Below are 57,671 nucleotides of genomic sequence, written 5' to 3'. Positions count from 1 at the left end.
ATATGTAATATTAGCAGTACTTCCAAAGCTTACTCAACTAAATCCATATTTAGAAGAGGCAGCACTAGATTTGGGAGCCACACCATTTCAAGCCTTTTACAAGGTCATATTACCTGAGATTATGCCAGGTATAGTAACAGGTGCACTGCTTTCATTTACATTATCAATAGATGATTTTATGGTAAGTTTTTTCACAACAGGTTCAGGAGTAAATACTTTGTCCATAAAGATTTACTCTATGACAAAGGTAGGTATTAGTCCAAAGATTAATGCCTTATCTACCGTATTATTTTTAGGTATAGTTATTTTATTTATTTTATTAAATAAAAGAGAAAAAATTAGTGAATAGGGGTGGTATTATTGAAAAAAATATCTTTATTGCTTGTGTGTGTGATCCTTGTAATGTCAGTTGTAGGATGTTCAAAGGGAGAAGTTAACGAACAGGGATATTATAATGAGATTAATGTGTACAACTGGGGAGACTATGTTGATATGCAAGTAATTGAAGACTTTGAAAAAGAGTATGGAATTAAGGTAAACTATGAAACTTATGGTGATAATGAAGAAATGTTAGCTAAGGTTCAAAGTGGTGGATCTGATTATGACGTAGTATTTCCTTCTGATTATATGATAGAGGCCATGACGAAAGAAGGATTATTACAAGAGTTAGATCATAAAAACCTACCTAACTTTAAAAATATAGATGAAGATTTAAAGGATATGAGTTATGATCCTGGAAATAAGTATTCTGTACCGTATTTCTTTGGAACTATAGGAATCCTTTATAATACTGAAATGGTAAAAGAGAATGTGGATAGCTGGGATATCCTTTGGGATGAAAAATATGCTAAGAATATTATTATGATAAACTCTCCTAGAGATTCTATAGGAATTTCTTTAAAGAGACTTGGATATTCAATGAATACTAAGAATATTGATGAATTAGAAAAAGCTAAAGAAGAGTTAATTAAGCAAAAGCCTCTTGTTAAGGCCTATGCAATAGATGACTATAAAAATATGATGTTAGCTGGAGAAGGAGCACTTGCTTTAGTTTGGTCTGGAGAAGCTACAATGCTTGCAGAAGAAAATGACTATTTAGAATATGCAATTCCTAAAGAGGGAACAAATCTTTGGTTTGATTGTATAGCAATTCCAACTACATCAAAGCACAAAAAAGAAGCGGAATTATTTATTAACTATATGATGAGACCGGAAGTTGCTGCTAAGTGTGCTGAATATATAGGTTATGCAACAGCCAATAAGGAAGGTAAGAAACTTTTACCAGAAGATATGCAAAACAACAAAGTAAGATATCCAGAAGGTGATATTTTAAAGCAAGGTGAAGTATTTACAGACTTAGGAGAATTTACAGTTGAATACGATAGAATTTGGACTGAAATAAAAGTTCAATAATAATAGAAACTGTTCCTTATGAAGGGACAGTTTTTTATTTTGTCAAAAACTGTTATTATATAGGAAAATATTGTAAAATAATGGGAGGGGGGAATGGTTTTCATGGAAGGGATAATGAGTTTTATATTAAGACATATGGATTTAGCTATAGGTATTATGTTAATTTTATTTATAGAAGGGATTAGGAAGGCATCGGCTACTAATATGTGTGGTAGGTCATTTTTAAGTAAATATGCACTTATATTTGGAGGACTTTATTTACAAGTGGATAAGTTCTTTCAGTTATATGAAGATAGGTACGATGGAGATCTGTTCTTTATGGGGCTAATATCTGTAGGAATGATATTATATCCACTATATAGGGACTTATGTAACCAAGAAATAATATTTTATCATGTGGATAATAAGGAAGTTAAAGATATAATAATAGGAGCCTTTAAGAAATATGAGTATGATTTAGATTTAAAGGACGAATCTCAGACAGAAAAGGAAATAAAAATAGCGGATACAAAGGCTAGTGTAGAGTTAAAGTACAAGAAAAAATCCTTGGACATGAAAATAAAAAATTATAAAAGTATATTAAAATTAGATGAAATATTAGATTATATAGAACAAAAGATTGAACGGAAAAACTATGATGTTAAGTTTAAAGGTTTATTAGAATTTTTTGGTTCATGGGTAATTATGATGATTTTGTTATTTACCTATTTAAAAGAAAGTGTATAACCTATATAATTATTATAAATGATACAAGTGTTAAACTATTAACAAAGGAGTTAGTATATGTTTGAAAAACTATTAAGAATATTTAATTATGAGTTTTATAATATTCCAGATAAGTATAAAAGAGAGTTTCAAGAAGTTCAGATAAAAACTAATTTTTCTAGAACAAGTATGGTTATGAATGCACTTATAGTATTAAGTTTTATTATGTTATGGGTTGATATTAAATACTTTAAAGAACTATGGGATGAAAATATCTATTATAAATATTTATTTTATTCTAGGATAGCCATAACTATTTTCTGTATTATATATAAGGTTATGTCCATAGTAAAGGACAAGGGGTTTAAAGTAGAGTCATTACTATTAGAAAAAATAATGTATAAGTCAGCAATTATAATAATTCTATTTTGGTGTATATTCGCGTCTACAAATGCCCAGCATATACATGGTCAGATTTCAGCCTACATAATAGGTATTTTTAGTGTAGCATCTATCCTCGTATTGTATCCACTGGAATCTTTTATAATATATGCTTTAACCTATATTATTTTTGCAGGGGCCCTTTTTCTTAATAGTAGTACCATTTATGTTTTTCTAGGTAATTTAATTAATACTTTATTCTTAATAGTGTTGGCATTTATATGTTCTAATTTTAGGTTCACCTTTCATGTGAAAAATTTTATAAACAAGAAAATCATAATAAAAAAGACTATGGAAATTAAAAAGAATAATAGAGATTTAGAAAATATAGTACATCAAAGGACTAAAGAACTTGCTAAAACTAGTGAATTATTAATTAAAGAGATAAATAAAAGGCATAAAGCAGAAATTGATGCAATAAAAAATAAGACACTATTTAAGGAAAAGGAAAGTTTATTAAATGAAATAATGGAATTTGAAAAACTTCGAAATATATTCTTTGCTAATATATCCCATGAATTAAGGACACCTATAAATGTAATATTCTCAGCACAACAAATAATAGAAGCATTACCTAGTGTAATAGAAAATGATGAAAGGGTTAAGTTAGATAATTATGTGGGAACAATAAAACAAAATTGTTATAGGCTAATAAGACTTATTGGAAATTTAATAGATATAACCAAAATGGATGCTGGATACTTTGAAATACATCCTAAAAATCAAGATATTATAAAAATAGTAGAAGATGTGACCATGTCTGTTGCCCAATATATAAAAGATAAGGGCCTAAGTCTTATCTTTGATACGGAAGTAGAAGAAAAGTATATGAGAGTTGATGAAGATATGATAGAGAGAATAATACTAAATTTATTATCTAATGCAGTGAAATTTACTCCAAAGGATGGATACATATATGTGAATATATATGATAAAAAGAAGAGCATAATCATATCTGTAAAGGATACAGGAATAGGTATATCTAAAGAGGCACAAGATAAAATATTTGATAGATTTGTACAAGATAATAATACTATAAGTAGAGAGGCAGAAGGTAGTGGAATTGGTCTATCATTAGTAAAATCATTAGTTCATATGCACGAGGGAACTGTTAGTTTAAATAGTACTGTAGGTGAAGGAACAGAGTTCTTAATAGAACTACCTGTCATATATATGGATATAGATGAAGAACATATCACAAGGAATTATGAGCAGAATATAGAAAAAATACAAATAGAGTTTTCGGACATATATAAATAAGGCTTAGAAGCCTTATTATTTTTTTTGAAAAAGGTAAACCTTTTTGGATATATTGGTTGACAGTAAAAGTCTGAATATTATATCATGATATTGAGGTATAAGAAAAAAATGAGGTGGTTTTATGAAAACAAGAGAACTTATATTAGTAGGATTATTTGCTGCTTTAACGGCAATCGGTGCATTTATACAAATTCCTGGTCCAGTAGTACCTTTTACGCTTCAATATGTATTTTGTGCTTTTGCAGGAATACTTTTAGGAAGAAGGTTAGGATTGTATTCTCAGCTATTATACGTGGGAATAGGCCTTATAGGGGTACCTGTATTTACTAAAGGTGGAGGACCTACATATGTGTTGATTCCTACATTTGGATATTTATTAGGTTTCATATTATGTGCTACAGTAATAGGATTTTTAATTGAAAGACAAGAAAAATACACTTTTTTTAGTTTATTAAAATGTGTACTACCAGGATTAGGTGTAGTATATATGGTTGGTGTTCCATATTTATATGTGATACTTAAATATTATTTAAGTAAACCAATTTCATTTAATAATGCAATGCAATTTGGTTTTTATCCTTTTATAATTCAAGATATTGTATTAAGTTGTATAGTAGCTCTTGTGGCTTCAAGGGTAATACCGTCCCTTAAAAGAGCAGGATATTTTCAAGCACATATTAAAAAAGTAGCATAGGAGAGATAAGAGATGAGAGACTTTATTCTAGGGTTAAAAGAAAGAATATTAAATGGAGAACAAATAACAAAGGAAGAAGCTTTAAAACTAGTAAATATTCAAGATGAAGAGACCTGTAAAGTATTATTTGAAAGTGCAAATGAAATAAGAGAAAAGCTTGTAGGAGACACGGTAGACCTATGTACCATAATGAATGTAAAATCTGGAAAGTGCTCAGAAGACTGTAGATATTGTGCTCAATCATCTCACTACAAGACGGGAGTAGAAACATATAGCTTACTAGATAGTGATAAAATCATAGAAAGAGCCAAGGAAATGGAATCAGAGGGTGTAGATAGATTTTCACTAGTTAGTAGTGGTAGAGATATTAAAGAAGATTTAGATGGATTATTAGAAGTATACGATAAACTTGTAGGAAGTACAGACTTACATATATGCGCATCACACGGATTATTAAAGGAAGAAGATGCCGAAAAGTTAAAAGAAAAGGGTGTTGTTAGATATCACCACAATTTAGAGACTAGTAGAGGATTCTATAAAGAAATATGCACTACCCATACTTATGAAGATAGAATTGAAACTATAAAGAACGTACAAAAAACAGGTATGGAAGTTTGCTGTGGTGGAATATTTGGTATGGGAGAAAGCCAAGGAGATAGAATAGATATGGCCTTTGAGATTAAAGACTTAGGAATTAAATCTGTACCGATAAATATTTTAAATCCTATACAAGGAACACCAATGGAAGAAAATGATGTATTATTGCCTCTTGAAATATTAAAGATAATTGCCGTATATAGATTTATCTTACCAGATGCAAGCATCAGATTTGGTGGAGGAAGAAAGGCCTTAGGAGAACAGGATAAAGATGGATTCCTATCTGGAATAAATGCAGCTTTAACTGGAAATTATCTTACTACTACAGGTAAGAATGTATCAGAAGATGTACAAATGATAAAATCTGTAGGACTTAAATTAAATAAAAGATAAATTAGAAAAAGCCTAGAATTAGGCTTTTTTTAAATTTGAAATTATTTCGTAATAAAATATTTACTCAAAAAGATAAAATGCCATGTTATAATTAAAAAGTAAGTAAAAATATAGGATGGGGTGTCAGAATGAAGAAGAAGATTGTAGCATTATGTCTGAGCTTGGCACTAGTTGTGGGTGTAGTAGGATGTACTAAAAAAGACACACCAGTATCAGGCACGGACAGTGGAGTTGAAGTTGTAGATTCAAAAGGGGAAGAAGTAACAGAAACTACATCAACGGATGTTAAAGATGAAACTAGTCAAGGGAAAGAGGGAACTAAGAAAGAAAATAATCTAGTGTATATTAGCGCTAGTAAATTAAGAATGAGAGAAGAAGCAAAGGGAGATGCCAATATAGTAGACAACCTATTAAAGGGATCTCAAGTAACAGTACTAGAAAGTGCAGTAGATGAGCAAAACAGAGAGTGGTATAAGGTAAGCTTCGATGGAAAAGAAGGGTACATAGCTGCTGAATATACGGTAAAAGATAGAAGGGAACTTTTATCTGAAAAACTTAGAAACCTAGATTTTTCACCGCAAAATAAAGTAGAGAGTTATCCATCTAATCCAAAGCAAGAAGTAAGAGGTGTATATGTGACACTTTACAGTGCTTCTAATAGCAAGATAGATGAACTTATTGAAATGACTAAGAGAACTAAGATTAATGCCTTCGTAATAGACGTTAAAGATGACAATGGAAACATGTTATTCAAAACAGAAGCTGCTGAAAAGTATGCTCCAGATGCAAATAAAAGAGCACCAATCAAAGATGTGGCAGCACTTATGAAAAAATTAAAGGATAATAATATTTATGCCATAGCTAGGATTGTATCTTTCAAAGATCCAACATATGCTAAAGCACATCCAGACAGAGTTATTGTATATAGGTCTAATAATAAACCATATACTAAAAGTGATGGACTTATTTGGGCTTCTGCTCACGACAGGGAATTATGGAATTATAATGTTGCCGTAGCTAAAGAAGCTGCAAAGGCAGGATTTAACGAAATACAATTTGATTATGTAAGATTCCCAGCATCAAATGGTGGTAAATTAGATAAAGTATTGGATTACAGAAACACTAAAGGAGAAAGTAAGCCAGAGACAATTCAAAATTACTTAAAGTTTGCTAGAGAACAATTATCTCCAGAAGAAGTATATATAGGAGCAGATGTATATGGTCTAGTAGGATCTGTAACAGATGATATGGGATTAGGTCAATATTGGGAAGCTGTAAGTAACGTAGTTGACACGATTAACCCTATGATGTACCCAAGTCACTATGCAAACGGAACTTATAAACTATCCGTACCAGATGCTTATCCATATGAAACATTATACTATGGAACTAAAGATGCCATAAACAGAAATAAAAACATAGAAACCCCAGCTTCTATAAGACCTTGGATTCAAGACTTTACAGCTAAATGGGTTAAAGGATATATAAAGTATGGTCCTAAAGAAGTAGAAGCTCAAGTAAGAGCCCTAGATGAATTAGGTATAAAAGAATATATGCTTTGGAATGCTGCTAACAGATATTCTGAAGATGGAGTAAAATAAGAGCCAATTGGCTCTTATTTTTTTTGTCTTCAAGGGCCATGAGGAACTACTTATGGGAATGATATGGAAAATATTGTATAATAATTATGGGGTTAGGGGGAGTGTTTATGAATCACAAGGTAAGAGAAAATCTTAAAAGTATATTACTTATATTATTATATTTGTTTATTGGGTCATACAAGTTAAATAAAGTTAAAGAGTCTAATATAATTATTCCTGTAGTATATTTACTTTTAATTACAATGAGTATTCATTCCTATAGCAAGTATAAAAAGAGAATAAACAATGCTTATATTATATGTGTGAGAAATTTAAATATAGACTTAATATTTTCAGGATTTTATGGAATATTATCATTCATAGGGTGCTTATATTTTTTAGTAAAGTTTAGTGAAGCATATCCATATTTGAAAGAATTAGGTTATGTACATAATATATTTGAAATGTTTAATTATACATATATTGATGAAATAGATAAAGAATTGTGGAAACAAATGGCTGGGGAGTCATTGCATAGCAGGAGGCTAATAGTAGCCATTACTATAAGTAATTATGCATCATTAGGAATAGGTGCAGGTATGCTTGGATTGATCTGTGGAATGTCTAGTTTGGCTATGTATTTTAAAGGTAAGTACATGGAAGTTATAGAAAAGGATAAGGTAGTGTCCCAATCAGGAGAATATACATGGGATAGTTTATTAGAACACCAGTGGGGAGAGCTTTTTATGAAAAATGATAAGATTTATTATGAATTGTGGCTCACTTTTAAGAATGATGAATCCCGTAAAAAAAGTACCAGCAAAAGCAAAGAAAGGGTATATTTGAGAATAGGCAAAGAAGATAAAAGTAAAGTAGAGGAACTCATAGAAATTAATTTATGACCATATTTATTTAATTTAAGTGATATTTTTCCTTATTTACATCGAACTTATGTTCTGGTAAAATGTACATAGTGAATTTGCTGAAAATATGGCTTGGGCTATGGATAGAATAAGGGAGGACTAAATATGAAAAAGGGCGATAGATTATTTGCTAGAATTGATTATCGAATAAAGGGAAATGAATTTGGGCCTAAGGATTTTGATGATCATACAGAGTATTTAGAAGGAGTATCTAGGGAAAGATATTTTGCTGGTGGGGGCTTTGCCGCAAAAGACGGAGGTATGATTTTATTTAAGGCTAAGGACATAGAAGAAGCAAAGGCTATTTGTGATAAGGACCCAATAATTGATAGAAAATTATATAAGTACGAACTTTACGAGTGGAATTTAGTCATCGTATCTGATGAAGAATAAATATAATATAAAAAAATAAACATGGTCATCTTTACATAGATGACCATGTTTATTTTTATTTAGACCTTAATTTAATTCTAGGTTAGTTCTTAAAGTATTTCTCAATTTCACTAATTCAGGGTAGTTATAGAAGAATAATATTTTCTTATTCTTAATACTGTCGTCCTGTGGTTTAGGGTCTAGTACAAAATAAGTGAAGGATTCTGCTATATCTTCCACGGAGTTAGTGGCCGCATAATCGGTGACAAATTGATCGCTGTATTTTTCGTAGAACTCCATACCTAACTCATCAGCTTCCTCTGGAGATTCTTCTTTAAGTTTTTCTATAGATAAACATTCTTCATAGATGCCTTTCCAAAACTTTTGATGGAATGTGTTTAAGTAAGAACTTTCTTTAGTAGTGCCTTCATCTACAGTAAGGGTAGCACTTGTTTCATCTATACTGTCCTTCATTTGATCATTACTTAAAGTGATTATGTGAAATAGCTCATGAACTAGGGTGTGATCAAATTCTCTACCTACTAGATTTCCCTTAGAATCTAAAGAATCTTCCGGATCTAAGGATAATTCAAATATTGTATTTTCATCATCTATTGGGCCTGTAGCACCTGTAATACCATCTTTTCCATCTGTAGTAACACAGAAGGATGTTATTTTATTTAAATGGGTATTGGCATATGTCTTTACTGCCTTATCCCAAAGTTGCTTATGGGAAGGGTCCACATCTTTAGGGAAGTTTATTTTTCCATTTTTCACATCATATTTGCCTAGGATTTCACCCTCATCATCGTTCATATTAATTCCTACATCCTCTAAGAGCTTTGATATTTCTTCGTGAATTTCATCACCCTTTTCAAAATCTTCTTTAGAATCGGCTTTAATAAGTTCTTCGTAAAGATCTTTTACTTTAGTATAGTCTTCATAGGATAATTGGTCCTTTGAATCCTCTATTAATTCACCTAGTTCCTTATCTTCTTCAAGGATACTTTCCTTTTCATTAGAATTCATATGAGCATTAACTTGGGTTTTAGTATCTTTGTTTACAGCAGAGGTACTTGTAGTAGAAGTACAGCCAGACATTAATAGGGATAGGGATAATAATATGGTTAGTGCATTTCTTTTATTCATTATTAAAAACTCCTTTCTTTTTATTAGGAATATTCATGTTACATGTTATTGCATCAGTAGGACATATATCCATACAATCATTGCATCTAATGCATTCTAAAGCATTTGGATTTTTACAAGGTACCACGTTCATTTTGCATGCCTTAGAGCAAAGGCCACAACTAATGCATTCATTTGAATCTACTTCTAATCTATAAAAACTTATAGAATTAAATAGGGAGTATATGGCCCCCAAGGGACATAAGACCTTACAAAAGGGCCTAAAGTATATTATTGAACTCACTAGAGTAATAATTAATATGCTAAATTTTAAAGTAAATAAAAGTCCAATACTTTTTCTCAAAGCTGGGTTTGTAATTAAAAGGGGAATACCTCCTTCTAAAGTACCAGCGGGGCATATGTATTTACAAAAGGCCGGATTTCCCATGCCCAATTTATTAGTAAATAACATGGGCATTAGTATTACGAATATGATTAATACTCCATACTTTATATATTTTAATTTATCATATAAAACCCTTTTCTTGGAAGGAAATTTATATAATAATTCCTGTATAAGTCCAAAGGGGCAAAGCCATCCACATACAAATCTCCCTCCTATGGTACCTATTAAAAATAAAAAACCTAGGACATAATAGGAAATAGAATATTTTATACTTCCTATAACTGCTTGAAGGGAACCTATTGGACAAGAGCCTAATGCTCCAGGGCAGGAATAACAGTTTAATCCAGGAACACAAAATTTCTTTGTAGCCCCTCTGTAGATAGTACCCTTTATAAAGCCAGGAACGTATCCATTTGTAATAATAGTCCATATAATTTGGACAGCTTTTCTCATATTAACCAACTCCTATACATTCAAGGCATATATTTATGGATTTAATTAATATGCTAGAGACTTCCCCTCTAGTAGCGCCTAATCCCATCATTAAAATACTTATTATGAGAGATAATTTAGTGATCATTAATTATCACCCTTTAAGATATCATCTATTATATTGGATAAATTTGTGTATGTGGCTCTTCCCGGTACGAAAATTTCTAATATTTTTCCCTCTGAATCTACAAATAAAGTTACAGGAACGTAAGAAAAATTATCTGTAAGATCATTTAGATTTTTATCACATAATAAATTTGTATATTTAACTTCTGTTTTTGATACAATATTATCGGCCTCATCAGTGGAATTTTTTAAGGATATATCACTTATTATACCAACTACATTTACTCCCTGATCCTTATAATTATCATAAATTTTTTGTAGCTCAGGCATTTCCTCTATACAGGGACTACAAAATGTACCCCATATGTTAACTATAGTTAATTTCTTATCTTTAAATATTTCTTCTGTTACTTCATTTCCTTTTAAATCCTTTGTTTCAAAGGATGCGAAACTCTTATTAGCCAGAGGATTTTCATCCACACTAGAATCTACTTCTTCCTTTCCAGTACACCCCATAAGACCAAACATTAGTGTGGTTATTAATATAAAACCAATAATTCTTTTCATAATACATTCTCCCTTCACCAAATCTTTCATGATTAAAGTATAGAAGCCTTATGTGTATTCTTTGTGTCCTTCCTATGTACATTAAAAGAATTATGCTTAATTATAGAAATTCTAAATAATTCCCAAAAAGTCATTAGGATTATGAATTGGATTTTAGGTAAATATTGTAATAATATTTAAATAGTAAAATATGTAAGAGTTAGTAATTACAAGGGGGAGAAAGTAATGAATAAAAGAATATTAGGAGTAATCCTAATTGTTGTGTTATCACTTGGAACATTTGTAGGTTGTGGAACTTCTTCTGCAGCAAAGAAAATAGGTACAGCTCCAGATGGAAATGAAGTTAAAATTGAGGCAGCTGCCATTAAGCTAGCTAAGGGTCAAAAGGCTGGCGGATATGACTTAGTCAGTGGAGAAGAACTTAAAAAATGGATAGATGAAGGAAAAGATATGGTAATCATAGATACTATGCCGAATGATTTTTACAAAAAAGGTCACATACCAACAGCCTTAAATGGAGTAATGCCTAAGAAGTCTATAGATGATGCTACTAAGGAAGAAAAGGAAGCATTTATAAAATTATTAGGTGATGACAAAGAAAAGACTATAGTTGTATATTGTGGATTCACTGCTTGTGGAAGAAGTCATGTGGGAGCAGCCCTTGCAAAGTCTTTAGGATATAAAAATGTATACCGTCTTCCTGGTGGAATTATTGGATGGCAAGATGGAAAGTATGAAGTAGAAAAATAAGAATACATAGGATATAACTAGGATTATGGTTATATCCTTTTCGCTTTAAGGGAGGGCAAAATCATGAAAAGATTATTAAAAAGCGTAATGCTTTTAACTTTAATTATAGGTCTATTTGCTGGATGCAATACTTCCAAGGAAGACAAATTCATAAGTGAAGAAATTAATCCTAATATTAATGTATTTGGAATAAAGCTTTTAATGGAAGAAAAGGAAGTAATATATATATTAGGTGGAGAAGGAGAATATTCCCCTTGTGTCTATGGGTATGAAAGAACATATGATGATAAACACCTTAGTATAGGATTTGATAAGGATAGTAAAGTGAGAAAAATAATAGTAAAGAGCAGTAATGAGGATGTATATGGTATAAAAAAGGGTATGGATGAAGATGAAGCTCTAAATATACTAAAAGAAAATAGTTTTACTAAAGAAGAAGATACTAGTAGGTCTGTAAAGGATAAGATCTTTATAAAAATACTAGGAGATGATAACAATAAGGTAAAAGGAAGTATAATTGAGATAATACCAGAATAGTAGAGTAGCTTTAATGCTACTTTATTTTTGTTTATAAAATAACCTAGTAGAAATGGTTAAAATCCAGTATAATGGGAGTAATTTATAAGAAGGAGAGTTATATGGAATATATTATTAAGAAGTTTAATGAACTAAGTGTAGATGAATTATATCACATACTAAGGGAAAGAATAGATGTGTTTGTGGTAGAGCAAAATTGTCCTTATAGGGAATGTGATAATAAGGATATGGATTCCTTTCATGTGATGATTAAGGATGGAGATAAAATAGGTGCATATTTAAGAATAATTCCATCTAAGGATGATGAAATGATAATTGGTAGAGTTTTAGTCACCAAGGAATATAGAAATAGGGGACTGGCTTCAAAAATAATGAAAAAAGCCATGGAGTTCATAGGAAATAAAAGTATTAGAATATCTGCCCAAGAATATCTTATAGACTTTTACAAGGGTTTAGGCTTTAACCCCATATCACAGGTATATTTAGAGGATGGAATTCCCCATATAGATATGATATGCAAATAAAAATAATTAGGTTTAACATGAGGGAGGAATAAGATTATGAAAATGTTTTTAAGTGATAATAATTCAGGGGTACATGAAAACATATTAAAAAAGATAGTGGAAGCTAACGTAGGACATGCACTACCCTATGGAAATTGTGATTATACTAAGGAAGCCATGGATAAATTTAAAAAGATATTTGAAAAAGAAGTTGATGTATATTTTGTAGCTACAGGAACTGCTGCTAATGTGGTAGGTCTTAGTGGATTATTAAGACCCTTTGAAGCTGTTGTATGTGCTGATACGGCCCATATTAATGTGGATGAATGCGGCTCTTTAGAGAGATTTAGTGGATGCAAAATATTATATGGAGCCAATGAAAATGGAAAATTGACCTTAGAAAAAATAAAAGAGTTAATCACCTGTAGAGGGGATGAACACCAAGTACATCCAAAGGCCATATCCATAAGCCAACCCACTGAGAAGGGTACTTTATATTCTATAGAAGAGATTAAAGAATTAGCAGATTTTGCCCATGAAAGACATATGTTATTACATATAGATGGGGCTAGAATATCTAATGCTGTAGTGGCACTTAATACTAACTTAAAAGAAATGATATGTGACACGGGAGTAGATTTATTATCCTTTGGTGGAACTAAAAATGGAATGATGATTGGAGAGGCTATAGTTTGTCTTAACCCAGATCTTAGCAAGTACTTTAAGTACATAAGAAAACAGGGAATGCAATTAATATCTAAAATGAGATTTGTATCAGCCCAGTTCATAGGATATTTAGAAGATGATCTATGGATTAAAAATGCCCAAAATTCCAATTCTATGGCTAAGTTATTAGAAAGGGAACTAATGGACATACATGGAATAACAATGGCAGAGGAGTTGGAAACTAATATGATATTTGTCCACTTGCCAAAACATATTATAGAACCACTAAAGGAAGAATATCCTTTCTATGTACTAGATGAAGAAAGTTCATTAGTTAGATTAGTTACTTCCTTTGATACTAATAGGCATGATGTGGAAAGCTTCATAAAAAGGATAAAAGAATTAATATAGTCTATTGACAGAAAAGTTAAAATAAAATATAATATTAAGAAATTTAATATCTCATCAAGAGAGACAGAGGGAACAGGCCCTGTGACGTCTCAGCAACCAGCAACTAAAACGTTGAAAAGGTGCTAAATCCTGCAGAATCATTATCTGGAAGATGAGAGAATAGGGAACTTTTGCGAACTATCCTCTTCCATATATGGAAGAGGATTTTTTTATAAAAAATTAGTTCTAAATAGGTATTTCTATTCTCCATAAAAAGGGAGGAGACTTTATGAATAATAATTGGAATTTTAACACAATGGCAGTACAAGGAACCTATAAAGCAGATGAAACGGGTGCTAGGAATTTGCCAATCCATCAAACCGCATCCTATTATCTAGGAAGTGCAGAGAGGGCTGCAAAATTATTTGATTTAGAAGAAGCAGGAAACATATATACGAGAATTAATAATCCCACAAGTAGTGCATTTGAAGAAAAGGTGAATGCATTAGAAGGTGGAGTAGGAGCCCTAGCCACATCTTCTGGTCAAGGAGCCATTAGTTTAGCCCTTTTAAATATTTGTGGTGCAGGAGATCATATAGTGGCTGCAAGTACTTTATATGGTGGAACTTATACTTTGTTTAATAATACTTTTAAGAAATTTGGAATAGAGGTTACCTTTGTAAATCCTAATGATCCTATTGAAATTATAAGAGATGCATTTAAAGAAAATACTAAGGCTTTATATGGAGAGACCATAGGAAATCCAGGATTTAATGTGCTAGATTTTGATAAATTTAGTAATTTATCAGAAGAATTTAACGTACCTTTCATAGTGGATAATACCTTTGCTACCTCCTATCTATGCAGACCCTTTGAACATGGGGCTCACATAGTAGTGTATTCAGCAACTAAATATATTGGTGGTCATGGTAATTCCATAGGTGGAGTAATTGTGGATAGTGGTAACTTTAATTGGAATAATGGCAAGTTTCCAGAACTTACTGAGCCAGACCCTAGCTACCATGGTATGGTCTATACGGATGCATTTGGAAAGGGAGCTTTTATAGGAAAGGCAAGAGTACAATTGTTGAGAGATTTAGGAATTTGTTTAAGTCCATTTAACTCATTCTTATTCCATATGGGACTAGAGACTCTACACATAAGAATGGATAGGCATTGTGAAAATGCTTTAAAATTAGCCACTTATTTAGAAAATCATGAAAAGGTAGATTGGGTATATTACCCTAAGTTAAAATCCAGTAGTTCCTATGAACTTGGGAAAAAGTATTTACCAAAGGGTGCTGGAGGAATGTTAGCATTTGGTATAAAGGGAGGCAAAAAGGCAGGGGAAATATTTATAGACTCTGTGGAACTAGCCACATTAGTACCAAATGTGGGGGAGTTAAAGACTTTAGTTATTCATCCAAGTTCTACTACCCATAGACAGTTAAGTGAAGAAGAACAAAGAAATGCAGGGGTACTACCAGAACTTATTAGGGTTTCTGTAGGTATTGAGCACATAGATGATATTATAGGGGATTTTGAACAGGCCCTAGAAAAGGTTCAAGGATAGGGGGAGCGCACATGCCAGTTATTGTACCAGATAAATTACCTGCAGGAGAAGAATTAAAGAAAGAAAATATATTTATTATAAAAGAAGATAGAGCCATCCATCAAGATATAAGGCCACTTCAGATAGCCATACTAAATTTAATGCCTGATAAAAAGACTACAGAGAGACAATTACTTAGGCTCATAGGAAATTCTATAATTCAAATAGAAGTGACATTCCTTTGTATGGAGTCCCATGAATCTAAAAATACAGAAAGAACTCATTTAGATACCTTTTATAAAAACTTTAATCATATAAAAGATAAGAAATTTGATGGAATGATTATTACGGGAGCCCCAGTGGAACAATTAGAGTTTGAGGAAGTGGACTATTGGGAAGAGTTAAAGGAGATTTTAGATTATGCCAATAGAAATGTGACCTCCACCCTATATATATGTTGGGGTTCCCAGGCCGGGTTATATCATTATTACAATGTACCTAAATATGACCTAGAGGAGAAATTATTTGGAGTATTTGATCATGAAATAAATGAACCGGAGGAAAAACTTTTTTATGGATTTGATCAATTATTTAGGGTTCCCCATTCTAGGCATACGGAGATTAGGAGAGAGGACATAGAAAAGGTAAAAGACCTAGATTTGCTATCCCATTCAGAGGAAGCGGGAGTTTATCTAGTAGCTTCTAAAGATCGGAGAAAGTTTTTCATATCTGGTCACTCTGAATATGATATTGATACTTTGTTAAAGGAATATAAGAGGGATGTGGATAAAGGGTTAGATATAGATATACCTAGAAATTATTTTCTAAGGGATAATCCTGAAAACAATCCAGTGTTAACCTGGAGAAGTCATGCTAATTTATTGTTTACTAATTGGCTTAACTATTATGTGTATCAAGAAACCAAGTATGTTATTGATGAAATAGAATAGGGAAGGTATATAAAGAAGGTGAAAAAAGGCTTGGGCTTTTTTCACCTTTTTTGTGTATTTGTGTAGAAACTACTAAGGTTATGTGGATAGATAATATTTTTTTAGTACTTATTAACAAACCTATTTAATTTAAATAGATGAAAATTTGAGGACAATAAACAAAATGAAGAACCCCCCTTTGGAATATACATATTATATACATTCGGGGGTGAAAAAAAATGAGAGATTTTGAATATTATAAACCTACCACATTACAAGAAGCAAGTGACCTTCTATTAAAATATGGGGATGATGCTCATATTTTAAATGGTGGTACAGATTTATTAGTTAGAATTAGGGAGAATATAACTAATCCTAAAGTGGTAGTGGACATAAAGGGAATAAAAGAGCTTTATGATATAAAGTATGATAATGATGGAATATATATTGGAGCTTGTGTAAATTTAAATGATATGGCCCATCACAAGGAAGTAAAGAGGTGCTATAAAGTTTTAAGTGAGGGAGCCAAGTCTGTAGGTTCGGGACAAGTAAGAAATAGGGCTACTATGGCAGGTAACATATGTAATGCATCTCCATTGGCAGATACATCTACACCACTATTGGCTTTAGACGCAACACTAGTTATTTTTACTCCAGAGGGAGAAAAGGAAATGTCTATTCATGACTTCTTTGTATGGGTAAGAAAAACTTCTTTAAAGAATGGAGAAATATTAAAGGCAATAAAAATACCACGTTATGATGGCATAATAGGTGGTTTTCAAAAGATTTCTAGAAGAAAAGAAGTGGACTTATCAACAGTAGGAGCTACATGCTGCCTAGCAAATGATGAATATAGAATTGCCTTAGCTTCTGTTGCTCCAACTCCAATAAGAGCAAGAAAAACGGAAGAATATTTAAAGGGAAAACGTTTAACTAATGAAGTTATAGAAGAAGCATGTGAAATAGCAGCTACAGAATGTGCTCCTATAGGAGATGTGAGAGCTAGTAAAGAGTACCGAGTAGATATGGTGAAGGTGGCTATAAAAAGAAGCCTTGAAGTTATAAAGGAGGAGGTGTCAAAGTGAAGCACAAAATAAATTTTATATTAAATAATGAAGAAATAGAATACGAAGTGGAACCTAATAAGACTTTACTTACCATGTTAAGGGAAGATTTCGATTTAACAGGAGCCAAGGAAGGTTGCGGCATGGGAGAGTGTGGAGCTTGCACTATTTTACTTGATGGAAAACCTATTAATGCCTGTTTAGTTTTAGGTGTAGAAGCAGATGGTAGAGAAATCGTAACCATAGAAGGATTGTCTAATGGAACTAAATTAGATGATTTACAAGTATCTTTTATTGAAAATGGAGCACTACAATGTGGCTATTGTACTCCAGGAATGATTATGAGTGCTAAGGGTCTTTTAAAAGAAAATCCTACGCCTACAGAGGAGGAAGTGAAGGATTCTATAAGTGGTAATTTGTGTAGATGCACAGGATACAAAAAAATAGTAGAAGCCATAATGGAAATCTCCAATAAGAATAATGAAATATAGGATCAAAAAGGGGTGAATAAGATGAAATATATAGGTAAGAGCATACATAGGGTAGATGGGATTAAAAAGGTAACAGGAGACTTAAAATATGTAGATGATCTGAAGATGTCACGCATGTTATATGCAGCTGTAAAGAGAAGCCCTTATGCCCATGCAGAAATAATAAATATAGATACTTCTAAGGCTGAAAAGTTAAGGGGAGTAAAAGTGGTAACTACAGGAAAGGATTTTTCTAAAAGGGTAGGTCTGTATTTAGAGGATAAGACTTTCTTAGCAGTAGATAAAGTTAGATATAGGGGAGAAGCTGTAGCTGCGGTAGCTGCTGAGACAGAAGAAATTGCAAAGGAAGCAGTAGAACTTATAGATGTGGAATATGCTGAGTTACCAGTTGTTGCAAATGCAAAGGATGGCATTAATGAAGATGCATCTATTATCCATCCAGATCTAGAAGAATATAAGTATGCACCTATATTCTTTCCAAAGCCAGGAACTAACATTAGTAACTGGAAGAAGATAAGAAAGGGAGATATAGAGAAGGGTTTTGAGGAAGCTGATTATGTATTTGATACGGAATTCTTCGTTCCCCATATCCAACATTGTCCTATAGAAAATCATAGTGCTGTAGCTCAAATGGACAGGGAAGGAAACTTAACTGTATGGGCTTCTTGCCAATCACCTTATGCGGTAAGGCAGGCCTTATCTGTTGCCTTTGACATACCTCTTAATAAATTGAGAGTATTAACACCAGCCGTTGGTGGTGGATTTGGGGGTAAGGCAGGAACTACACTAGAAGGTATAGTAATACCTTTAGCTATGAAAGCAAATGGTAGACCTGTAAAACTTACTTTCTCTAGGGAAGATGTATTTGTAAATTCCTTTGTAAGACAAGGAATGTATTCTAAATTTAAAACAGGTGTTAAGAAAAATGGAAAGATAACGGCTATAAAAAATGAATTTATCTGGGACGGTGGAGCCTATACAGAGTATGGTGTAAACATTACAAAATCAGCAGGTTTTGCTGCTGTGGGCCCATATGATGTGGACAATATTTGGTGTGATTCCATATGTGTTTATACAAATAATCCTGTAGGTGGACCATATAGAGGTTTTGGAATGGCTGAAATTCATTTTGGAATAGAACAAAATATGGATTCCATAGCAGAGAAACTAGGTATGGATCCAGTTGAAATAAGAAAAATCAATGCTCAAAAGGTAGGGGGAAGAACAGCTACTAATGCACCTATAGACGTATGTGGATTATTAGACTGCATAGATGTGGCTGTTGAAGATATAGACCTATATAATAAGAAAGCCCCATCAGCACCAAATCGACTTCGGGGAAAAGGAATAGCTTGTGGTATGAAAGCGCCATCAATGCCTAATAATGTGGCTTCATCAGCAGTAATAAAATTAAACGAAGATGGTACAATACATCTATTAGTAAGTGCACAGGATATTGGGCAAGGATCAGACACTGCTTTAACTCAAATTGCGGCAGAAGCTTTATCTGTAGATCCAAGTAAAATTACTATAAAGACAGGAGATACAGATCACACTCCATATGAGTGGCAAACTGTTGCAAGTCGTATTACCTATTGCTCTGGAAACGCCATACTAAATGCATGTGACGACATGAAGGATCAACTACTCAACTTGGCAAGTATGGGCCTTGGAGTATACAAAAGGGATTTAAAATTAGAAGATGGATATGTAGTATCTACCCTTTATCCAGAAAAGAAAATGGCCATAAAAGATTTAGCTTTAGGGCTGTCTATGGAAGATGGATCTGGAATTCACGGTCCTATTATAGGAAGAGGTTCTTTCATTCCTCCTAATGTGAGAAATACAGATAAGGATACGGGAATGGGAGATAAGCCAGTGGCCTTTTGGACTTATGGATGTCAAGGTGTAGAAATCGAAGTAGATGTGGATACGGGTAATATCCATGTACTAAATGTATCTTCATGTTTTGACGTGGGGAAAATAATAAATCCTCAACTTATAGAAGGTCAATTAGAAGGTGCCATAGTTCAAGGATTAGGCTCAGCCCTTATGGAAGAGTTAAAATTATCTGGCGGAAAAGTACTAAATCCTTCTTTTGTAGACTATAAGATCCCTACAGTTGGCGATATGCCAAATATGGTTGTTAAATTTGTAGAACATCCAGAGCCAGATGGACCATATGGAGCCCGTGGTATTGGAGAACCTGCTATGATACCAACAGCTCCAGCCATAGTAAATGCACTATATGATGCTATTGGAGTTAGACTAAACAGTATACCTCTTACACCGGAAAAGGTTTTACATGCACTTAAGGAAAAGAAAACTATAGGTGAAAATTAAGGAGGATAATTTATGAGTGGAAAAGCTTTGGCAACAAACGAAGCCATAACTGATATTAGTCAACTGTCAAAATTGCAAGCAACTGTACTTGGTCTTCAACATACCTTTACAATGCTTGGGGCTACCGTATTAGTACCAATTATTACAGGCCTTGATATTTCCGTTACTTTATTTATGGCAGGGTTGTGTACCCTAATATGTCACTTGATAACAAAGAAAAGGGTTCCCGTGTTCTTAGGTTCATCCTTTGCATTTATTGCTCCTATGTTAGCAGTAGTGGAGATATTGGGGCAAAAGGGTATGGATAAGGCAGAAGGTCTAGCTTATGCCAGGGGTGGTATAGTAATTGCCGGTTTAGTTTATTTAGTATTAGCTCTTTTAATGTATTACTTTGATGCGGATAAGGTTCTTAGTTATTTTCCACCTGTAGTTACAGGTCCTATCATTGTTGTAATAGGGATAAAATTAGCTCCTGTGGCCATAAACATGGCTTCTCAAAAATGGAGTTTAGCAGCGGTAAGTTTTTTAATAGTTATGATAGTTAGTATTTTTACAAAGGGATTCTTAAAAGTAATACCAGTTTTAGTTGGTTTAATAGGAGGATACATAGTAGCATTAGCAACGGGGAATGTGGACTTTGCACCAATGGTCACTAAAGCTTGGGTAGGAATTCCTGCCTTTTCAGTAGCGAAATTTAATATGAGCAGTATACTTACAGTAGCTCCAATGGCAATGGCTACCATGATCGAACATGTGGGAAATATATTAGCTATAGGGGCAACTGTGGAAGACGATTTCATAAAAGATCCTGGTCTTCATAGAACTTTATTGGCAGATGGAGTATGTACATCCATATCTGCTATGTTTGGAGGTCCTGCAAATACTACTTATTCTGAAAATACAGGAGTACTTGCTTTAACTAGAGTATGGGATTCTAAGGTTATGAGAATAGCAGCTGCATTTGCCATCGTACTAGGATTAGTACCAAAGCTTGCTGGACTCATTAGTACCATACCAACGGCAGTAGTTGGTGGAATTTCAATCATATTATTTGGTATGATTGCATCTATTGGTATGAGAACTTTAGTTGAACACAATGTGGACTTTACTAAACCTAGAAACTTAATCATCTGTGCGATTATATTAGTACTAGGTCTAGGCGGAGCATCTATTGCTATAACTCCTACTTGTTCAATAGAAGGAATGGCTTTAGCTGCCATGGTAGGAATTGTATTAAATAGAGTTTTACCAGAATAAATAAAAAACAAAGGGCCCTATTAAATTTAATAGGAGCCCTTATTTTTATTTCTTTTTAACTATTTCATCATATAGTTTTACTACGAATTTTGATAATTCTTCTAATTCTTTAGATGTTTCATTTAGCTCGCCTACTATGTTAGCTGCTTCTTCCCTAGAAACTTCTTTTAATATATTTGATCTATTCATAATTCCCACCTTCTGCCTAAACACTAATATGGTATATTTTAGCATTACTTTACAATAAAGAGTATTAAAAAAATCTAAAGAGTTTGTAAAGATTTATTAATAGTGTTATTGAAATGGCTAAATTCAATGGTTCCGTTAAAACACCAACTTTTGTCCTAATTTTTAGTAATAAAAATCAGATTTGTTAAATATATATAAGCATATAAGAATTATTGAAGATGAATTTGATTAAATAAACTAAGGATAAAAATAAAAGTTATCTTTAGCCAAACCTTAGGAGGGCTTATTTTGAAAAATAACTTTGGAATAACTATAGAAGAATTATTGAAATTAAATATTTTAAAGGATGCTAAAGTAATTTCAGGACAAATGGGATTAAATAGAAGAGTTACTAAAATAAATGTTATGGAAGTACCAGATATTATAGACTGGGTAGGAGAAGGAGAGTTCATATTAACTACAGCATATTCTGTAAAAGATAATATGAAGGAACTAAAAAACCTTATAACTAAATTTAATAAAAAGGGATTAGCAGGAATAGGAATAAAGACAAAGAGATATATAAAGGAGATACCTAAGTCGATTATTAATATATCTGAACAATTAAGTTTTCCCATTGTGGAAATACCCCAAAACATATCCTATCCAGATATTATGACTCCAGCATTAACGGAGATTATAAATCATCAATCTAATGCACTTGGGAAAATAGAAGAAATAAATAATAAGATAATGAATCTAATGATAGAAGGGGGAACCCTTAAAGAAATAGGACAAGTTTTACATGAAAATATACATAATACCATGGCCATAAAAGAAAACATATTTAGGAATGTAATATGCTTTGGCAATTGTGGTGAATTTAAAGACACCTTGGAAAAGGTGGATTATGGAAAAGAAAAGATGAAGGTCTTAAACGAAGAAGGTATTACCTTGTACTATGAAAATTTTAATATTAAATCAAAGATGGTATCTCGAATAAGAATTCCCATCTATGCTAAGGGTGTAAATTACGGTGATTTATTCATATGGGAAGACTACAAAAAATTAAATTCATTAGATTTTTCCATAATAAAATCCTGTACTCCATTAATTGCACTAGATTTAATGAAGAAATTATCTGTTTTTGAAATTGAAAGTAAGCACAAGATAGAATTTTTTGATGATCTTCTATCAAACGATGAATTCAGCCATAGAAAGGCTTTGAATAAGGGTTATGTGTTCGGATTTGATGAAAAATTATCCTATGCAACTATTGTGATAGATTTAAATGAAAAAATAAAAATGAGAATAACGCCTAACAATGTGGATTTTTTAAAGCACTTAAATAATAAGGTCCTAGGCATTGTGGAGCGCCTTAGAAAAAGTGTTAAAGATACTATTTTATATGGAGATAAAAGTGATAAGATAATAATCCTATTTGGATGTAAAGAAAATGATTATTCAAAGAAGAAGCTACTAAACTTTTGCGAAGAAATAGTGGCCCATGGCAAATTAGAAGACCTCCACAAAAACTTTTCCATAGGTATAGGAAGATTTTATGAAAATAGTAGGGAGTTATATAAAAGTTATAGGGAAGCCTTAAAATCTTCTAAAAAGGCCATAAATAAGACTATAGTACACTATGATGATTTAGGCATATACAGAATATTATCCTATGAGGAATTAAAGGGTGAACTAAGTGAATTTTATAAGGAAATGCTAGAGCCATTAGTTACTTATGACAAGGAAAAGAATTCACAATTGGTAGATACTTTAGAAGAATATTTTAAATGCAAGGGTAATTTAAAACGCATGTCTGAGAATATGTATACTCATTATAATACTGTTATATACAGGATGCAGAGAATAAAGGAGATTACTGATGTGGACTTTGAGGATTATAACAATATATTAAATATGCAGATTGCTTTGAAGGTTTATGAGATGAATAGGGAAATTTAATTTGAAAATGCTCTCTTTGGATGGAAGGGAGCATTTTTTATGATGGGAACAACATGGTATATACAAGAACAAATTGTAAAAAATTACATAATGTTATATCATAAAATTACCATATATAAGTAAATATTCACGAACCTATGTCGTGAATACAACTATACAGGTATAAATAACGAACTTGGTTCGTAAAGAAAACGTTAAGCGAAATGTCTGATATACAAAATGTAATTATATATGAATAAGGAGGAAAATTGTGGATACAAATACTAAAATTAAATTATTAAAAAAGTTAATAGATAAATCTGAAATGGTTAAGGTTGAAGATAGTAGTGATCCTAACTTTAAAAATTGGAAGAACTTGGTTGAAAGAACACTTGTTAAGGTGTTTGGTAAAAAATCTACTGAATATGAACATTTTGGCGAACTAGAATTCTATTTTCCAGCAATGGTTTTTACCTCAACAAGTGATTATACGTCTGATCATCTTAGTTGCTTTCGACGTGACTTCAAAATTCTAATAGATTCTATCAATGAATATATTGATGAGTTTAATGAGGAAGTTGGTAGTACATATATGACAAATGTTGATGATGAAAAAGCTTCAAATATTTCAAAGATTTTTATCAGTCATGCCTCAAAAGATTCAGAGATTGTTGAGGAAGTCATTGAAATACTAGAAACAATTGGTGTTGAGTCGAATCAAATTTTCTGTACGTCGTTTGACGGATATGGAATTGGGTTAGGCGAAAATTTCCTTGATACTATTAAATCTGAGCTTTCTTGTGACTCGCTTGTTTTATTTGTTTTATCGGAGAACTTTTATAAAAGTCCAGTATGCATGTGTGAAATGGGAGCCTCTTGGGTTCTATCTAAAGAACATATTCCTATTGTTGTGCCACCTTTTTCATACGAAGATATAAAAGGAGTATTTCCTTTAACTCAAGGTTTTAAGCTAACAGACCCTTTAAAACTCAATTCATTCAAAGCAAAGATTGAAGAAGTATTTAAAATTGATAAACCACTTAGTTTTTCTACATGGGAAAGAAAGCGCGATAGGATTTGTGGGAGATTGGGGAAATTAGTTAAATAATTGCTGGAAGGTGTTCAAAAGTATATATGAAAAAGTGGATTTCTACTGGTATCATGAAGATTCTAACATCAATTAAGTGAAACAGACACGTCACTTAACATAGCATTTTCAAAAGTCCACAAAAACCATATGGACCATCGCAAAATCCTAGGACCGTCATGTAATATTTTGAAGACTACTTACTCTAAATAAGTGTTTGTAAGTAATGTAATGTTTAAAAATAGATAAGGGTTATGAAAGTTGATACAAATGATAGGAGAGAAATTTATGAATGATGAATTTGTTAAATGGTTAGAAAAAAATGATCTATTGTATGAGCGATTTTGTGAGCTAAATAAAAGACTGACATCATTTCTTTATAAATATACTGATGATAACAGTAAAACAGAAGTATGCAATCGATTTAGTGACGTTTTGAAGAATTGTGATGTAATTACTTATGACGAAGAAGGTGTATCTGCGGCCTATACAGTTTTGCATTTTATGGACAGATATCATAGGTTTCAGTTAGTTTTCTTAGAATTGCTAGAAAAAGGAATACTCCCTATAAAATCGAGAATTGATATTTTAGATTTAGGTAGTGGACCTGGTCCTTCGATGTATGCTATGTCAGATATGTATGAACTTTATAGGAAGTTTGAAATTGAAAAAAAGAAAGAATCAAAAATTAAAGAAATAAACATTGATTATGTAGAAAGATCTAATGAGTTCACTAACTTTCTACATCATTTTACTGAATATGCAAACTATACTGATGATAAAGTTGATGAATGGAAATATCATGTTCCTTATCACCATACCATCTTTAGGGACATCAATGACCTAGTCTTTAATGAAAAGCACAGAATTTTCAGGAATGAATATGAAGAAATTGAAGGCGAATGGTATCAAGTGCAAGAAATTCAAACAGTTAAAAGAAGATATGATTTAGCTGTACTCAGTAATTTCTTGACTAATGTTGATATGGTTGAGAGATTTAATAAACAGTTAAAAGATACTGCATTCTTTCTTCGAAACAGAGGACTGTTTGTAGTAGTAGGTGCAATAGGAAGTTCAGAGAAATATAGGCCTGTATACGAAGAAATTGACAAAATTATTCTCAAAAATAGATATCGAACTAAGCGGTTTGAAGGATATTGTAATAAGGTACTTAGTGAACATCGCATGGAATATTCGTTTTCTAATGACCGTTTCGGTAAAGATGTGATTTCAACAATAAAAGATGGGGTTACTTTTTTTACTGATAACGAGTTGGAAGAAAGATTGGATAAAGAATTCCTTAAGGATTTCAATAAATGGATTGCACCGGACTACAATAAAAGCATAAAATGGGAAGTTAATGCTTATAAAAGAAGATCGTGGTTAAGAAAAAATAAATAATCTTGCTAAGATGCGTATATAGAGGCTGTTGGACATATAGAAGAATTATATTCTAAGGCTATATCGTCTTCAAAACATCACATAATAGTGTGTTTCCAACACAACCAGAATGCGGTAGGATTGTTGCGTCGTAAACACGCAAAACGTTATACGCAATAATTACTTTAAAAGGAGGATGATACAATGCCAAAGCATTTTCTTATAACTTATACACCTTTAAAGGGACACAAAGATCCTGATTTTAGAGAACTTACATATGGGGATAGCGGTCAAAGGGGTAGAAAGTTTAAAAAAGATATATCACAAGGTAGTTATCTTTTTTTTCATACAAAAATTGGTTCTAGTAAATACATAACATGTTATATAGTGGTAGATAGAATAGTTTCGGGAAAGGATGCAAGAAAAGATAATTCAATAACATGTGATGCACAATATGATGATTGGGTTTTTATTGGAGACAAAGTAAAATCAAAGCGACTAAGAAAACCAATTCCTCTTAACAAATGTTTAGCGGAAAAGCTTTCTTTAAATATTGACTTTACTAAACTTGATAACAATACAAAAACTGAGTTACAAGTAATTGGATCTGCAACAAGGCAACCAAGAGAACTTTTACAACAAGATGTCGATACATTACTCAAGAAAATTAACAACTACCAAGATAATGTTAAAGTAGAAAATTCAGAGGATGTTCAGTATCATTTACATTTTTATGATGAGGGAGAAGATATTATCCCTATTGATGAAATCCACAAGATAAAAGAATCAGAAATACAAAAATTAATTCGTAAAACTCCAAGTATTGTTGAACAAGGTGCTAGAGTAATTGATTATGAAAAGGTTTTATCAGATGGAGATAGGCTTGATTTACTACTCGAAGCTTCTGATGGGTCCTTAATTGTAGGCGAATTAAAAGGCCCAAATTGTCTTACTGATGCTATTGCTACACAGATAGCTAGCTATGCACATGACATTGAAAAGGAATACCCCAATAAAAAGGTTCGTAAGATGATAATTTGCGATGGAAAAGTATCTCCTAAACTTCAAAAGGCATGTCAAACTCTTTCTATTGAGGTTGTAGTCTACGGAGTGAAATTAGATTGTTTTAAACTAACTTAATTGCATTACTACGTATAACAAAGTGTTCATGATGTTTGAAGGGCTTTGCAAAAATTGTTAATGAAGTAGATAATGTAAATAGAATCGTATGTTATATTAATTCTAAGTTTCCTTCAACTATTGAGTGGAAGTAGGAACTAAAGATTTAAAAAGATTTGAGTAAATAAGACAGGTGGTTATGATCTTGCCTAAAATTTAGGTTACCATAGCCCCCACTATTTTAATTTATCAACTTGGATTGGCACTATGAAAATTACAGAATAAGGGGAAGTTTAAGAGGAATAGTAAAGGGGACATACATATGGAACTAAGTAAAAGGGAATTAGATTTAATATCATTAAGTTTGTTTAGATTAAAGATAGAGAAAAAAACATTATTGGGAGATAGGCAGGACCTAGAACTAATAAAAATGATAGAGGAATTAGAAAAGCTAAGTGAAAAAATTGATAATGAAAGGCTTTCTAGGTAGGAACTCATTTTCTCTCATCTTTTTATTTTGTATGAAATTTGAACAGAAAATTGAAAGCAATAATTTGTTTTGCTAAAAGAGTGATGATTTTATAAATTATTATTCCAATATTAAAAACAAAAAAGAAATTAATTTAAAAAAGGATGAACGAAAGAATTTTTGCGTTCATCCTTTTGATATTTAACCTATTTAAAAATCTGCAGGTGTTGAATCATTAGTATAAGTCATACCCTTGGAAGCATTTTCTACTAATCTTTTTGTCATTTCTCCACCTAGTTTTCCACCCATCTGACCTGCTTGTCTAGAAGTAATATTACTAGATAAATTTGTATTTGTGGCAGAAATACCTAACTCGTTTGCGATTTCCTCTTTAAATTGATTTAATGCCATTCTTGCTTCTTTTACTAAAGGTTTTTTTGGCAATCTATCACACCTCTTTCTTTTTCGATTACTATTATTATCTACAAAGAAGAAGTCCAATATATTAGGAAATAAAGACCATAAACATTGATAATGTAAATCTATAAGGTTATGAAAATAAAATAGGAACTTTGCAATTTTTGGAAAAATTAGTAAGAATGTTATAATAACTGTATATTTTAAAGATATGAAATTATATAGTTATAATCAAATATTCACGAACCTATGTGGTGAATACAGCTATATAGATATAAATAAGGAATTAGGTTTGTAAACAAACCTAACCATTAGATGGCATTGCGCACTAGTTTAATATTGAGAATTAAGGATTTTTATATAACATTTATTATATTTTAATCATAAGGAGGAATGATGTTGAAGCAAATACATGACGAAGTAAAAAAACTCTATGAAAATATTACGAAATATAGCAATTTAGATGTTGCGCGTAAAATAGCTTTTGGAATGGATTTACCATTTTCTCCAACAAAAAATGAAAAAAAGGAATGGGTAAAATATATATCTTCTGAGCTTGAAAGACAATTTGATGAACAAACCATAAAGAGCATTAGGCTAGGTTGTTATTGTACCGAAAATGGAAAATTAGACGAATCTAAAGAATTTATTAAAAATATTTATGATACTTCTGTTTCTATGGAAGATTTTGTTGATAAAATTAATGAGTATGAAGCAGGATGATACATAAAAGATGGATATTTATTTACAAAATATTTTTCATGTCCATGTCCAATGCTTGAAGATGTTGACATGCTACCTACAAAAACTTGGTGTTATTGCACAGTTGGATATAACAAGAAGATTTTTGAATATGTTTTTGATTGCGAAGTTGACATTGAATTATTAGAGAGTATTAAAATGGGCAATAACCAATGTCTAATGAAAATTGTACCACTTCATAAAAAAATTGCATCAAATGATAATAATGCATGATTGCGTTAATTAACAATGTTAATATATTGGGTAATAAAAATAAATAAATTTATGGATATTGATAGTTTTCGTCTGCAACATCATTTAACAAAATGTTTAACACAAGGGTGCACAGAAGTACGTTTTTAGGGAAAGTCAGGTGCACCACATCCCTTCACCGAGCGTAAAGCTCCATCGAGGAGAAGGGCTTCAAGGGTCCGGTTCAGAGATTCCGTAAACACAAAACGTTATATAAAAGGTATACACGGATAGGTTAAATTTAATATAAGGAAATAGGGGGAACTTTTATGAATTTGAAGTTAAGAGAGGCCATTAGTAATGATTACATAGATATTAGTAATCTTTCTATAGAAGTACATAATTTGCACCTTAAAAATAGACCAGATGTTTATATGGATGTTAATAATCCTTTGCTAAAAGAGTATTTTGATGATTTATTAAATACTAATAATACAAAGTTATTTGTAGTTGAAAATACAGATAACAAAGAGTTAGTGGCTTATTCTATAATAAAAATTATGACTACGCAAAGCGTCCCGATACTAAAACCAAGAAAATTTGCTTTTATAGATAATTTCTGTGTTAAATCTAATTATAAGAAAAATGGAATCGGAAGATTATTGTTTCAATATATTTTAGATTATGCAAAAACAGAAGGTGCTTCATCATTACAGTTAGTTGTATGGGAATTTAATAAAGATGCAGTCAAATTCTACGAATCAATGGGAATGACAACGAGAAACAGGAAAATGGAATTAAATCTATAGTAATTTTAATAACCATAAAAAATAATAATTATGAGAAGTAAATAAGTATATATTTAATTTCTATGATTATTATTTTGTGTAAGAAAGCCATTACTATAGGAGTAGTAGGTAGGCAAAAATATGATATTATGTAGTAAAATGATGTGAATGAAAATTCAAGAGGTGTAAAATGAAGAAAAACAAATTATTAATTTTTACAAGAATTCTGTATATCCTATTTGCAATTGGAACTATAATTGTATTCTGGATGGTTTATAAAGATATAGACAGTAGCTTTGCTTTTAAATTTGGAATTGGGTATGTATTTTTAACTTTTTTCTTACTTTTGTATGTTCCTTTTGTTACTATTTTAAATTTAAGAAAGTTAAAATGGGTTGAGATAAGGAGACGAGTGATTAAGTTTATAGGTTTATTTATTTCATTTGGTACGTTAAATTATATTTTTGATTACGTTTTTAGACCTTCAAATATAGATTTATTTAGAGAATTTTCTAGTGGTCTGGGTTTGGCTTTTGGAATCTCCTTTATAGATGTTACATTTTTTAAAAAGAAAGAGAGTTAAAAAATCAATTAGTATTGAGAAATAGATTTTGTTAACATAGTGCTCCCAGCCATTGTGGTTAAGGGAGTATATTTTTTACAATGTTAATGGTAATATATGTATATAAAATAAACTATACTATACAGATTTAAAACAGCATACTTACTAGTGAGGTAAAACAGGTATAATGAGTAACTTAAATGTTATGTAATTTAAATTTCTATCATAAATATATAAATCAATATTTATATAATGGAGGAAAATAAATTGAACTTATTAAATAAAATTAGAGCTATACCAAAGAAAAAAATTGTTATAGTAGTTAGTATTATTTTTATAATAACTATACTCATTTTAGCATATAAAATCTTTATATATGGACACTATGTTTCTACTAAAGTAATATGGGCCAAACCAACAAGAGTGGCAGATAATGAGTTGATAGTAAAAGGGAATATCAGCGACAGTGCTTCAGGGTATAGTGGATATAAATATGAAATAGTTAATGAAAATTTATATTTAAAGTTACGATATAGCATTGCAAATAAAGTGAATCCTTCAGGAAGTTTTCAAATAGATATTGTGGATAATGACTTAAAAGATGTTAAAAAAATATTTCTACAAGGAGGACAATCGGAAGATATTAAGTTAATATGGAGACGATAATATCTTTATATGTTATTTGTCATAAAAACAGATGCCATGTAAAACTTGTGAGTTAAGGGGGCGGTTAAATGAGTATAACAATAGAAGAATATAGTTCTTTAGATGAATTGGAATGGCTAGATGCTCATGCTAGTGTTATGGTAGATTCATATGCTTGGTGGGTTGTGTTACATAAAAAGCCTAAGTACGAAAATCAAGTGATTGATTTAATTGCTAAAATAGACAATAAAATAGTTGGATTTATAACTGTAGAGATGAATTCGGAGATTATAGATATAGTTAAGGATGACTATGGATTTGTATGGGAATTTGGAGTTCATAGAAATTATAGGGGAAACAATATAGGTTATTTGTTAATTGAAGAAGTACATAAAATAATGAAAGATAAATTTAACACTAACAAAAGTATATGGTATTCACAAGATGAACGAGCTCAGAAATACTATGAAAAATTAAATATGAGAGAAATAACTAGACATTGGCAATTTACTATTGAACCTAATGATAAAGTAAAGAATTTTTTTAATAAAGATAATGTAGATTGTTGGGAGATAAGAGGTGCATGTAATGTAAATGATTTTGAAAATGTATCATCAAAGTACGAATTTTCTAAGGATGATACATTAATGCCTAGATTATGTATAGGATATGAATATATTTTATAAGAGGTTATATATAAGATTAAAAGAAGGTGACGTTATAATTGAGAAAAAATTATATATTCCCAATCTGTGGATATGATAATAATAGTAATTTTATGATAGATGGAATATAATCATTTAATCCAATGACATTGAGGTAGTGTTATATAGATAACAGACATAGGGTTAAATACATCTTATAATGAGCCTATATTAGTTAATTAACTTATAAGTTAAATTTAATTTTATAGGAAGGTGATAAGGGATGACAACTATGCAGAAATCTATTGTTGTGACTGGAGCAAGTAGCGGATTTGGAAAATTGATTGTTGAAACATTGGCAAAGGATGGACATAAAGTCTTTGCAACCATGCGAGGTGTAGAAGGAAAAAACACATCGGTAGCGGAAGAATATAAAAATTGGGCTGAGGAAAATAATTATGACCTACATGTGTTAGAAATGGACGTAAGCAGTGATGATTCAGTTAATGAAGGAATTAAAAGGATTTTGTCACTTACTAATCGTGTTGATGTGATTGTGAATAATGCTGGATATGGTGTTCCAGGAGTAACTGAAGGCTTTACAAGTGAAGATACTATAAATTTATTTAATACAAATGTAGTTGGTCCTATGCGTGTAAATAACGGGTTGTTACCAACATTAAGAAAGCAGGGTGAAGGTCTATTAATCCAAATCACTAGTGGTTCGGCTCATGGCACTGTACCTTTTATGGGTGTATACTCTGCTACTAAGAGTGCTATAGATACAATTGCTGAAAGTTATCATTATGATCTGGCCCAATTGGGAATTGAGTCGGTTACTATTGAACCTGGAAGCTTCCCTACAGAAGGACCGGGTAAGATGCGTCCTCCTGCTAATGGACATGTGATTAAGGAATATGGCGTAGTAGCTGAAGCAATGAATCAATTATTTAATGGGATGGAAGAGATGGTTTCTGGAGACAAGGTTCCTAATCCTCAGGATGTGGCTGATGAGGTGAAAAAATTAATTGACACACCTGCTGGGCAAAGACCTTTAAGGACGGTTGTAGGTGAGTTAATGGCCGATCATGCTAGGAAGGTTAATGCTGCCACTGAACCAATTCAAAAGGAGTTCCTAGAAAGTTTAGGAGTAGCCTATTTAGATGATTTTAAAAAATAATTTTTAGAATAAAGAACAAGACAGTTCCATTATTTAAACTAAAAAAGGAATTGTAAGTATTGAATATGTGTGTTAAAGGGATATTTTCTAACAATAGTTGGAAGATATCCTTTTTATAGTGGAAAAATAGGATTGAATGAAATAATTACTTTAGTACCTATTATTTACAATACTTAAATAGAATTAGGTCATGCTATCATAGGTAAAAAACTATTGATTATTTAACAGGTTTGTGCGTAATGATATAATAAGAAAAAGAAATAAACTGGTTATGTTTTTTAGCAAGTTTATAAAGCGTACTATGTGGTAGTTATACACCATAGAATATGAATTTATACAGATTAAATCCTATTTCAGATAGTAATTTTTACATTTTAGGAGGAGTAATAATGTCAGGTAATATTGATAACTTTTTAATAGATATCCCAACGGAAGAGTTGAGAAAAGCTTGTCCTACTTTACAAGTTCTTGAAGTTGATAACAAACAATACATCTATCAAGAAGGTGAGTTAAGTTCATCAATTTTTTTTATAATAAAAGGATTTGTTCGTCAAACTCGCTTGTCAGAACAAGGGGATGAAGTAACTACAGCATTTCTTGGACAAGGAGATATTTTTGGAGCATTACAATCGCTTAAATCTGTTGAAATGGAGGAGTCAGCACAAGCCTGGCCAAAAGCACATATATATAGTATTAGAGTAGATGAATTTCAAAATATGATAATTCATTATCCAGAGATTGCATGGAAGATTGTGCAAAAAATCTCTGATCAAAAACAGAAAATTGAACGTCGTCTACAAAGAATCATTTCTCAAACAGTAGATGTACGGGTAGTAGAGACTTTGTGTGAGTTAGTTAAACTTAGTAGCAAACCATGTACTCACGGTTTTTCTATTGAACTTATGATGACACAACAAGAACTTGCTAGCTTTGTAGGTGCTAGTAGACCAGTTGTCAGTACAATATTAAATAAGCTCAAGCGACAGGGACTCTTGAACTATGTAAAAGATAGAATTTGCATCAACGATAAAGCCCTAATAGAATACAGTCATCTAATCCAGTAATATTTTTAAGGTGTTATATGGATAACAGACTCCTGATTAAATAAAGCTTATAATGAATTTATCTTAGTTAACTGAGGCAAATCCATTATAAGCTTTATTTTAATTTTAGGAAGGAGTTATATTATGAAAATTCTATCATCACGTACTCATGGGTACTTAGATTACCTAACTGTGGCTGTTTTTGCGGCTGCTCCAACATTATTAGGATTAACTGGAATGCCTATGATACTTGCTTATATGTTGGCAATTATCCATTTGCTTATGACAATACTAACAAATTTTTCAATGGGTATATTCAAGCTTATCCCCCTCCGTATTCACGGTGTTATTGAGTTTATTGTAGGGATTGCTATACCAGCTATACCTTTTATATTGAAATTTGAAGGTGTTGCCTTTAATTTCTATCTTATAATAGGCATATTGATATTTATTATAGGATTGATTACTAATTATGAAGATTTAGTAAATGAATAAAATCTATAAATTAAAAAACACAAAAATGTAGAACCTAGCTTATATATAAGCTAGGTCTTTTAGTGTATTTATAGAGGAGTGATTTACCATTAAATTACAAATATGATATAATCAATGATAATTGTGAGGAGTAATTTATATTTTAGTTAGTTTCATTAGGATATATTTAGATACTTTCATTAATAAAACTATAAGATTATATGGGTATTATAAAAAATCAATATAGTATAGGGAGGTAATGTATTGATTATAGGTGAGGGCTTTATACTTAGAAATATAGTTGAAGAAGACTATAAAAGAATATATGAATGGTTTCAAGATGAGGAATTAAGATACTATTATTCTATAAGGAATACATTGATACGATATAACCAGATTAAAGAAAGACTAGAACATATAGACTACAATAAAAATAAAGAGTTTATGATAGAACTAGAAAATGGAATAACTATAGGTAAATGTGCATTAAATAGTATTGATTGGATAAATTCTAATTGTGAGTTAGAAATATTAATTGGGGAAAAGGATTATTGGAGTAAAGGTTATGGGAAAAGAGTTATAAAAAAGCTAATAGATTATGCTTTTAATAATTTGAATTTATATTGTGTACATTTAAAAGTACATTCTTTCAATGAAAGAGGAATTAAATGTTATGAAGAGTGTGGATTTGAACAAGAGGGAGTTTTAAGAAACAGATTGTATAGAGATGGAAAGTATCATAACCAAATTATTATGAGTATACTTAATGAGAAATTAGATAAATAGAAATGAGTTGCCAATCTAGACATGGAAGGACGTTTTATAAGAAGAAACTAAAGAGTAATCTTTAGTTTTTATATTAGAGCATGGGGGAAGAATAATGAAAATCAATTATAATATTTTATTTGGATGCTTGATTATATCCATAGGAATCATCATACAGGGATATATAGTTAATCTAAATACTGACACCTCTTTAAATAATGAAAGAATTAATAATAGGTATGAAGGTGTTCTAGATATGAATGAAGCAACTGAATACTTAAATATGAATGAATCAGAAATAAAGAGACTTATAACTATAGAAAAATATCAGCTAGAAAAATACAAAACTTTCACAGGAGAAATGTTGCCATACTTTCAAGTAGGGGATAAATATTATTTTTACAAAGAGACACTAGATAGATGGTTAACAGATATAACAGAAGACCGAAGAAAATATGATACAAAAGAAAATGTGGTCTATTAAAATTATAGTGATAAAAGAGGGATGATAGGATGGATTATATTCAAGGGTCAGATGATATTATAAAAGATTATGGATATTGGCCAGATTTTCATGATGATTATATGGAAAAAATTAATATAAGTGGTTCTAAGATAGAGTTATTAATAAAGATGGTTACTATTCCAAAGGAATTTAATGAATACTACGTAAAAATAATATTTGAGGATGTTGTAGATTTTAAGTTAGAAGGAGAATTATTAGGCATTACGTGTATTATATTAGATTTGGAAATAAAAATAGATGCTCAAAACACTATGAACTGTCATATATATTCATCTCTAGGAACTTCAGGCTTTATAAGGGCTAAAAAAGTCACAGTTACCAAACTACATAAAGAAATATGAGGAGCAAAGTTATGAAATTAGTAAGAGCAAAAAAGGCCATATGGATAATAATAATTTGTTTGATGGCTATAGGCGGAGTTGTTTATAACTTAAATAGAAGTATAAAAAAGATTGATAAATCAATGGCCATAATACATGTTTATAATTATGAAAGTTCAGATCATAAATTTAAAGATATAGAAGTACCAGAAAAGGGAAGAACCCTTGAAATGGTGGAAAGTGCCTTTGAAGATTATAAAAAAGAAAATGGATTAGATGATGTAGAGTTAAGAATTACTACGAAGATGACTTCAGCTGATGATAAGAATCATAGACGCTGGAAATATGAATATATGAAATCAATAGATGAAAAGAATGATAATTAAATACGTATAGAAGTATTTGAAAGAATAATAAAGTCTTCAACTGAAAGAAAAGCAGGGGTGATTTTATGAAGAAATATATGTTAGTAGTTGTTGTACTTATTGTTGTAATGTTAACGGCATTTAGTGGATATGGAGATCCTATAGATAATGAAAATTATGAAGTAACTATAAATAAATTAGAAAATAAATTAGATAACGCAAATACACAAATTCAACAACTAGAAAATCAAATAAGTAATTTGAAAAAGCAGCTAGAGCAAGGGAATTCTAATGGACAGAAAGAGTTAAAAGTCATAGATGTTAATGGAAAAACAGTGAGATATATTTTAAATGATGCAAGTATCCCAGCACAATGTGTATCTATTATAGGCTCTAATAATGATAATTTAGTTGAGGATTATGAAGAATTACAGATAAAAGGTATAGGTAGTGGAGAGTTTTTTAAAGCTCAAGTTACTGGAAGTATATATGATTTTCAACTAATAAAGATAGAGTTTAATGGTGAAACTGGTGAATTTATTGAAAAAGAAGTTATACATGAATTAGAAGAAGTAAGAAATAAGGTCATCTATATTGAAACATATTTACCATGTGGAATACCATCAGAAAAGATTAAGTGGAAAGATTGTAATGGCAATACCCATGAGATTTTATTAGCTAATGATGGTTATGGATTTAATGGAGCTATAGTTTGGTCAAAATGATTTTAGTCAACATAGGCTTCTTATCATCCTAAGAAAGATAAAAAGGATGATGAGAAGCCTATGTTAGTTAAGAAAGATTTTAAAATACTTTCTTCGTTATGAGGAAAGTATTTTGTGGTCAAAATGTAATTTGTAAAAATTACCATGTTGTTATACTATAATTTTAGTAAATTAAATAGATCTATGAAAAAATGTAAATAGAGATGAGGCCGTTTATATGATATTTGAAACATGAAGAGTATATGTGGACTTTATACATGATAAAGACTTAATATCTATCATTGAGGTATATAATTCAAATAATAAATTTCTTCTAGCTCATATGGATAAAGAAAAAGTAGATATGGAATGGTTAGAAAATGAAATACAAGGCATGAGGCAGGTAGGGTTTTATTCATGTAAAATTGTTCATAAAGAAACATTAGAAATTATAGGGTTAATGGATTTCTCTGTAAATAAAGAAAGCTATTTATCATTACTTATGATACATGATGAATATAAAAATAGGGTCTATGGGAAAGAAGTATATTTAGGATTAGAAGAATATTTGAAAAGAAACAAAGTTAATGATATACGAATTGATGTTGTATATGACTATAATGAAAAAGTTTTAAGTTTCTGGCTTAAAAATGGTTTTGAAAGGTTAGAAAATATCAAGTTAAGTTGGTCAGGAAAAGAACTATTAGCAGTAAAAATGAAAAAGAATATTGAAGTTTAATCGATTACAAAAGGGTGTGAGATAATGAGGTTTAGAAAAATTGACTATATGATATTTTCTGTAACGGCAGCCATATTTTATATGTGTCAATTACATGATTTTACTAAAAGAGCAGTGATTGGGATATTAGTAATTTCTTTTATTCAAGCATTAGTATTAGGAACAATAACTAACTTATTATTCAGAAAGAAAGTTAATTCATAGTATTTATAAGGTGGTATTTATGAGAAGAACAAGGGTGAACATATTGAAAAAATATTTAATATCATTTAAATGAATATAGATTAATATAAAAATAGTGAAATGAGGGATGGGAATGAAAAACAATATGAAGATTATAATCTTTGTAATTGCCATATTTATTGTGGGAATATTATATAAACCTTATTTGCCTAATAGAGTAAAGGAAGACGTTGAAACGGAAAAGATATTAAAATCACAAGAAAGAATAGATACAAAAGAATTAACCCTACTTCAACAATATAGTATTGATATTGATGGAGACAATGAAGAAGAAAATGTAGAGCTATATACAGTAGCTATGAAAGACTCAAAGGGTGAGATTATGTGGGATGATGGACAATATTGGCTACTCTTAGTAAAAGACACTGATGGTGAATTTGTTCTTTTTAACGAATATATCCAGTTAGGAAAAATAGATATGTGGGTATATACGTCAGATGTAGATAATAAGATGCATATAACAACCCTACAGCCTGGTTCAGCAAGTATGCGTATGTATGATTATGTTTTTATTAAAGAAAAAGAGTATTTTGAAAGAAAGACTATTTTTAATCCTAAGAATGTAAATATGATATTTCAGTAAAGGGTAATTGTAAGAATCTTGGAGAGGGGAGATTATAATGGGAGCGGAGGAGATAAAAAATAATGATAAAAATCAAGGTAGAGTATTTCTATTAGCAGGGGTTAAAAAATGAAAAAGATAAGAGCAATTTATATTGGCGATGTAAGGTTTGAAGAGTGCCCTGTCTTTGAACTGGATGAAGAAATTGGGTATTTTGTAATGTTGAAAGATAAAGATTTTAGATATGAAAAAGATTGTGTTTATGAAGATGACGATTTTCTGATTTTTACCATAGAAAATGATAGGGCAACTATGTTAAAAATTGACTAATATGAGGGAGTCTTAGGAGATCAAATATACCTAACAGATTAGATAAAGATGCTCAATTAAATGGAGGTCATATTGTGATAAATGAAGGGAATATGAGAAAAGAGCACAAGTCAGTGGAAGAAATGTGGAAGCTGTATTTAAAATCCATAGGGGAACAAATTAAAAATACTGATAAAAGTTATACTTCATGGTACTTTTGTGATAATGAAAAAAGTGCTAATGACTTAGCTAAATTAGTTAAAGATAAAGTTAAAAGAGCAACTGCTGGATTGTATTATTGGTATGAAGTAGAGAATGAGCCTCTACCTAAAGAAGGTGATTTGAGTATAATCACTAATTGGGACGGTATAGCTCAATGTATTATTCAGGCAAAGAAAGTAATGTTAGTGCCTTTTAATCAGGTAACAGAAGAATTTGCAAAAACTGAAGGAGAAGGAGATAAATCTTTAAAGTACTGGAGAGATGTACACATAGATTTTTTTACTAGAGAATTAAAAGATCAAGGGAAGGTATTTTCAGAAGATATGTTAGTAGTGTGTGAGGAATTTGAAGTAGTATATAAGTAAAACTACCTTAATTTAAAAGGGAGAGTTAAAATGAAGATTAGAAGGTTTGAAAAATCTGATTTAGATGGAGTATTACAGTTATTTTATGATACGGTCCATCATGTAAACTCTAAAGATTACAATAAAGAGCAATTAGATGCATGGGCACCTGAAAAGCCAAATAGGTTAAGGTGGCTAAATTCACTAGAAAAGAACATAACCTATGTAGTAGTAGAAGATGAAAAAATCATTGGCTTTGGTGACTTAGATGATGAATCATATATAGATAAACTTTTCATTCATAAGGATTATCAGAGTAGGGGAATTGCCTCAATACTATTAAATAGATTAGAAGAGGAAGCAATAAGATTAGGTTATGTGGAGTTATATACAGAGGCAAGTATTACAGCTCACCCTTTCTTTGAAAAGAAAGGATACATATGTATTACAGAGCAAAATAAACATCATAATGGGCAAATATTTATTAATTATATAATGAAAAAAGAGTTAATTAATAAAAAAGTTTTAGATAAACTAAAGTATTTAAAGATGGGGGGATTATTATGTCAGTAGAGTTGGTACATGTGTATAGGGGAACGGAAGTAGAGAGTATACATAGGGGAGACGTGGTAGGCGTTGACTCTCAAGGTAAGGTTATATTTGAATATGGTGATAAGCTTAAAAGGACATTTTGGAGATCAGCTGCAAAACCTATTCAAGCCATTCCTTTAGTTGAAGCTGGAGGGTTGGATAAGTTTAATATAAGTAGAGAAGAATTGGCTTTAATTACTTCGTCTCATGGTGGAGAAGCAGAACATGAGAAAGTGTTAAATAGTTTATTACAAAAGATAGGAAAGGGCTTGGAGGACCTAGATTGTGGTATTTCCATGCCTATGCATAATGGTACGTCTAAACGATTACTTAAGGAAGGGACTCCTTTTACCCAAGCAAATAATCCTTGTTCTGGAAAGCATAGTGGAATGTTAGCCCTAGGGATTTTGAAGGATATGGAACTAAAGGATTATATTATGCCAGATCATCCTATCCAAAGGGAAATGTTAAAGACCGTTTCTCAGATGGCTGGTATTGATGAAGATCATATTTCAATTGCCATTGATGGGTGTGGTGTTCCTGTCCATGGGCTACCCATATATAATATGGCATTAGCATATGCTAAACTAGCCAGTGGTAATGGGGGAACAGAGGAGAGAAATAAAGCCTTAAAGGTTATTGTTGAGGCTATGACATTAGCTCCCTTTTATGTGGCCGGAACTAGGCGTCTGGACACTATTATCATGGAAGAAACAAAGGGCAGAATCCTAGCTAAATTAGGAGCCGAGTGCGTTTATTCCATGTCTATTTTGGAAGAAGGAATTGGAATTGCCGTAAAGATAGAAGATGGTAATTACAGAGCCCTAGATTGTATTGTTCCAGAACTTCTTTTAAAGCATGGATACATAAATGAAGTAGAATTTAAAAATATTAATGATAGATTACCTCTACTTATAAAGAATCACAGAAAACAAGTTGTTGGTCACTTGAAAAGTGCTTTGAAATAAGATTAAGTATATATGAAAATTTAATAAAATAAATAATGTTAATAAGCTCCTAGTTCATGTGAATTAGGAGCTTTAATTATGTTTTAAACTATTATGTGCCAATGGGTAATGTAGAGCCCTTATTAACTGGCCCTATGGTGAAAGTTTACAAAAGGCAAAGGCTTAAGTTTAGAAATTATATATAAAGCTTTAAGTCGTGTAATTGTATATAGTTAAGGTAGATTAAATGAGATAAGGATTGTTTGCAAGATTACCATAACAGATAGAGCTTGTATTTAGTAGATAGACACAAAGACACATATTAATTGAATATGAAACTTAATTAGAAAAGGGAAATGGTTATTATGGATGCTAAAAGAATTTGTTCAGATTTAAAAAGACAAATTGAAGATGGTCATATAAAGAGAGCAAATGTTCACTCAGTTTTTAATAGAGCAATCAATTTAATGTATAACCACAAAATCATATCCATATTAAATGATGAAGAAATGATGGGGCCCATGACTATAGTAGTGGACAATAAGAAGTTAAAAGAATTACATATAAGGCAGAATGATGAGGTTAGATTTAACGAAGAAAAAATTAATTTTTCTAACTCAGAGGAAGTTATATTCCTACAAAATTGTGAGCCCTTTAATTTGTCACCGAATTTTTCCTATACAAAGGATAGTGTTAAAAATATTTTAAGCAAATTAGATACTATGGAAGATACCTTATATAAACTAGGGAATTTAGATGGAATTGGAAGTTGTATTTTCAATACGAGTATATGCAAAAGAAAAGATAGAGTACTAGATGAATATTCTAAATTCATATTACCAAGAATTAAAATCTTTTTAGATGCATGTAGAGATGTGGATATACAAAGGATTAGTAGGATAACTAATCAAATAATAGGTTTTGGCCCAGGCCTTACTCCTTCTACTGATGATTTTTTATTAGGAGTAATAATATCTTTTATATATCTAGATAAGCATTTCGATTTGAAAATGGAAAGATTCAACAGGGCTTTAGTAGAGGACATAGAAAATAAAACTACCCTACTTAGTGAAAACCTTCTTTATTGGGCAGCTAAGGGAAAGGTAGGATTACCAATTAAGAATGTCATTTTATCTATTTTAAGTAAGAACAATGAAGCTAAGTTAAAGGATAACTTAAAAAATCTACTTAAAGTAGGAGGCACTTCAGGAACAGACATAAGTTGTGGAATATATGTGGCTTTCAAAATAATAGTAGAAAATGGAGGTGTATTATGATGAAAGTCTGTCATGAAATAAGAAAAAATACGTATTACGATTCGGTTACCTTAATGCTCATCTCTAAAGAGTTAAAGAAGATGGAAGGCATTAAAGAAGCCCTAGTGGGAATGGCAACAGACTTAAATAAGGAATTGGCTGAAATGATAAACATAAGTAGTGAGGACATTAAAAGTGCCAGTCCAAATGATTTCTTTGTAAGTGTATTATGCCATGAGTCCATAGAGAAAGAAATCATATTAGATAAGGTAGATAAACTTTTAAATGAAAAGAAAAAGGAAAGTAGTTTAGATTATAGACCAGCCACATTAGATTCTGCCCTTAAATATGAACCAAATCTAAATTTAGCTTTAATATCTGTACCAGGTAAATATGCAGCAGGTGAGGCTAGAAAGGCTTTAAATAAAGGTCTTCACGTAATGTTATTTAGTGACAATGTATCTATGGAAGATGAAAGAAAATTAAAGGAACTAGCTAGTGAAAAGGGACTACTCATGATGGGTCCAGATTGTGGAACAGCCATTATTAACAATGTACCATTAGCCTTTGCCAATGTGGTTAAGAAGGGAAATATTGGTGTAGTAGGGGCTTCTGGGACGGGAACTCAAGAAGTAACTGTTCTCATAGATAGACTAGGAGAAGGAGTATCTCAGGTAATAGGAACTGGGGGCCGTGATTTAAAGAAAGAAATTGGCGGTATTATGATGTTAGATGGATTAAAGTCCTTATTGGAAGATGATGAAACATCTGTCATAGTACTCATTTCAAAACCACCACACAAGGATGTGGCTAAAAAGGTATTAGAAGAAGTTAAAAAATCTAATAAACCTATCGTTGTGAATTTCATAGGTGGAGATAAGAAGGAAATAGAAGATCATGGTGGATATTTTGCTAAAAACTTAGAAGATGCAGCTTATATGGCAGTTAATTTATTAAGAGATAAAGAAGATACACCTAATTACGAGGAAATTGAAAAAATGGCTAAGATGGAAGCAGCCCAAATAGGATCTAATCAGAAGTATATGAGAGGTCTTTTTACAGGTGGAACATTAGCTGATGAAGCTATGAAAATATTCATGAATCACATGGATGTATATTCAAATATTCCATTAAAACCAGATTTAAAGCTTTTAGATATTCATAAAAGTATTAAGGATACTTGCATCGATTTAGGTGATGATGATTTTACTGTAGGTAAACCTCATCCTATGATTGATCCATCTAATAGGGTAGAAAGACTTTTAAAAGAAAAGGAAGATGAAAGTGTAGCTGTAGTATTAATGGATTTTGTATTAGGATATGGATCTAATGAGGACCCTGTGGGAGAAATGATTCCTTCTATTATAGAAGCTAAAAAAGCTTTTGAAGACAGGGGACAGTATTTATCTGTAGTAGGTTCAATTTGTGGAACAGAAAATGACCCACAAGACTATAAAAAGTCCAAGAAGCGATTAGAAGACATTGGAGTTGTGGTTATGCCATCTAATGCTCAAGCGGCAAGGCTTACAAGTAGTATATTAAAACTTCTAAGGGGTGGAAGTTGTGAATAAAATAAATGAACTTTTCAAAAAGGATTTAAAGGTTGCAAACATTGGTCTTGACTCTTTTTACAAGGATTTAAAATCACAAAAGATAGAGGCTATACATGTGGATTTTAAGCCACCTGCCAGGGGGAATAAAAAAATGGCTTCCCTATTATCAAGATTAAAGTAGGGATGGTCAATGAATAGAGAGAAACTCGAGGGGGGATATGATGGTAACTGAAAGAATAGATAGAGCTAATAAGGAGGCTCTAGATAGAATTTTAAAGGCACAACCAACAATTGTGGGAATAGGAAGAGCTATAGATGACATTCCTGGTATGACTGAAAAAACTATTTTACATGCAGGACCACCTGTTAAGTGGGAAGACATGAGTGGACCACTTAAAGGAGCCATAATAGGAGGCCTTTTATATGAAGGCATTGCTAAAAGTGAAGAAGAAGCTGTAGAAATAGCTGAGTCTGGACAGATTACATTTGATTCTTGTCATCACCATAATGCGGTAGGACCTATGGCTGGAGTAGTTACTCCTTCAATGCCTGTGTGGATAGTAAAGAATAAGGCCTTTGATAATTATGCTTATTGTACTTTAAATGAGGGGTTAGGAAAAGTACTAAGATATGGAGCTTATTCTAAGGAAGTAATAGATAGACTTTTATGGATGGAAAATACCCTTGCTCCTATTTTGAAGGAAGCTATTCAATTAAGTGGAGAGATAGATCTAAAGAGTATATTATCTCAAATACTTCAAATGGGTGATGAAGGTCACAACAGAAATAAGGCTGGAACATCTCTTTTAATAAGAGAATTAGCTCCTTACATAGTTGAGACAGATTTTTCAACAGAATCTAAGAGGGATGTACTTAAGTTCATGAATAGTAATGATCATTTCTTCTTAAATGTAAGTATGCCAGCTTGCAAATGTACTATGGATCCTTTAGGAGAGATTAAGTATAGTACTGTAGTTTATACTATGGCTAGAAATGGTACTGAATTTGGAATTAGGGTAGCTGGACTTGGGAATAAATGGTTTACAGCTGAGGCGGAAGTTATAGATGGATTATACTTCCCTGGATTTAGTATGGATGATGCAAATCGTGATATTGGAGATAGTTGTATTACGGAAACTACTGGTATTGGTGGATTTGCCATGGCTACATCCTTACCTATAGTTAAATTTGTAGGTGGAACGCCTAAGGATGCTCTAAATTATACTCTTAGTATGTATGAAATTACTGAGGGAGAAAATGATATATACAAAATTCCAGCCCTTGATTTTAGGGGAACACCAACGGGAATAGACGTTAGAAAGGTAGTAGAAACTGGAATAGCTCCAATAATTAATACTGGTATAGCTCATAAAGACCCAGGGGTTGGTCAAGTGGGTGCAGGTCTAGTAAGACCACCTATGAAGTGCTTTGAAGATGCACTTGAAGACTTTGTTCTTTCTTTAGAAGAAGAAGGATTATTATAAAAAACTACTATTATAAGGTTTAAGAGGGGGATTTTAAAATGTTACCATATTGGAAAAATGTAAAAATGTATGATTTAACTCAACCATTAAGTCACTTAACACCACCATGGCCAACTTATGAGCCACTTCAAATTAAGTTCTTTAAAAGATTAGCTCCAAATGGTGCCAATGGGCAAGTACTTACTCATTCAAATCACGTGGGAACTCATTTAGATGGATCTATCCATTTCTGTACTCATGGAAGAGATATATCTGAAATTCCACTAGATGAATTAGTGGCTCCTGGAGTTGTTGTAGATATATCTGATATGGCTGAAGATTATGGAATCTACACTCCTGATGATTTAATGGCAAGAGCTGATATTAGAGAGGGAGATATTTTAATTATAAATACTGGATACCACAAATATGCATGGGATCAGCCAGAAGCTGATGAAGAAAGATACATGTTAAGACATCCAGGACCTACTAAGGAGTTTTCTGAGTGGTGTAAGAAAATGAAGTTTAAATGGATTGGTGTAGATTGTGGTTCAGCAGATCATCCAATGAATACTAAGATAAGAGATTGGTGTCCAAAGGAAGCTAAGAAAGCTGATAAGTTCTTAATGCAAAAGTATGATAAGGGATTAGATGACTTCTTTAGTGAAGATGATTACCAATTAATGCATTATGATTTATTCCCACATGATATTATCCATGCAGAAAACTTAGGTGGAGATATTGCCCAACTTTCAGGCAAGAGATTAGTTATAGGATGCTTCCCATGGAGATTTGTAGGTGGAGAATCTTGTATTAGCCGTATAGTTGCCTTTGATGTGGAGGAATAAGAAAAATTGAGTATATAAAGTTTAGTGGACCTACTGGGTTTCAATAAATCAGAAATATTTTCACAGGTAAGTCACTATCAGATTATATAGTGTAAATCTTATAGTAACTGTAGAAGGTTCATAATTGTTTGCAGCAGAAGGTATACTGATGTTCCACCTGCTGAAAAATTTATGATTCATTTCAACTTGTAGGTGCTGTAGTTTATTAGCATTAGAAAAAATACCCGTCTAATACTTACTTAGGCGGGTATTTTAATAAGGACGATAGAGTGATTATAAGGGGGAAATTGAGATGAAAGAACATGTGGCATGTTGTATTCAGATGGCTATTGAGCCAAATAAGATAAAGCAGAATATTGATAAATGTTGTGAGTGGATTATAAGGGCTAAGAAGGAATATGATTGTGAGTTGGTAGTATTGCCAGAGAGTATTACTACTGGATTTACTCCTAATATGGAGGTTATGGAATTTTATGAAATGTTAGATTTTGTTCCGGGTAGAGACACTAAAAAAATTCAACAATTAGCTAGGGAATTAAAGATTCATATAAACTTCCCTCTTTATGAAAAGGGGAAGAATCCTGGTGAAATATTAAATAGTAGTTTGCTTATAGATGATAATGGAGACATATTAGGAAACTATAGAAAGACCCACCCATTCCCAACGGAAAGGATAGAAGGAGGGGGATGGACTACTCCTGGCAATGAAGTGGTTGTAGTGGATACGAAGTTAGGAAAAATAGGTCTTATAATCTGTTATGATGGAGATTTTCCAGAACTAAGTCGTATGCTTGCACTAAAGGGAGCTGAGATTATCACTAGGCCAGCGGCACTTCTTCGTAGTTTTGAAATATGGGAGTTTGTAAATAAGGCTCGTGCATATGATAATCATGTATATTTATTAGCAGCCAATTCAATAGGTGCAGATGCAGGAGGCACTCACTATTTTGGTCATAGTATGATTGTAAATCCTATCGGCCAGACTATTGCTTTGGGTAGGGGCTGTGAAGAAATAATAGGAGTTAAATTAGATCCTAATCCTATAAAACATGTTACATATGGTTGTAACAGCCCTATGATATTTGATCATCTAGAAGATAGAAATGTGGGAGTATATGAGGGAATATTAACTGAAGGAAGATCAGCTTTTGAACCAGCTAAAAGAATTCCATATAAAAGGGGGATTTAAATATGGGTTCCTTAAATGGTATTAAAATATTAGATTTGACGAGGGTATTAGCAGGACCCTATGCCACTATGGTATTAGGCGATATGGGAGCTGAGATTATAAAGGTAGAAATGCCTGAGAGAGGAGATGATTCTAGATTCTTTGGGCCCCATATAAATGGTGAAAGTGCCTACTTTATGAGTATTAATAGGAATAAAAAGAGTATGACACTAAATTTAAAGACCCAAGAGGGCAAAGAAATATTACAAGAATTAGTGAAAAAATGTGATGTAATAGTGGAAAACTTTAGACCTGGAACTATGGAGAAATTAGGTCTTGGTTATGATGAAATAAGAAAAGTAAATCCAAGGATAATTTATGCAGCATCCTCTGGATTTGGTCACTCAGGCCCCTATAGTAAAAGACCTGCTTATGATGCAGTAGTGCAAGCCATGGGTGGCATAATGAGTATTACAGGCCATGATATGCCTACTAGGGTAGGGGCATCCATAGGAGATATAACGGCAGGGTTATTTACTACCATTGGAATATTATCAGCCCTTTATAATAGAAATCTGACTGGAGAAGGACAAAAGGTAGATGTAGCAATGCTTGATTGCCAGGTGGCCATACTTGAAAATGCCATAGCAAGATATTTGGTTTCGGGTGAAATACCAGGACCAAAGGGAAATAGACACCCTTCCATAGTTCCCTTTGAGAATTTTGAGACTAGTGATGGGGAAATTATGATAGCCATAGGTAATGACAACCTTTGGAAAAAATTCTGCATGATAGCTCATAGGGAAGAATTAATAGAAGATGAAAAATATAAGTCTAATCCACTGAGAAATGAAAACTATGAAAGTTTAAAAATTATTATGGATAAAATAATGGAGGAAAAGACAACTGAAGAATGGCAACATATATTTGATGAAGAAGGAATTCCAAACTCTCCTATAAATAGTGTAGATAAGGTTATTGAAAATGAACAAGTAAAGAGTAGGGAAATGATAGTGGAAGTAGACCACAGGGTGGCTGGAAAAACTAAAATTCCTGGAATACCTATAAAGATGAGTAAAACTCCAGGGAAAATAGAAAAGGCAGCTCCTACTTTAGGAGAACACACAAAGGAAATATTAGAAAAATACCTGACATATGATGAAGAATATATAAATGAATTGAGAAATAATGGAGTCATATAGGGGGATTGTTTATGAAGATAGTAGTAGCACTAGGAGGAAATGCTCTTCAAGAGGGGAAAAAAGCACCTACTGCCTTGGAGCAGCTAAATATTATAAAGGAAACATCAAAACATATATGTGATTTAATAGAAGAAGGACACCAATTAGTAATTGCCCATGGTAATGGGCCTCAAGTGGGAAGAATATTACTTCAAAATGAACAATCTAAAAATGAAATTCCTCCCATGTCATTAGATGTATGCGGAGCCATGACTCAAGGAATGATAGGGTATCATCTACAACAGGCTATAGGAGAAGAACTACAACTTAGGAATATAGATAAAAAGGCCATATCCATAGTTACTCAGGTGGTAGTAGATAAAAATGATAAGGCTTTTAAGAATCCTACGAAACCTATAGGCCAATTCTATTCAAAAGAAGAGGCGGATATATTAATAGAAGAAAAAGAATATACTATGACAGAGGATGCAGGTCGTGGTTATAGAAGGGTTGTACCATCACCTGTTCCTAAAGAAATAGTTGAAATAGATGTAATTAAAAAGTTAGTAGACGAATATATAGTAATAACTGTAGGTGGAGGGGGAATTCCCGTTATTAAGGAAAATACCCTAAAGGGAGTAGAAGCTGTAATAGATAAGGATTTAGCCTCTGAAAAATTAGCAGAAGATTTAGATGCGGACATACTACTAATACTTACAGCTGTGGAAAAGGTTGCATTAAACTTTGGGAAGAAAGATGAGATGTGGTTAGATTCAGTTTCTGTTAAAGAAGCTAATAGATTTGTAGCAGAAGGTCATTTTGCAAAGGGAAGTATGCTACCTAAAATAAATGCAGCTGTGAAATTTGCTTCCTCTAAAAAAGGTAGGAAGGCCATAATAGCATCTTTAAATAAAGGTAGTGATGCTGTAAAAGGGAAATCAGGAACGGTTGTAGAAATATAGATATAGAGGTGAAAAAAATGAATAGGGAATATAAACAGATAATATTTTTAAGATTGATATATTCCATATTTAAAAGTTTTGTACTTATATTTGTAAATATATATCTTTGGAAGACATCTAAAGATATTAAATCAGTGGCTATATTCAATAGCTGCAATTATATTGCAGCTTTTCTTTCTTTTTATATAGCTAATAGAATAGCTCTTAAAAATATGAAAATTAACTACATATTATCTTCCATATCATTTATAAGTTTATTCATAATTACAGCCATACTTAAAGAAAATACCTATCACTATGCCCCTATAATCGGATTTTTAGGAGGGTGTGGAGATGGGATGTTCTTTTTCAACTTAAATTTCTTCCAAGCTAATAAGTTAGATAAAGAGGCTGCAGACAAGTTTATAAGTATATTAGGAATGGTAAATAAGGCTTCTTCAATTATAACTCCCCTAATTTCAGGAATAGTCATAGAAAAATATGGATTTATATATATGATATATACCCTTGTAATTCTACTCATAATACAGTTTATTAATGTAATGTTCATTCCAAGCAGTAAAATCCACAGCCTAGGAAAACTTAATTTTAAGAGATTAAAAAACAAAGATTTCTTGAAAATAACTATGACCAATGGAATACTCACTCCCTATTGGGAATTTGGAATCATATCCTATAGTATTTTTTTATTTAGCTTCTCCAATAAAGAGGGATTAACAGGGATGCTCAACTCAGGATTTTCCCTGTTGGCCATATTATTTTATTATTTATATATAAGACTTACAGAAAAGGTTGAAAGAAAAAATCTTATGTTTATGGGATCTCTATGTTTAAGCATAGCTATGGTATTTTTAATAAAACCCATGTTTACAGGATTTTTAATATATAGTTTTATGATAGTTATAGGAGATAGCTTCTTTAGTAAACCACTAGTAGGAATACAACTCTATATTACAAAAAAATACTCTGAAACCATGGAAGATGTGTTTGATAACTTAATCCTAAGGGTATTTTTCTTAACCATGGGAAGGGTTATATTTCATGCTTTAATGTATTTCTTTTTCACAGGATATGACAGCTTAATATTCAAAGTACTTCTATTTTATAATATGTTAATTCCGTATGTTACCTATAGGCTAGGAGAGAGTGAAGTTTAGACTGGGGGAGAGTATATGAATCATATAGTTGGTATAAGAGGGGGAGGGCCCATAGCTACTGCCGTAGGGTGCCATTTATATAAAAGTGGATTTAGGGTTATAATATTTGAAAAGAAAAAACCCACTACCACTAGAAGAAAGGTATCCTTTGCAGAGGCTGTATACGAAAAAGAGGTAAGAGTAGAAGGGGTTTTAGCTACATTGGTAGACAATATAGAGAAGGCAATAGAAAAGAGTAAAGACCATGTGGCAGTTTTAATTGATGAGATAGGAAGAGAATTGTATCACCAAGATATAACCATTGTAGTAGATTCTATACTTGCTAATAAAAACTTTGGAACAAATAAGATGATGGGCAAGCTAGTCATTGGAATAGGACCTGGATTTGTAGCACAAGAGGATGTCCATGTAATAATAAATCCTAATAAGGGTAGTGAATTAGGAATGGTTTTATATGAAGGTAGAGTAGAGAAAAAAAACAACATGGATTTTAAATATAAAATTAAAGCACATAATAATGGAAGAATAAAGGTTTTAAAGGACATAGGTACTTCGGTAAAAAAAGGAGATATAATTGCATATATAGGAGAACGGGAAGTAATAGCTCATATGGATGGAATTATAAGTGGTATGATAAGAAATAATTTTAAAGTAAAAAAGGATATGGAGATAGCTCATATAGATTCTCATGATCATATTAAGAAATGTATAAATATATGTAGTCATGGAAGAGTTATAGGGACTAGTGTATTTCAGTGTGTATGCGAATTTTTAAATAAAGATGAAATTAAAAATCATAATATTTCAAATATATGGAAATAATACAAGGGTACATAAGCGTATAATTAACTAAGGATAACTATTTAATAACTTCATGGGGAATGATCGCTGGGGACGGTATATAATCTATTGAACTATAAAATTTCTTGATAGTTTTATAATGAAATAATATTTGATAGATATAATCATGCTCCCATGAAGAATAAAATGGGGGTTTACTATGATCGGTTTTCAATACTATAGACCCGACAACTTGGAGATAGCTAGTGAAATATTAATTAAAAATGGAACATACACACATATACTAAATGGAGGCACTGACTTAATAGAAAGGATAAAAAACGAAACAGTTAAAGCAGACATATTAGTAGATATAAAGGGGATAGAGGCACTTCATAAAATTGATTTTGTTGAAGACAAAGGATTATATATAGGTGCCTGTGCTACACTAAAGGATTTAATAAATAGTAATGTAGTGCAAGAAAAATACAGAATACTAATAGATAGCATGGAATCCATAGGAACAGAGAGAATAAGGAAAAGAGGAACTGTAATAGGGAATATTTGCAACGGATCATACTTAGGAGATACTCTTACAACTTTAATCATATTAGATACGGAAGTTATGATATATAGTTATGTAAGGGGAGAACGGCAAATACCAATAGATGAATTTCTTACCTGGACTGGAACTACGTCATTAAAAAGAGGAGAAATAGTAAAAGGAATTAAAATACCTTATCATGAATATATAGATGGTGGATTTATAAAAATATATAAGAATAAGGGGAATTTATCCATAACTAATTTATCAATAGGGAAAATTAATGATGAATATAGAATTGCCTTTTATATGCCAGGCAGTACTCCTGTAAGGATAAGGGAAGTTGAAGAATTTTTAAAGGGAAGAAAAATTACAGAATATGATATATACAAGGTAGCTAAGATGGCAGAAAATAAAGTGATAGAAAAGGATTCCTTTAACCTACTTAAAAAAGATGATGTGAAACAGATAAAGGATTTAATTAAATATGTTTTTCTAGCATTTTCAAAAGAACCTGATTAATCAGGTTTTTTTTTGAGTTTATTAAGAAAAAACAACACTCAACACCTAATTAATGGTAAAAGGTCTGGGGAAGCCCTAAATTTCCTACTTATCTTTTTCGACAAAAAATAGTTTTATATACCTAAAAAAGACATATTCTGACTTCTGACCTAGAACATGTTCATAGTATGCTTTTAGACAGTTTTATAAAAGTATAAAGTTTCGAAAAAATAGGAAAAGGGTTCTAATATATGTTTTTTCATGCCAAAAAAAGCTAAATGGGAGAAATGGAAAGAAATACTAAGAAAAATAAAATAACTATACAAGAAATGAAATTAAACTATAAATAGGGTGCTTGTCATATATTTTAAAGATAATGCATAATATACTATATGTAGTATGTGAAAAAGAGAGAAACACTATAGGAGGGGTATTGTGTCAGTAACAAAGGTTCAAAAGCGAAATAGTGAAATTGTGGATTTTGATCCCATAAAGATAAAAGAAGCCATATTTTCTGCTGCTAAATCGGTAGATGGAAAGGATGAGATGGCAGCAAAAAAATTAGCTAAAATAGTAATTGACATAATAAATGAAAGTCACGGAGCTAGTATCCCCACTGTGGAGGATATACAAGATATAGTTGAAAAGGTATTAATCGAAGAAGGCCATGCTAAAACAGCAAAGGCATTTATTTTGTACAGAAAAAAGCATGAGGAAATAAGAGAAGTAAGAAATCTATTTATGGATGCTGAGAAAATGGTAGAAGAGTATGTGAATCTTGAAGATTGGAGAGTAAACGAAAATGCCAATATGGGATTTTCACTTCAAGGTCTTAATAATCATATAGTAGAGAGTATTACTAAAAAGTATTGGCTAAATAAAATATACAAAAAAGAACTTAGAGATGCCCATATAAAGGGTGATTTACATATACATGATTTAGGTTTACTTGCTCCATATTGCTGTGGATGGGATTTAGAAGCATTTTTAAGAAATGGATTTAAGGGAGCTAAGGGAAAAATAGAATCAAAACCTCCTAAGCACTTTGAATCAGCTTTGGGACAATTAGTAAATTTACTATATACCCTTCAAGGAGAATCAGCGGGAGCGCAAGCTGTATCTAGTATAGATACATATTTAGCACCATTTATATATTATGATAATTTAGACTATGAACAGGTTAAAAAGGCAATTCAAAGATTTGTGTTTAACCTAAATGTACCTACAAGAGTTGGATTTCAAACTCCATTTACAAATATAACCCTTGATATTACTCCCCATGCCTTAGTTAAAAATCAAGGAGTAATAATAGGCGGAGTAAAAATGGATAAAACATATAAAGAATTTCAAAAGGAAATGGATATGTTTAATAAGGCCTTTTGTGAAGTAATGATGGAAGGTGATGGAGCAGGGCGAGCATTTAGTTTCCCTATTCCTACAGTAAACATAACTGATGATTTTCCATGGGATTCAGAAGCAGTTAACTCTATTATGGAGATGACTAGGAAATTTGGTACTCCATATTTTGCTAACTTTTTAAACTCGGATATGTCTCCAGAAGACGTAAGAAGTATGTGTTGTAGATTAAGACTTGATAATAGAGAACTTAGAAAAAGGGGAGGCGGATTATTCGGAGCTAACCCATTAACAGGATCTATAAATGTGGTTACATTAAACATGGCTAGGATAGGATATACTTCTAAGACTATAGAGGAATTTAAGAAACAGGTTAGAGTTCTTATGGAAAAGGCCAAGATTGTGTGTGAAGAGAAAAGAAAAGCACTAGAAGAATATATGGAAGCTGGACTTTATCCTTATTCGAGATTCTATTTACAAGGAGTTAAAGCAGCTACGGGAGAATATTTTAAAAACCACTTCTCCACTATTGGATTAAATGGAATGAATGAAGCCTGCGTTAATCTATTAGGGGTGGATATTACTACAGAAGAAGGCAATGAATTTGCAGTAGAAGTTATGGAGTTTATGAATAAGGTGATACAAATATTTCAAGAGGAAACAGGTAGCCTATGGAATTTAGAAGCATCTCCAGCAGAAGGGGCCACTTATAGGTTTGCAAGACTTGATAAAAAAATGTATCCAAATATATTTACTCAAGGAGAAAAGGAACCATACTATACTAATTCTACTCAATTACCAGTAGGTTATACTAATGATATATTTGAAACTATAGAGCTTCAAGAAAAATTACAAACCCTATATACGGGAGGGACAGTTTTTCATGGTTTCATAGGTGAAGAAATAGAAAGTATAGAAACTTGTAAGACTTTAATAAAGAGAGTTATGAAAAATAGTGCTATTCCATACATAACAATTACGCCAACTTTCTCCATCTGTGATGAACATGGATATTTATCAGGAGAACACTATAATTGTCCTATTTGTAATGAAGAAGCAGAAGTTTGGACTAGGGTAGTGGGTTTCCACAGACCAGTTCAGGCATGGAATAAGGGGAAGAAAGAAGAATATAAGGATAGGGTAGAATATTCTACTAAAAAGAGTTTAGAAGATAAAGAAGATAAAAAGATTATAAAGGCCGTATAAGATGAATATATTAGGCCATGAAAAAACTTCTTTCATAGATTATCCAGATAAAATATGTACCATGTATTTTATGGGTGGATGTAACTTTAGATGTGGGTACTGTCATAATAAGGACCTTGTTGAAAATAAGGGAGTTCCTATTTTAGAAAGTCATATATTTGAGTTTTTGAAGAAGAGAAAAAAATATATAGATGGAGTATGCATATCTGGTGGAGAGCCTACCTTACATGAAGAATTATATGATTTTATAGTTTCTATAAAAAAAGAAGGCTTATTAGTTAAATTAGATACTAATGGAACTAATCCAAGTATGATAAAGAGATTAATAGATGAAAATCTAGTTGACTATATAGCCATGGACATGAAGGCACCCATAAATAAGTATGCTGTTGTGACTAACGTGGCGGTTAATGTGGATAATCTAAAAGAAAGTATAAAGTTATTAACAACTTCTAATGTAGACTATGAATTTAGAACCACAGTATGCAGAGAATTAGTAAGTACGGAAGATATATTAGAAATTGCTAAAGAGTTAAAGGGAAGTAAGAGATATATAATACAAAACTTCAGAGACAGGAAGACTGTTTTAGAAGGTAAAAATAAATTCACTTCATATAATAAGGAAGAATTAGAATACATAAGGTCAGAAATAGAGGATTATTTTAATGAAGTGAAAATAAGATAGTTAATATGGGGGTATGATCAATGTAGATCATACCCCTTTAATATATTTTTCAAAAATGATAAAATTTAGGAAGTTAACAAAGTTTAATTTTTAGGGGTGATTAAAATGAGAAAGATTATGTTGTTTTTATTAATGATAATTCTTATGACAAATATTTCTTATGCTAATGCAGGCCCTTGGATTTATGAGGGAGCTCCAGTGCTTAATCCTGTTCCATATGAAAATAATAATGTGGAAGTATTAAATGAACAAATAGAATTTAATATAAATAGGAAAGATCTCGGTATAGCCCATGTGAATGTGAACTATAGGATGAAAAATACTTCTGATAAAAGAGAAAAAATAAATATGTGTTTTCCATTTGTAGGCAGAGGTATACATTTGAAAAATAAATTTGCAAAAATAACTTATAATGGTGTGGAAATAGATAGTGAAATAAAAGTTCTTAAAAATTTACAATTTGATCATGAAGAAGGATTAAAGGGAAAGGCCATATATAAAGATACCTTTAATAAAAATCTATCCTTTTCAGATATAATAGATGAACTAAATAACACAAAAGAAGCTTATGAAGATTTATCTGAAAATGCCATTTATGCAATCTTATTTAAAGTTAAAATGGAACCTAAAGTGGAAAATACTTTAAATATAAGCTATGTACAAAAAAGTGGAAGAAGTAGAACTGACTCTAAAAGTAGTTATACATATAATAGGTTTGATTATTATTACTTTTTAGAACCAGCTTCCTATTGGAAGAGTTTTAATGATTTAAATATAAAGATAATAGCTCCAAGGGGAACGGACATTTCTAATAGTTCATTAACTTTAGAAAAAGAGAAAAAAATATATATAGGTAACTTTAAAAGATTGCCAAAGGAGAATTTTACTTTTGAAGTGGTGAGTTTAAAGGATACTAAAGGTTATTTTGGTTTTAAAGAAATGGTATTAACTATAATAATGTTTTTTTTAATAGGAAAAATATTTGTGTCTATTAAAAGAAAGAAGGGCAGATAATTATCTAGCCCTTTTACTTATCTATACCTTCTCTATTAGGAACTCCCTGTGTATAATAATGTTTTATTTCTTTCATTTCTGTAACTAAGTCAGCCTTTTCTATAATACTATTAGGTGCGTACCTACCTGTTAATATTAATTCTATATTTTCTGGTTTCTCGTCTATTAGTCTAAGGACATCTTCTTCCTTTAGTAATTTTAAGTATATGGCTATATTAATTTCATCTAATATAATAATGTCGTATTTGTTTTCCTTATATATATTTAAAATATACTCTATTCCTTCATATGCAGACTTTATATCATCTTCATTAGGCTCTCTGATTAAAAAACATCCATTCCCAAATAATTTTACTTGAATATGGGACTCTAATAATTTTAATGTTTTAATCTCGCTATATTCCATAGATTTTATAAACTGGCCCAAGAAAACTTTCTTCCCTGCACCATAGGCCCTCATAATAATACCTAGTGCTGCCGTTGTTTTCCCTTTACCATTACCTGTATACACATGAATACAACCCTTTGTCATTAAATCACATCCCTTTTGCTCATATATATAATTATAGTATAATTGTATTTATATATAAACAACCTCAAAATATTATTTAATAAATAGGAGTGTAGTATATGAAGAAAAAAATAAAGAGTATATATAGAAGTAATTTTGATTATGAAGAGGATGATTATGATAGGTTAGTAAACCACACAAAGAGGAAAAGCCCCTACAAGTCCTTTACCAATAAAGCTACCATGAAGAAGTTAGAGTTTGATTATGAGGAAGACCCTTTCGAACCCAAAAAATAGAAATTGACAAAGGGTTGGTCCTGTGTTAAAGTAGTATATGTTGTTCCAAAACATGTCCTTGACAGTAAAGTGCTGAAGTGCTAAACTGTTAAAAGACAGCAAGAACGAAATGAAAAAAAGTTCTTGACAGTTTGAAACAAAAATGATATGATTAAGTAGTCGTCGCAATGAGGACGACTTA

At 31.5% G+C, this 57,671-nt stretch carries 66 protein-coding genes, 1 pseudogene and 1 riboswitch (1 of these 68 running past the window's edge); of the genes and pseudogenes, 60 read left to right on the top strand and 7 right to left on the bottom strand.

Annotated elements, in window-relative coordinates; all coding sequences use genetic code 11:
* From CCE28_RS19190 to CCE28_RS19150, 9 genes are all read left to right on the top strand, one after another.
* Positions 1-349, top strand: the final stretch of a protein-coding gene (locus tag CCE28_RS19190) for an ABC transporter permease (RefSeq protein WP_095135411.1). 419 nt of this gene lie to the left of the window's left edge; the window shows 349 of its 768 coding nt (coding positions 420-768); the start codon falls outside the window, past its left edge; the stop codon is at positions 347-349.
* Between the two features lie 11 nt (positions 350-360).
* Positions 361-1,413 carry an ABC transporter substrate-binding protein gene (locus CCE28_RS19185; protein ID WP_095135409.1) on the top strand — a complete coding sequence of 351 codons (1,053 nt, stop codon included), beginning with the start codon at positions 361-363 and terminating at the stop codon, positions 1,411-1,413.
* 114 nt (positions 1,414-1,527) lie between these two features.
* The gene (locus CCE28_RS19180; RefSeq protein ID WP_207652932.1) at positions 1,528-2,139 is read left to right on the top strand and encodes a hypothetical protein; all 612 of its coding nucleotides are present in this window, start codon (positions 1,528-1,530) and stop codon (positions 2,137-2,139) included.
* Positions 2,140-2,196: 57 nt separating this feature from the next.
* Complete coding sequence (locus CCE28_RS19175) at positions 2,197-3,819, top strand: sensor histidine kinase (protein ID WP_095135405.1); 1,623 nt, start codon at positions 2,197-2,199, stop codon at positions 3,817-3,819.
* Positions 3,820-3,940: 121 nt separating this feature from the next.
* Entirely contained in the window at positions 3,941-4,513 is a 573-nt protein-coding gene (locus CCE28_RS19170; RefSeq protein ID WP_095135403.1) for a biotin transporter BioY, read from the top strand.
* A 12-nt stretch (positions 4,514-4,525) separates the two neighbouring features.
* On the top strand, positions 4,526-5,503 hold the full coding sequence (gene bioB, locus CCE28_RS19165; RefSeq protein WP_095135401.1) for a biotin synthase BioB: 978 nt from the start codon (positions 4,526-4,528) through the stop codon (positions 5,501-5,503).
* A gap of 128 nt (positions 5,504-5,631) precedes the next feature.
* Complete coding sequence (locus CCE28_RS19160; protein ID WP_095135398.1) at positions 5,632-7,104, top strand: putative glycoside hydrolase; 1,473 nt, start codon at positions 5,632-5,634, stop codon at positions 7,102-7,104.
* A gap of 107 nt (positions 7,105-7,211) precedes the next feature.
* Positions 7,212-7,985, top strand: coding sequence for a hypothetical protein (locus tag CCE28_RS19155; protein WP_095135396.1), 774 nt, complete (start codon positions 7,212-7,214; stop codon positions 7,983-7,985).
* A 126-nt stretch (positions 7,986-8,111) separates the two neighbouring features.
* Positions 8,112-8,399 (top strand): YciI family protein, encoded by a 288-nt coding sequence (locus CCE28_RS19150; protein WP_095135394.1) that lies wholly within the window; start codon positions 8,112-8,114, stop codon positions 8,397-8,399.
* Between the two features lie 66 nt (positions 8,400-8,465).
* On the opposite strand, the gene CCE28_RS19145 is transcribed toward CCE28_RS19150, so the two are convergent.
* From CCE28_RS19145 to CCE28_RS19135, 4 genes are read right to left on the bottom strand one after another with little or no spacing between them, the layout of a single operon-like run.
* Positions 8,466-9,527, bottom strand: coding sequence for a hypothetical protein (locus CCE28_RS19145; RefSeq protein ID WP_095135392.1), 1,062 nt, complete (start codon positions 9,525-9,527; stop codon positions 8,466-8,468).
* Positions 9,520-10,365, bottom strand: a complete 846-nt coding sequence (locus CCE28_RS19140; protein ID WP_095135390.1) for a 4Fe-4S binding protein — start codon at positions 10,363-10,365, stop codon at positions 9,520-9,522. The genes CCE28_RS19145 and CCE28_RS19140 overlap by 8 nt, the downstream gene beginning before the upstream one ends.
* 1 nt (position 10,366) lies before the next feature.
* On the bottom strand, positions 10,367-10,492 hold the full coding sequence (locus CCE28_RS22795; RefSeq protein ID WP_278277626.1) for a CD1871A family CXXC motif-containing protein: 126 nt from the start codon (positions 10,490-10,492) through the stop codon (positions 10,367-10,369).
* Positions 10,492-11,037 carry a TlpA family protein disulfide reductase gene (locus CCE28_RS19135; RefSeq protein ID WP_242973031.1) on the bottom strand — a complete coding sequence of 182 codons (546 nt, stop codon included), beginning with the start codon at positions 11,035-11,037 and terminating at the stop codon, positions 10,492-10,494. The genes CCE28_RS22795 and CCE28_RS19135 overlap by 1 nt, the downstream gene beginning before the upstream one ends.
* Positions 11,038-11,262: 225 nt before the next feature.
* Here CCE28_RS19135 and CCE28_RS19130 point away from each other — a divergent pair, with 225 nt between their 5' ends.
* The 10 genes from CCE28_RS19130 (at position 11,263) to CCE28_RS19085 (ending at position 21,519) form a co-directional block, all read left to right on the top strand.
* Positions 11,263-11,787, top strand: a complete 525-nt coding sequence (locus tag CCE28_RS19130) for a rhodanese-like domain-containing protein (protein ID WP_095135386.1) — start codon at positions 11,263-11,265, stop codon at positions 11,785-11,787.
* A 63-nt stretch (positions 11,788-11,850) separates the two neighbouring features.
* A complete protein-coding gene (locus CCE28_RS19125; protein ID WP_095135384.1) occupies positions 11,851-12,324 on the top strand; it encodes a hypothetical protein in 474 nt (157 codons plus the stop codon).
* Positions 12,325-12,425: 101 nt separating this feature from the next.
* The gene (locus CCE28_RS19120) at positions 12,426-12,848 is read left to right on the top strand and encodes a GNAT family N-acetyltransferase (RefSeq protein WP_095135382.1); all 423 of its coding nucleotides are present in this window, start codon (positions 12,426-12,428) and stop codon (positions 12,846-12,848) included.
* A gap of 36 nt (positions 12,849-12,884) precedes the next feature.
* The gene (locus CCE28_RS19115) at positions 12,885-13,904 is read left to right on the top strand and encodes a threonine aldolase family protein (protein ID WP_095135380.1); all 1,020 of its coding nucleotides are present in this window, start codon (positions 12,885-12,887) and stop codon (positions 13,902-13,904) included.
* A gap of 48 nt (positions 13,905-13,952) precedes the next feature.
* Positions 13,953-14,062, top strand: a riboswitch (SAM riboswitch).
* Positions 14,063-14,172: 110 nt separating this feature from the next.
* Positions 14,173-15,456, top strand: coding sequence for an O-acetylhomoserine aminocarboxypropyltransferase/cysteine synthase family protein (locus CCE28_RS19110; protein WP_095135378.1), 1,284 nt, complete (start codon positions 14,173-14,175; stop codon positions 15,454-15,456).
* A gap of 11 nt (positions 15,457-15,467) precedes the next feature.
* Positions 15,468-16,385, top strand: a complete 918-nt coding sequence (metA, locus tag CCE28_RS19105; protein ID WP_095135376.1) for a homoserine O-acetyltransferase MetA — start codon at positions 15,468-15,470, stop codon at positions 16,383-16,385.
* A 218-nt stretch (positions 16,386-16,603) separates the two neighbouring features.
* A complete protein-coding gene (locus CCE28_RS19100; protein ID WP_095135374.1) occupies positions 16,604-17,449 on the top strand; it encodes an FAD binding domain-containing protein in 846 nt (281 codons plus the stop codon).
* Entirely contained in the window at positions 17,446-17,919 is a 474-nt protein-coding gene (locus CCE28_RS19095; protein WP_095135372.1) for a (2Fe-2S)-binding protein, read from the top strand. The genes CCE28_RS19100 and CCE28_RS19095 overlap by 4 nt, the downstream gene beginning before the upstream one ends.
* Positions 17,920-17,940: 21 nt before the next feature.
* On the top strand, positions 17,941-20,262 hold the full coding sequence (locus CCE28_RS19090; protein ID WP_095135370.1) for a xanthine dehydrogenase family protein molybdopterin-binding subunit: 2,322 nt from the start codon (positions 17,941-17,943) through the stop codon (positions 20,260-20,262).
* 12 nt (positions 20,263-20,274) lie between these two features.
* Positions 20,275-21,519, top strand: coding sequence for a uracil-xanthine permease family protein (locus tag CCE28_RS19085; protein ID WP_095135368.1), 1,245 nt, complete (start codon positions 20,275-20,277; stop codon positions 21,517-21,519).
* A gap of 45 nt (positions 21,520-21,564) precedes the next feature.
* On the opposite strand, the gene CCE28_RS22370 is transcribed toward CCE28_RS19085, so the two are convergent.
* Positions 21,565-21,708 carry a hypothetical protein gene (locus CCE28_RS22370; protein ID WP_176461922.1) on the bottom strand — a complete coding sequence of 48 codons (144 nt, stop codon included), beginning with the start codon at positions 21,706-21,708 and terminating at the stop codon, positions 21,565-21,567.
* 288 nt (positions 21,709-21,996) lie between these two features.
* On the opposite strand from CCE28_RS22370, the gene CCE28_RS19080 reads away from it, so the two are divergent.
* From CCE28_RS19080 to CCE28_RS22365, 6 genes are all read left to right on the top strand, one after another.
* The gene (locus CCE28_RS19080) at positions 21,997-23,652 is read left to right on the top strand and encodes a PucR family transcriptional regulator (protein ID WP_095135367.1); all 1,656 of its coding nucleotides are present in this window, start codon (positions 21,997-21,999) and stop codon (positions 23,650-23,652) included.
* A gap of 250 nt (positions 23,653-23,902) precedes the next feature.
* Entirely contained in the window at positions 23,903-24,739 is an 837-nt protein-coding gene (locus CCE28_RS19075) for a toll/interleukin-1 receptor domain-containing protein (protein WP_095135365.1), read from the top strand.
* 267 nt (positions 24,740-25,006) lie between these two features.
* On the top strand, positions 25,007-26,119 hold the full coding sequence (locus CCE28_RS19070) for a hypothetical protein (RefSeq protein ID WP_095135364.1): 1,113 nt from the start codon (positions 25,007-25,009) through the stop codon (positions 26,117-26,119).
* 183 nt (positions 26,120-26,302) lie between these two features.
* Positions 26,303-27,238: a PDDEXK family nuclease gene (locus CCE28_RS19065; RefSeq protein ID WP_095135362.1), complete on the top strand. Its 936-nt coding sequence runs from the start codon at positions 26,303-26,305 to the stop codon at positions 27,236-27,238.
* A 35-nt stretch (positions 27,239-27,273) separates the two neighbouring features.
* A complete protein-coding gene (locus CCE28_RS23060; RefSeq protein ID WP_095135359.1) occupies positions 27,274-27,372 on the top strand; it encodes a GMP synthase (glutamine-hydrolyzing) in 99 nt (32 codons plus the stop codon).
* Between the two features lie 167 nt (positions 27,373-27,539).
* The gene (locus CCE28_RS22365; protein ID WP_176461921.1) at positions 27,540-27,707 is read left to right on the top strand and encodes a hypothetical protein; all 168 of its coding nucleotides are present in this window, start codon (positions 27,540-27,542) and stop codon (positions 27,705-27,707) included.
* Positions 27,708-27,896: 189 nt separating this feature from the next.
* Here the strand turns inward: CCE28_RS22365 and CCE28_RS19055 are convergent, their stop codons facing one another.
* Positions 27,897-28,130, bottom strand: a complete 234-nt coding sequence (locus tag CCE28_RS19055; protein WP_278277622.1) for an alpha/beta-type small acid-soluble spore protein — start codon at positions 28,128-28,130, stop codon at positions 27,897-27,899.
* 366 nt (positions 28,131-28,496) lie between these two features.
* On the opposite strand from CCE28_RS19055, the pseudogene CCE28_RS19050 reads away from it, so the two are divergent.
* The 34 genes and pseudogenes from CCE28_RS19050 (at position 28,497) to CCE28_RS18885 (ending at position 56,683) form a co-directional block, all read left to right on the top strand.
* Positions 28,497-29,078: pseudogene (locus CCE28_RS19050) on the top strand (DUF6144 family protein).
* A 287-nt stretch (positions 29,079-29,365) separates the two neighbouring features.
* Entirely contained in the window at positions 29,366-29,845 is a 480-nt protein-coding gene (locus CCE28_RS19045) for a GNAT family N-acetyltransferase (RefSeq protein WP_095135357.1), read from the top strand.
* A gap of 169 nt (positions 29,846-30,014) precedes the next feature.
* The gene (locus tag CCE28_RS19040) at positions 30,015-30,407 is read left to right on the top strand and encodes a hypothetical protein (protein WP_095135355.1); all 393 of its coding nucleotides are present in this window, start codon (positions 30,015-30,017) and stop codon (positions 30,405-30,407) included.
* A 246-nt stretch (positions 30,408-30,653) separates the two neighbouring features.
* On the top strand, positions 30,654-31,052 hold the full coding sequence (locus tag CCE28_RS19035; protein WP_095135353.1) for a hypothetical protein: 399 nt from the start codon (positions 30,654-30,656) through the stop codon (positions 31,050-31,052).
* 68 nt (positions 31,053-31,120) lie between these two features.
* Positions 31,121-31,717: a GNAT family N-acetyltransferase gene (locus CCE28_RS19030; protein WP_095135351.1), complete on the top strand. Its 597-nt coding sequence runs from the start codon at positions 31,121-31,123 to the stop codon at positions 31,715-31,717.
* A gap of 250 nt (positions 31,718-31,967) precedes the next feature.
* A complete protein-coding gene (locus tag CCE28_RS19025; protein WP_176461920.1) occupies positions 31,968-32,855 on the top strand; it encodes an SDR family oxidoreductase in 888 nt (295 codons plus the stop codon).
* Positions 32,856-33,244: 389 nt separating this feature from the next.
* On the top strand, positions 33,245-33,919 hold the full coding sequence (locus CCE28_RS19020) for a Crp/Fnr family transcriptional regulator (RefSeq protein WP_176461919.1): 675 nt from the start codon (positions 33,245-33,247) through the stop codon (positions 33,917-33,919).
* Positions 33,920-34,042: 123 nt separating this feature from the next.
* The gene (locus CCE28_RS19015; protein WP_095135345.1) at positions 34,043-34,393 is read left to right on the top strand and encodes a hypothetical protein; all 351 of its coding nucleotides are present in this window, start codon (positions 34,043-34,045) and stop codon (positions 34,391-34,393) included.
* 243 nt (positions 34,394-34,636) lie between these two features.
* Positions 34,637-35,158, top strand: a complete 522-nt coding sequence (locus CCE28_RS19010) for a GNAT family N-acetyltransferase (RefSeq protein WP_095135343.1) — start codon at positions 34,637-34,639, stop codon at positions 35,156-35,158.
* Positions 35,159-35,252: 94 nt separating this feature from the next.
* Positions 35,253-35,621, top strand: coding sequence for a MerR family transcriptional regulator (locus CCE28_RS19005; RefSeq protein WP_095135341.1), 369 nt, complete (start codon positions 35,253-35,255; stop codon positions 35,619-35,621).
* Between the two features lie 29 nt (positions 35,622-35,650).
* A complete protein-coding gene (locus CCE28_RS19000) occupies positions 35,651-36,004 on the top strand; it encodes an Imm50 family immunity protein (RefSeq protein ID WP_095135339.1) in 354 nt (117 codons plus the stop codon).
* 11 nt (positions 36,005-36,015) lie between these two features.
* Entirely contained in the window at positions 36,016-36,369 is a 354-nt protein-coding gene (locus CCE28_RS18995) for a hypothetical protein (RefSeq protein ID WP_095135337.1), read from the top strand.
* Positions 36,370-36,434: 65 nt separating this feature from the next.
* On the top strand, positions 36,435-37,073 hold the full coding sequence (locus CCE28_RS18990) for a coiled-coil domain-containing protein (protein WP_095135335.1): 639 nt from the start codon (positions 36,435-36,437) through the stop codon (positions 37,071-37,073).
* Between the two features lie 244 nt (positions 37,074-37,317).
* Complete coding sequence (locus CCE28_RS18985; protein ID WP_095135333.1) at positions 37,318-37,791, top strand: GNAT family N-acetyltransferase; 474 nt, start codon at positions 37,318-37,320, stop codon at positions 37,789-37,791.
* A 24-nt stretch (positions 37,792-37,815) separates the two neighbouring features.
* Positions 37,816-37,995: a hypothetical protein gene (locus CCE28_RS18980; protein ID WP_095135331.1), complete on the top strand. Its 180-nt coding sequence runs from the start codon at positions 37,816-37,818 to the stop codon at positions 37,993-37,995.
* 112 nt (positions 37,996-38,107) lie between these two features.
* Positions 38,108-38,617: a hypothetical protein gene (locus CCE28_RS18975; protein ID WP_095135329.1), complete on the top strand. Its 510-nt coding sequence runs from the start codon at positions 38,108-38,110 to the stop codon at positions 38,615-38,617.
* 108 nt (positions 38,618-38,725) lie between these two features.
* The gene (locus tag CCE28_RS18970) at positions 38,726-38,926 is read left to right on the top strand and encodes a hypothetical protein (protein ID WP_095135327.1); all 201 of its coding nucleotides are present in this window, start codon (positions 38,726-38,728) and stop codon (positions 38,924-38,926) included.
* A gap of 74 nt (positions 38,927-39,000) precedes the next feature.
* Positions 39,001-39,492, top strand: a complete 492-nt coding sequence (locus CCE28_RS18965) for an ASCH domain-containing protein (RefSeq protein WP_330396888.1) — start codon at positions 39,001-39,003, stop codon at positions 39,490-39,492.
* Between the two features lie 30 nt (positions 39,493-39,522).
* Entirely contained in the window at positions 39,523-40,044 is a 522-nt protein-coding gene (locus tag CCE28_RS18960; RefSeq protein ID WP_095135325.1) for a GNAT family N-acetyltransferase, read from the top strand.
* On the top strand, positions 40,035-41,030 hold the full coding sequence (locus tag CCE28_RS18955) for an asparaginase (RefSeq protein WP_095135323.1): 996 nt from the start codon (positions 40,035-40,037) through the stop codon (positions 41,028-41,030). The genes CCE28_RS18960 and CCE28_RS18955 overlap by 10 nt, the downstream gene beginning before the upstream one ends.
* A 344-nt stretch (positions 41,031-41,374) precedes the next feature.
* The gene (locus CCE28_RS18950) at positions 41,375-42,286 is read left to right on the top strand and encodes a DUF2877 domain-containing protein (RefSeq protein WP_176461918.1); all 912 of its coding nucleotides are present in this window, start codon (positions 41,375-41,377) and stop codon (positions 42,284-42,286) included.
* The gene (fdrA, locus tag CCE28_RS18945; protein WP_242973030.1) at positions 42,283-43,836 is read left to right on the top strand and encodes an acyl-CoA synthetase FdrA; all 1,554 of its coding nucleotides are present in this window, start codon (positions 42,283-42,285) and stop codon (positions 43,834-43,836) included. Before CCE28_RS18950 ends, fdrA begins: the two co-directional genes overlap by 4 nt.
* A complete protein-coding gene (locus tag CCE28_RS18940) occupies positions 43,829-43,999 on the top strand; it encodes a fdrA domain protein (RefSeq protein WP_095135319.1) in 171 nt (56 codons plus the stop codon). The genes fdrA and CCE28_RS18940 overlap by 8 nt, the downstream gene beginning before the upstream one ends.
* A 40-nt stretch (positions 44,000-44,039) precedes the next feature.
* A complete protein-coding gene (locus CCE28_RS18935) occupies positions 44,040-45,302 on the top strand; it encodes a YlbE family protein (RefSeq protein ID WP_095135318.1) in 1,263 nt (420 codons plus the stop codon).
* A 38-nt stretch (positions 45,303-45,340) separates the two neighbouring features.
* Entirely contained in the window at positions 45,341-46,129 is a 789-nt protein-coding gene (locus CCE28_RS18930; protein ID WP_095135316.1) for a cyclase family protein, read from the top strand.
* A 292-nt stretch (positions 46,130-46,421) separates the two neighbouring features.
* Positions 46,422-47,318: a carbon-nitrogen hydrolase family protein gene (locus CCE28_RS18925; protein WP_095135314.1), complete on the top strand. Its 897-nt coding sequence runs from the start codon at positions 46,422-46,424 to the stop codon at positions 47,316-47,318.
* Between the two features lie 2 nt (positions 47,319-47,320).
* Entirely contained in the window at positions 47,321-48,499 is a 1,179-nt protein-coding gene (locus CCE28_RS18920) for a CaiB/BaiF CoA transferase family protein (protein ID WP_095135312.1), read from the top strand.
* Between the two features lie 11 nt (positions 48,500-48,510).
* Positions 48,511-49,440, top strand: coding sequence for a carbamate kinase (arcC, locus tag CCE28_RS18915; RefSeq protein WP_207652931.1), 930 nt, complete (start codon positions 48,511-48,513; stop codon positions 49,438-49,440).
* A 17-nt stretch (positions 49,441-49,457) separates the two neighbouring features.
* Positions 49,458-50,597: an MFS transporter gene (locus CCE28_RS18910; RefSeq protein WP_095135308.1), complete on the top strand. Its 1,140-nt coding sequence runs from the start codon at positions 49,458-49,460 to the stop codon at positions 50,595-50,597.
* A gap of 15 nt (positions 50,598-50,612) precedes the next feature.
* The gene (locus tag CCE28_RS18905; protein WP_095135306.1) at positions 50,613-51,419 is read left to right on the top strand and encodes a hypothetical protein; all 807 of its coding nucleotides are present in this window, start codon (positions 50,613-50,615) and stop codon (positions 51,417-51,419) included.
* A 178-nt stretch (positions 51,420-51,597) separates the two neighbouring features.
* Positions 51,598-52,443, top strand: coding sequence for an FAD binding domain-containing protein (locus tag CCE28_RS18900; protein ID WP_095135304.1), 846 nt, complete (start codon positions 51,598-51,600; stop codon positions 52,441-52,443).
* Between the two features lie 414 nt (positions 52,444-52,857).
* The gene (locus CCE28_RS18895) at positions 52,858-54,984 is read left to right on the top strand and encodes a ribonucleoside triphosphate reductase (protein WP_095135302.1); all 2,127 of its coding nucleotides are present in this window, start codon (positions 52,858-52,860) and stop codon (positions 54,982-54,984) included.
* Between the two features lies 1 nt (position 54,985).
* Entirely contained in the window at positions 54,986-55,669 is a 684-nt protein-coding gene (locus CCE28_RS18890) for an anaerobic ribonucleoside-triphosphate reductase activating protein (RefSeq protein ID WP_095135299.1), read from the top strand.
* A gap of 105 nt (positions 55,670-55,774) precedes the next feature.
* Positions 55,775-56,683, top strand: a complete 909-nt coding sequence (locus tag CCE28_RS18885; RefSeq protein ID WP_095135297.1) for a hypothetical protein — start codon at positions 55,775-55,777, stop codon at positions 56,681-56,683.
* Positions 56,684-56,696: 13 nt separating this feature from the next.
* Here CCE28_RS18885 and CCE28_RS18880 read toward each other — a convergent pair whose 3' ends face one another.
* The gene (locus CCE28_RS18880) at positions 56,697-57,215 is read right to left on the bottom strand and encodes a cob(I)yrinic acid a,c-diamide adenosyltransferase (RefSeq protein ID WP_095135295.1); all 519 of its coding nucleotides are present in this window, start codon (positions 57,213-57,215) and stop codon (positions 56,697-56,699) included.
* 98 nt (positions 57,216-57,313) lie between these two features.
* Here CCE28_RS18880 and CCE28_RS22360 point away from each other — a divergent pair, with 98 nt between their 5' ends.
* The gene (locus tag CCE28_RS22360; protein WP_176461917.1) at positions 57,314-57,490 is read left to right on the top strand and encodes a hypothetical protein; all 177 of its coding nucleotides are present in this window, start codon (positions 57,314-57,316) and stop codon (positions 57,488-57,490) included.
* Positions 57,491-57,671 lie beyond the last annotated feature (181 nt).

Origin of the sequence: Anaeromicrobium sediminis (assembly GCF_002270055.1) — a bacterium.
GTDB lineage: Bacteria > Bacillota > Clostridia > Peptostreptococcales > Thermotaleaceae > Anaeromicrobium > Anaeromicrobium sediminis.
Note: the sequence above shows the minus strand (reverse complement) of the source record. Positions and strands in the feature narration are given on the sequence as shown.

Bases quoted from the DNA above. Each gene is read 5' to 3' on its own strand.
- CCE28_RS19005 (WP_095135341.1), top strand. From the start codon at position 35,253: ATGAAAATCAATTATAATATTTTATTTGGATGCTTGATTATATCCATA.
- CCE28_RS19085 (WP_095135368.1), top strand. From the start codon at position 20,275: ATGAGTGGAAAAGCTTTGGCAACAAACGAAGCCATAACTGATATTAGT.
- CCE28_RS19160 (WP_095135398.1), top strand. From the start codon at position 5,632: ATGAAGAAGAAGATTGTAGCATTATGTCTGAGCTTGGCACTAGTTGTG.
- CCE28_RS19070 (WP_095135364.1), top strand. From the start codon at position 25,007: ATGAATGATGAATTTGTTAAATGGTTAGAAAAAAATGATCTATTGTAT.
- CCE28_RS19125 (WP_095135384.1), top strand. From the start codon at position 11,851: ATGAAAAGATTATTAAAAAGCGTAATGCTTTTAACTTTAATTATAGGT.
- CCE28_RS18970 (WP_095135327.1), top strand. From the start codon at position 38,726: ATGAAAAAGATAAGAGCAATTTATATTGGCGATGTAAGGTTTGAAGAG.
- CCE28_RS19135 (WP_242973031.1), bottom strand. From the start codon at position 11,037: ATGAAAAGAATTATTGGTTTTATATTAATAACCACACTAATGTTTGGT.
- CCE28_RS19065 (WP_095135362.1), top strand. From the start codon at position 26,303: ATGCCAAAGCATTTTCTTATAACTTATACACCTTTAAAGGGACACAAA.
- CCE28_RS19040 (WP_095135355.1), top strand. From the start codon at position 30,015: ATGAAGAAAAACAAATTATTAATTTTTACAAGAATTCTGTATATCCTA.
- CCE28_RS22360 (WP_176461917.1), top strand. From the start codon at position 57,314: ATGAAGAAAAAAATAAAGAGTATATATAGAAGTAATTTTGATTATGAA.
- CCE28_RS18910 (WP_095135308.1), top strand. From the start codon at position 49,458: ATGAATAGGGAATATAAACAGATAATATTTTTAAGATTGATATATTCC.
- CCE28_RS19045 (WP_095135357.1), top strand. From the start codon at position 29,366: ATGAATTTGAAGTTAAGAGAGGCCATTAGTAATGATTACATAGATATT.
- CCE28_RS18975 (WP_095135329.1), top strand. From the start codon at position 38,108: ATGAAAAACAATATGAAGATTATAATCTTTGTAATTGCCATATTTATT.
- bioB (WP_095135401.1), top strand. From the start codon at position 4,526: ATGAGAGACTTTATTCTAGGGTTAAAAGAAAGAATATTAAATGGAGAA.
- CCE28_RS18920 (WP_095135312.1), top strand. From the start codon at position 47,321: ATGGGTTCCTTAAATGGTATTAAAATATTAGATTTGACGAGGGTATTA.
- fdrA (WP_242973030.1), top strand. From the start codon at position 42,283: ATGATGAAAGTCTGTCATGAAATAAGAAAAAATACGTATTACGATTCG.
- CCE28_RS19015 (WP_095135345.1), top strand. From the start codon at position 34,043: ATGAAAATTCTATCATCACGTACTCATGGGTACTTAGATTACCTAACT.
- CCE28_RS18890 (WP_095135299.1), top strand. From the start codon at position 54,986: ATGAATATATTAGGCCATGAAAAAACTTCTTTCATAGATTATCCAGAT.
- CCE28_RS19145 (WP_095135392.1), bottom strand. From the start codon at position 9,527: ATGAATAAAAGAAATGCACTAACCATATTATTATCCCTATCCCTATTA.
- CCE28_RS19110 (WP_095135378.1), top strand. From the start codon at position 14,173: ATGAATAATAATTGGAATTTTAACACAATGGCAGTACAAGGAACCTAT.
- arcC (WP_207652931.1), top strand. From the start codon at position 48,511: ATGAAGATAGTAGTAGCACTAGGAGGAAATGCTCTTCAAGAGGGGAAA.
- CCE28_RS19120 (WP_095135382.1), top strand. From the start codon at position 12,426: ATGGAATATATTATTAAGAAGTTTAATGAACTAAGTGTAGATGAATTA.
- CCE28_RS18960 (WP_095135325.1), top strand. From the start codon at position 39,523: ATGAAGATTAGAAGGTTTGAAAAATCTGATTTAGATGGAGTATTACAG.
- CCE28_RS18930 (WP_095135316.1), top strand. From the start codon at position 45,341: ATGTTACCATATTGGAAAAATGTAAAAATGTATGATTTAACTCAACCA.
- CCE28_RS19170 (WP_095135403.1), top strand. From the start codon at position 3,941: ATGAAAACAAGAGAACTTATATTAGTAGGATTATTTGCTGCTTTAACG.
- metA (WP_095135376.1), top strand. From the start codon at position 15,468: ATGCCAGTTATTGTACCAGATAAATTACCTGCAGGAGAAGAATTAAAG.
- CCE28_RS22365 (WP_176461921.1), top strand. From the start codon at position 27,540: ATGGAACTAAGTAAAAGGGAATTAGATTTAATATCATTAAGTTTGTTT.
- CCE28_RS18900 (WP_095135304.1), top strand. From the start codon at position 51,598: ATGATCGGTTTTCAATACTATAGACCCGACAACTTGGAGATAGCTAGT.
- CCE28_RS18880 (WP_095135295.1), bottom strand. From the start codon at position 57,215: ATGACAAAGGGTTGTATTCATGTGTATACAGGTAATGGTAAAGGGAAA.
- CCE28_RS19175 (WP_095135405.1), top strand. From the start codon at position 2,197: ATGTTTGAAAAACTATTAAGAATATTTAATTATGAGTTTTATAATATT.
- CCE28_RS18990 (WP_095135335.1), top strand. From the start codon at position 36,435: ATGAAGAAATATATGTTAGTAGTTGTTGTACTTATTGTTGTAATGTTA.
- CCE28_RS19090 (WP_095135370.1), top strand. From the start codon at position 17,941: ATGAAATATATAGGTAAGAGCATACATAGGGTAGATGGGATTAAAAAG.
- CCE28_RS22795 (WP_278277626.1), bottom strand. From the start codon at position 10,492: ATGATCACTAAATTATCTCTCATAATAAGTATTTTAATGATGGGATTA.
- CCE28_RS19115 (WP_095135380.1), top strand. From the start codon at position 12,885: ATGAAAATGTTTTTAAGTGATAATAATTCAGGGGTACATGAAAACATA.
- CCE28_RS19130 (WP_095135386.1), top strand. From the start codon at position 11,263: ATGAATAAAAGAATATTAGGAGTAATCCTAATTGTTGTGTTATCACTT.
- CCE28_RS19155 (WP_095135396.1), top strand. From the start codon at position 7,212: ATGAATCACAAGGTAAGAGAAAATCTTAAAAGTATATTACTTATATTA.
- CCE28_RS19025 (WP_176461920.1), top strand. From the start codon at position 31,968: ATGCAGAAATCTATTGTTGTGACTGGAGCAAGTAGCGGATTTGGAAAA.
- CCE28_RS18980 (WP_095135331.1), top strand. From the start codon at position 37,816: ATGAGGTTTAGAAAAATTGACTATATGATATTTTCTGTAACGGCAGCC.
- CCE28_RS18995 (WP_095135337.1), top strand. From the start codon at position 36,016: ATGAAATTAGTAAGAGCAAAAAAGGCCATATGGATAATAATAATTTGT.
- CCE28_RS18955 (WP_095135323.1), top strand. From the start codon at position 40,035: ATGTCAGTAGAGTTGGTACATGTGTATAGGGGAACGGAAGTAGAGAGT.
- CCE28_RS19030 (WP_095135351.1), top strand. From the start codon at position 31,121: ATGAGTATAACAATAGAAGAATATAGTTCTTTAGATGAATTGGAATGG.
- CCE28_RS19140 (WP_095135390.1), bottom strand. From the start codon at position 10,365: ATGAGAAAAGCTGTCCAAATTATATGGACTATTATTACAAATGGATAC.
- CCE28_RS18925 (WP_095135314.1), top strand. From the start codon at position 46,422: ATGAAAGAACATGTGGCATGTTGTATTCAGATGGCTATTGAGCCAAAT.
- CCE28_RS19180 (WP_207652932.1), top strand. From the start codon at position 1,528: ATGAGTTTTATATTAAGACATATGGATTTAGCTATAGGTATTATGTTA.
- CCE28_RS18885 (WP_095135297.1), top strand. From the start codon at position 55,775: ATGAGAAAGATTATGTTGTTTTTATTAATGATAATTCTTATGACAAAT.
- CCE28_RS18935 (WP_095135318.1), top strand. From the start codon at position 44,040: ATGGTAACTGAAAGAATAGATAGAGCTAATAAGGAGGCTCTAGATAGA.
- CCE28_RS19020 (WP_176461919.1), top strand. From the start codon at position 33,245: ATGTCAGGTAATATTGATAACTTTTTAATAGATATCCCAACGGAAGAG.
- CCE28_RS18905 (WP_095135306.1), top strand. From the start codon at position 50,613: ATGAATCATATAGTTGGTATAAGAGGGGGAGGGCCCATAGCTACTGCC.
- CCE28_RS19150 (WP_095135394.1), top strand. From the start codon at position 8,112: ATGAAAAAGGGCGATAGATTATTTGCTAGAATTGATTATCGAATAAAG.
- CCE28_RS22370 (WP_176461922.1), bottom strand. From the start codon at position 21,708: ATGAATAGATCAAATATATTAAAAGAAGTTTCTAGGGAAGAAGCAGCT.
- CCE28_RS19100 (WP_095135374.1), top strand. From the start codon at position 16,604: ATGAGAGATTTTGAATATTATAAACCTACCACATTACAAGAAGCAAGT.
- CCE28_RS18950 (WP_176461918.1), top strand. From the start codon at position 41,375: ATGGATGCTAAAAGAATTTGTTCAGATTTAAAAAGACAAATTGAAGAT.
- CCE28_RS19000 (WP_095135339.1), top strand. From the start codon at position 35,651: ATGGATTATATTCAAGGGTCAGATGATATTATAAAAGATTATGGATAT.